We start from the raw sequence: 57671 nt of genomic DNA, 5'->3' as shown, positions 1-57671 counted from the left end.
GCATTCCCTTTCGAATGTTGGATTATCTAACATGTTACACTGCAGCCTTCCTCGGCTCATTAGACAAAAAGTAAAAGAGCTCTGCCGGAAATTTCGTCGTTTTGTCCAGCAGGGCTCTTTTCGGCGGTCATACAGGGAAACATCTGCGTTACTATTGATAACATCGATCCCGACCCGGGGGCAAGCATACCAATACTTTCTCTAAGCCAAAGCCTTCCTTATTTATTGAATTATGATACTATTTAATCAGCTAGATCTTTTATAGGGAGACAATTGACCTCATGCAAAAGACAATACAGGCTCCGGACTTCTGGACCACCCTCCTCCGGACCGTCCTTTTTGCCGATTTCGCTTCCCGTGGAGCGGAGGTTTAGTAGATGGGCTCTTTCACTTCCGACTTTATCGTGATCATTTGCTTATCCGGTGTGCTGAACGTCCTGCTCGCTGTGCTGGCTTATTACAGAAGAAACCATTTCCCAGGCACAAAAGCTTTTATAATTATAGCGGCCGCTTCATCGGTTTATATCTTCGGATACGCGCTGGAGCTTTCAAGCGGCTCTCTGAGGGAAATCGCCTTCTGGAGTAAAGTGGAGTATCTGGGCATGCCGTTTATTGCCCCCGCCGAACTTGTTCTGGTGCTGTATTTTGTCGGGCTCGATAAGCTGCTGAACCGGACAAACCGGTTTATTCTGTTTGCCGTTCCGTTCATCACAACGCTCCTCGCTGTTACGAACGACTATCATCATTGGTTTTACCGCGATTTGCACCTGCGCCCGGGAACGCCTTCGCCTATTGCTGAAATTACGATGGGTCCCTGGTACATTGTTCATGGGAGCTTCACGTGCGGATGCCTTCTTGCAAGCGGCTGTATCATGCTCGGAAAATGGAAGACGATAAGACATAATTATCAGTGGCAAATGATGACCCTTCTTATCGGCATATTTCTTCCCGCTCTGGGATCCTTCTTATATTTATTGGGACTTACTCCTTACGGAATTGATCCCGTCCCCATCTTGATGAGCGTAACCTCCACCATGTATCTTTGGGCGATATGGACGAGGGGCATGCTGACCGTTGCTCCTCTCGCGAGAGAAAGCCTGTTTGAGCATATGCGGGACGGCGTACTCGTCATGGACTTATCGGGAAGAATCGTCGATTTTAATCCAGCCGCTTCGAAAATGATCGGGTTCCTGAATGCAGCGGCAATCGGCAAACCGCTTGACGAGCTGTTTGAAGCTGCCGGCGGGGAAGCGGTGAGGTATTGGGCCGAAAAAGATCCGTTCATCGGCAGCGAACAGCGGCTGAGATGGTTCGACTGACAGCAAATTCGCTATTACCTGATTCGTTCCTCCTCGATCACCAAAAGGGACGGGAAGTGCGTCGGAAGCATGATCAATCTGACCGACGTTACGGAGCAGACGCTTCTTCAGGAGAAGCTGCACAACCTGGCCACGATCGATAGCTTGACGCAAACCTTGAGCCGCGGGTATTTCATAGAGAAAAGCCGGGAGGCGCTGGAGAAAAACTGCCTACGGAACGAGCCCCTGTCGCTGATTCTGTTTGATCTGGATCATTTCAAGAAGATCAACGACAGGTACGGACATGATTGGGAGACAATGCCCTCCGGCATGTTACGGGCATCTGCCGCCGTCACCTCCGGGAGGAAGATCTGTTCGGACGGTATGGCGGGGAGGAATTTGTCCTTTGTTTGCCGGGACTAACGCTCGATGAGGCGGGATTGCTTGCGGACATCATCCGGAAGGATATTGCCGACAATCCGCTGCACACCCCTGCAGGAACGATCCGCATCACTTCCAGCTTTGGCGTTATTGAAGCCGGTCCTGAACATGGCACACTGAAAGAAATGCTCAGTCTGGCAGACAAAGCGCTGTACAGTTCAAAACATAACGGCAGAAATGCCATCCACCTGTTTAGAGGGCGCAGCATCATGCAGTATGTAAAAGTTTAAGGTTCAAGCGCCGGGTGTCATCCGAAATTATACATAACAGCCTCAGCAAGAAAAACAGCGGTCCCTCTACGGAGTATCCGGGAAGAAGGACCGCTGTCTTCTATTTTTCTATTCATTTCATACCGACTTCATCCGTCTTCTGCGCAGCCACGCTGCTGCCGCCGCCAGCCGCCTGCTTGACCTCGGCAGCCGGACTGCTGCTTCTTCAGCCTTTCAGGCCTTCGGCTGCTGCTGTGTAATACAATGAATATTGCCTCCGCCGTAGGCGATTTCTCTCGTGTTCACCTGTACGACCTTCCGCTCCGGGAACAGGCATTGTATGTGCTCAAACGACTCGCGGTCCCTGGGATCTCCGAAAGCCGGCATCACCACGCCCCCGTTGCAAATGTAGAAGTTGACGTAGGTGGCGGCCAGGCGCGTGCCCGAGTTCCGGCTGTAGCTTTGTCTGGCCCTGTCGATAAGCCGGGCATCCTCGTCGGAAAGGACGATCTGCTCCGGAATGTGTATCTTGTGGATTTCCAGCTTTCGCCCCTTGGCATCCACAGCGTTCTTCAGCACTTCATAAGCGCTGCTCAAAACCGGATATTGCGGGTCGTTCTCGTCATCCGTCCAGCTCAGCGCAACCGCTCCCGGCCTGATGAACGCCGCCACTTCGTCAACATGGCCGTCCGTTTCATCGTCCCGCATGCCTTGCTCCAGCCAAATCATTTTCTCCACGTTCAAATAATCCTTGAGCTGGCCTTCAATGTCCTCCCGCGACATGTCGGGGTTGCGGTTCGCGTTCAGCAGACACTGCTCGGTCGTGATCAGAGTCCCTTCCCCGTCCACCGTGAATGAGCCCCCCTCCAGGATGAAATGGCTTGCATCATAGCGGCTTTGCCGCTCAATGTCCAGCACCTTCTGTTTCACGAACAAATCCTGGTCCCACGGAAAATACAAACCGCCTTTCAATCCGCCCCAGGCGTTGAAGCCCCAGTCGATGCCGCGAACCTCCCCTTGGTCGTTCTTGACAAATGTCGGGCCGATGTCCCGCATCCAGGCGTCGTTGTAGGACAGCTCGATCACCCGGATTTCCGGCGGGAAAATGGACCTCACATGCTCGTACTGGCTGCCCAAGACGCCGAGATTTACAGCCTCAAACTGCGAGATTGCCAGCGCCACGGCATAAAAGGCGTCCTGAGCGGGCTTTGCGCCGAGCCTCCAGGTGTCGGTTCTGGTCGGCCACAGCATCCACGTCCCTTCATGGGGTTCAAATTCGGCCGGCATCCGGAAGCCGTCCAGTTTCGGTCTGCTGTTTATGGTATACGACATCATGCCACTCCTAAGTCAGGCTTCAATTTGCTGCACAACCTTGCGGAAAGCCGCAACAACCTGATCAATTTCCTCTTTTGTAATGGTAAGGGGAGGTTCGATCCGAATCGTCTTGGAATTGATCAGCGTACCCGCTACAAGAACGCCGTTGTCGAACATGCCTTTGGCTGCCTCATAGCCTACTTCGTCCCTATGGAATTCAATGCCGATCATCAGACCGATGCCGCGGATATCCAAAATTTTATCTTCCTGTCCCCGGGCGGCCTCGCGAAGCTGCTCCAGAAAATACGAGCCCGCCTTGGCTGCCCGCTCCGGCAGCCTCTCTTCCAGCAGCACGTCAATCGTAGCGATTGCCGCTGCGCAGGCTAGCGGATTGCCACCAAAGGTAGTTGTATGCATGAACGGGTTGCCGAACAGATTCCGGAACACCTTCTCTTTGGCAACCACCACCCCGGCCGGTATGATGCCGCCGCCGAACGCCTTGGCCAGGCAAAGAATATCCGGAACGACGCCGTAGATTTCAGAGGCAAACATTTTGCCTGTCCTGCCCATTCCCGTCTGCACCTCATCGAAGACGAGCAGGGCGCCGTATTCGTCGCACAGCTCCCTGACTTGCCGCAAATAATCCGGCGGCGGAAGAATGATGCCTCCCTCCCCCTGCACCGGTTCCAGCAGAACGGCTGCCACATCGTCGGCAGTTTCGGCGCAGACCGCGAAGGTTGCGCGCATCATGTCAATATCGCCGAAAGGCACATGGCGAAACCCCTGCAGCAGCGGCTGGAACGGCCTTCGGAACATGCCTTTGGCCGTGCCAGACAACGAGCCGAGGCTTTTCCCGTGAAAAGCCCGGGTCGCGGCCAGAATCGTTGTCCTTTCGCTGTACATTCTGACCAGCTTCAGCGCAGCTTCCACGCTTTCCGTCCCGCTGTTCGTGAAGAACGAATATTTCAGGTCGCCCGGGGTAATGCGCTCCAGAATTTTGGCCAGCATGGCGCGCAGCGGGTCAAGCAAATCCTGGCTGTGCAGCGCCTGCCGGTTCAGCTGATCCAAAACCGCCTTCAGCACCTTCGGATTACGATGCCCTACATTGTATATGCCGAAGCCGCCAAGGCAATCAATGTAGCTTTTCCCGTTCACGTCCTGAAAGCAGGAGCCGCTGTCGGACCATTCGACGGCGGCATATTGGCCGTCCTTGGTTACGGTCTTGCGGTATTCCAGAAACCCGGGGTTTACATAGTCCCGAAACCCTTCGACCGTCTCTTTGGTAATCCACGCCGCTTCTTCCTCGCTGACCTCTTTCTTTTCGATCAAATTCAGCACCCGCTTGATATATTCCCGTACATCATCCGGGGCTGATGCTTGCTGTCCGCTCCTGTCGGCCGGTTTCGTCATCGTCATTCCTCCCGGTCTATTTCTATGCTTCATCAATAATATAACCAAGACCTTACGCAATCGCCAATAATAATTATCCTATGTTTAACATATGAGCTTCTATTTCCCAGGTGTGTGCTTTTGTCACTGAAGCAGGTTTCTTCAGCCTGCCGATTGGTATATCGGCTCCCTTCTCTGCACAGCTCCAAGCTGAACCAGGACCATAACCAAAACGACGATGATCAGCCCCGTTACGATCAAAGAGTAGCTTCCGGTCAAATCATGAATCCAGCCGAACAGGATCGGACCGAGCGCTCCGAGCACATATCCGACCGATTGGGTCATCGCCGACCATGCGGCAGCCTGGTTCGCGTCACCAGCCGCTTCGATCGGAAGAAGCAGATTGAGCGGGAACAGAATGCCCGGCCCGAAGCCGATCAGGATAGCGGCAAGCCAGGGCTGTATGGAGAACAGGAGCATCAGGAATCCAGTGAGCATGACGGCTGAACCGGTCAGCAGCCAGAAAAGCCGGGATGGAATTCTGCCAAGAAGCACGGGGAGCAGCAAGCCAAGCGGGATCTGGGTCACCGAAAAAACGGTAAATATCCTGCCCGCATACTCCTTGCTGTAGCCCAAGCCTTGAATGATTTGCGGCAGCCATGCCGTTATGGAATAGAACAGCACCGCCATCAGGCCAAATGACAATGTGAACAGCCAGGCTTTGCGGTCGCTCCATGGAAGCTTAATCCTTTCGCTTGCCTGGGCGCGCCCGTTAGGCCGTTCTATCTGGAACAGAAGACTTCCCCAGATCAACAACGCGGCAGCGGCCAGAATCGCCCATATTCCGAGCGAGCTCTTCCATGTATGCAGCGCGTTTTGCAGCGGGAGCGACAAGCCGGAAGCGATTGTAGCCCCGACGGCCATCGCAACGGTATAGAGGCTGATCATCAAAGGCACTTTGGCATGAAAGTGCTTCTTGATGAAGCCGGATAATAGCGGACTGGCAGCCGCGATACCGACTCCGGCAATGCATGCGGTAATCAGCAGAATGAATGCCGAGTTTGCCCAAAATCTTAGGACAGTGCCTGCACCAATAATAGCGAGCGCCCAGGTTATGATCCGTTCGATTCCAAAGCGTTGTCCCAGCTTGACGGCAAGCGGCGGCAGAATGCCCATGCAGAGGACCGGAATGGAAGTGAGCAGGCTGGCAACAAGAGCGCTTATGCCAAGCTCCTTACAAATCGCATCCAGAATGGGCGGTACGGAGTTAATGGCCGGGCGCAGGTTCAGCGAGGCCGCAAACAGAGCGGCTCCCATCAATAACGCGGAATATTTTTTCATCGTCAGATTCTCCTCGCTTCGAATTTGCACCCCATTGTATTTCAAACTTTAAAATTGATCAATTCAATGATCTAAATTATAATCATTTATATTACAAATGATTGGGGTGTGATAACGGTGGAGTTCAGACACTTGACCTATTTCATGGCGGTTTGCGAGGAATTGCATTTTACGAAGGCGGCTGAAAAAATGGGGATTTCCCAACCGAACCTGAGCCTGCAGATCAAAGCGCTGGAGGATGAAATCGGGGTTCCCCTGTTTGACCGCATCGGCAAACGCATCTCGCTCACCGAAGCCGGGGCGGTGCTGCTCAAGCACTGCAAGGACATTTTTCAAAATATGGAGAACGCCAAAAGCGAAATCAGCGAGCTTCGCGAGCATTACGGAGGACGATTGACCATCAGCCTGCTTCCGTCGGAGCTCGATTACCGGCTGACTCCTCTGTTAATCGATTTCCACCACCAATTTCCCAAAGTGCTTCTAAAGACCTTGTCCTCGGTAGAAATCGTTCGGCAGGTGCTGGATATGGAGGCTGATATCGGAATTGCTCCGATTTTGTCATCGGATGACCGTTTGGTCATCATTCCACTGTATCAGGAAGAGTATGTTTTATTGGTTTCACAGCAGCATGAACTGGCGGATAGCAAGTCCATTTCTTTGGCAGAACTGAAAAAATTGCCCCTGATTATGTATCCCAAAGGCTTTATTGGAAGAGAAGGGATTGAAAACCACTGCAGGGAGCACGGGGTCGAGCTGAATACCATTGTGGAGACAAGCTCAAATATGTCGCTGTTCCAATTTGTTCGCGAGAACATCGGAGCCACGATACAAACCTACCCTTTAGCCGAGTCCATATCCGCTCCCGATCTGCGCATTATCCCGATCACGGACCATCCTCCGCTGAGGAAAATGGGGATTATATACAGAGCGGACAAATATTTAGGCCGCGCCGCGCAGCAGTTTATTCAAATCGCCAGAGAGCGTCTGTCCGCTCCTGCGTCATCCCCCAAAAAGGAGCTGCCAAACGGCGATCCTTTGTAGCAAAAATTTAAGGAGTGAGAATATTCGGCAGGCAACTTGTATCTATGGATCGTCGACGGCCGTCCCCTTTCGATGGCTTCCATTGCGCACCGCTCCCCCAGGCATGCTCGCATCAACGGAGTTTACACCCCGCCTTCTTTGCGCAGGCAAGGATATGCCAGCGCAATTGTTGCCGGACTGTGCTCGATAAGGTGTATCAAAACATTGGTTTTGTTGCAGGCGGCAAGATTGCCGACATCCGGTTTGAATATGGAAGCAAGCAGCTTTAAGGGCCGCTGCATCCTGCGATAATGTAATACTCCAAGAGGCTGCCCCTGGGACAGCCTCTTCGCTTTCTAGTTTTTCATCAGTCGTTATCAGCCTGAAAAAAACTTTACGCAGCCTCGGGAGCAGCCGAAGTTTCAGATACTTGAAGCGTGTTGCGCTGCTTTTTGATAGCCACAGCCCCTATCGTAATGACCAAGCTGCTCGCAATCGTAACCAGAAGCATCCATACATCGTTCTCCGTATGAATACCGCCAAACTGCAAATTCATGATTCCTTCGACAGAGTAGGTTGCCGGAAGGAAATGGCCCAGCGATTGGTAGAAGCTGCTCAGCATTTGCTTCGGCACGATCGTCCCGGAGGTGACGAGCTGCAGCGAAAGTACAGCCATGTTCAGGAACATTCCGGCCATACCGAACACGACCAGGAACATTTGCGCAAAGAACATAAAGGTTACAAGGGTCAGGAAATGGAACAGCCAGAACAAGCCAAAGCCTCTTTCCATTTGCCCTCCGAGAGCAGCGATCAGCGAGGAACCGGCAATAGATATAAGGGCAGCTGCGACAATGATGATGATGAAGCGGAACGCCAAATGCTGTCTTTTGGAAAGGGCGGAGCCGATCGTTTCCGATACCTGGTGGATATTCATGGCCATCAGCATGGCGCCTACATAAGAAGCGAGCACCAGCATCATCGGAACCATTTGGTTATGCATGCCTTCAACCGGATTCAAGGATTGCACCCGGGAATCGACCTTGCTGAGAACGCTTTGGGCCGTTTTGGACGCTTGATCGGCAGGCAGATTCAACTGCTGCAGCACAAGCTGCGTGCCTTGGAGGGCGGCGCTGCTGTTCATTTCATTCGTGATCCGGCTGATCAAGGTTTGCATCACGCTTTTCGTCAACTGCGGATTGGATTCATTGAGCGTATATGCAAGCTTGGCCTGCATTCCGGGCGTTGTCAAAGCTTCGCCGAAATGTTTAGGAATGGTGAGTATCAAATGAATGTTTCGTTTTAAAAGTTCATCCTTTGCCTGCTCCGGGGTAAGCGCCACAACTTCAAACGGCAGATTGGTTTGCAATTGCTTTTGAATATTGCTTCCAGCCTCTCCATCTTGATTGACAATAGCCATTTTCAAATGCTCCACCCGATCCATTACACCATCATAAGCTGTCATCCACACCGCGCAAAAAATAATTTGGGCCATCAGCGCCACAATCACCGCAATTTTGGTTTGCGGTTTTTTCAAGTACATCATTACTGCTTTTTTCATTAGTTTTCCCCTTCTCATTTTTTGGTTAATATTAATATAGGTCAAATATAACCTATAGATTTTTGTGAGTCAACACAAATATAAGTTAAGTTTAACCTAAGTTTGCAGTTGTAAGCAGACCAAATATAGATTAGAATGAACCTATCAAATATGGTCATGTGTTTCGGGACAAGGAGATGCTTTTATGAGTTCGATACGATACGCCCTTCTTTCCTTATTGGCGCGGGAGCCTCTGAGCGGCTACGATATCAAGCTGCACATGAACGGCCGGATAGGTCCTTTCTGGAAGGTCGGCAGCAATCAGGTTTATCCTGAATTATCCAAAATGGAGGCTGAGGGGCTAGTCAAGCTTCAAAGCGTGGAGCAGCACACTTACCGCCCCGCCCGAAAACTGTATGAGATCACGGAGGCGGGCCGGGACGCTTTAATCGGGTGGACGTTAGAGCCAGGTGGCGTCGAAAATGTTCGTGACGATTTCCTGCTCAAGGCATACAACTCCTGGCTTGTAGATCCTGAGCAGATGAGAACCCAGGTCGAAGAAATCAAAAAACGGCATGAAGAGAAGCTGGCCGTTTATTCGGAGAAAGTAGCGGAGCTGACGGCAAGGCTTGATCCTGACAATCCGGACGATCCTATTGCTTCAACCATTCCGGTCGCTGAGTTTGGCGTACAGTATGAGCGCCTCTACATCGAATGGTGTGACAATCTGATCAAAAGCTTTATTGCGCGCAGTTCGAAATGACAGGTCAGGTCGGCAGGTCGGACTGGTTCATACAAACGGCTATAAACTCCAAAACGGTTCCCGTCCTATGACGGGAGCCGTTTCATTTTTTATCCAATCTTTATTTGATTTTCAACTTGTTTTAAGACAAGCGGGGTAAGCTGTTGTCAGGAACCTGAAGAAGAAAGCGAGGATCAAGCATGAACAAGAACGGTTACCGTATCTGGATCATCAGTACGATGGCTCTGACCCTTACAATCGGAGGGGCGCTTTGGAAGGAGCAGACAGGAGCCCGCGCCGCGTTAAACCCGGATGGAAAAACCGGGCTCCTCTATCCCTTTCCTCCCGCCTTTACTACCGAGTTTCCGGCCTTGGCGCCTGCAGATCCGTTTCTGCAGACTTTAGGCGCAGCGGACGATAACGAGGTTTACGAGGCGCTCTTCGACGGAAAATCGCTTGCCGACATTGCCGAAGCGAATCAGGCAGATGTTCAAGCGGTCATTGACTTGCAAACGTCGGAAATGAACAAACTGCTCAGCAAGCGGCTTGAGGAGGGGAGCCTGACGCCCGAGGATTACCAATCACAAAAAGCGGAGCTTTCGGACATGATTACCGCCAGCGCGTACGGGAAGAACATATGAAATGGATAAATATACGTTTTTTTCTGCTAGGCTCCAGCTATAATGCTGAACGTAAACAAGGCCGCACGATCCTCCGCGGCCTTGTTTCTTGTTCAAGTCATCCCTGTTTATTCCACGATCCGCTTAAGGGCTGCAAAACCCGCCGCCCCCAATTTTCCGGCTGTTCCCAGTTCAATACCCCTTCTAAACTATTTTGAGCAAATTCAAAGTTAATCCCCTTTTTTTCTATGAATCCCCCTTTTCGCCAAAAACGCAAAATTCGAACAGATAAAGCAGGAAAAACGAGAACTCAGCTAGAAAATTTCCTTCAAGTTAATCTGTCCTGAATCGGAGGTATGCTAATGTCATTTGACTACAAGTCGGTAAATGAGTCTCTATTTATTCAGGCCTTTAAATATTCTCCGATTGGCATGGCTCTCGTAGCAGCGAATGGAAGCTTCCTCAAGGTTAATTCGGCGGTCTGCTCCATATTTGGGTATTCCAAATCCGAATTGAAGGAAATGAGCTTCCAGGAAATCGCGCATCCGGAAGACCGGGAGCTTGATGACAAGCTTATTGCCGAATTGCTCCGCTACGAACGGGAGTCCTATCAGATGGAGAAGCGGTACCTTCACAAAGACGGAAATACCGTATGGGTCATACTGGCTGTTTCGCTAGTCAGCGACGATGATACTGGTTCTCCATTTTTTATTGCACAATTCATCAACATTACCGAACAAAGGCACGCGGAGAACAGCTTGCTGGAGAAAGAACGCCTTTTGCATGAGAGAAATCTGCTCTACCAGTCCGTTGTAGATCATAGTTTCGATTTTATCACCATACATAGCCTGGACGGCACTTATCTGGACGCATCCGCTTCCTGTTATGAAGTTCTGGGGTATACTCCCGAAGAGATGATTGGCAAGCCAGGGTTTCAGTATCTGCACCCCGATGATTTTCAAAAAGGAATTGAGGCGCAAAAAGCCGTTCTTCAAGACGGCAAGCAGTCGGGCAGCATTTTTCGATTGCGGAAAAAGGATGGCAACTATTTGTGGCTTGAAGCGATTGCCATCGCCCTGCCGGATCCGGTCACGAATCAAATCAAAGAGATCATCACCGTATCCCGGGATATTACCGAGCGGATGGAAATGATCGCCCGGCTTGAGGAAAGCCAAAAATTATACCGTATTATTTCGGAGAATGCCCAGGATGTCATTACCTTTGCCGATCCTGACGGGGTTATCCGCTATGCTTCGCCCGCTGTCCGCCATTTGCTCGGTTATGAGACGGATGAAGTGATCGGTACATTGATGACCGACAATTGGCATCCGGAAGATCTGAACGCTTTGCTAATGTCCGGTACCCTCCATAATTGGGATGTCGACAGGATCCTGCGCCGGGTTCGCCACAAGCGGGGGCATTACGTTTGGCTCGAGGCCACCGTCAAAAGCATTTGCAATGAAGATGGCCGTATTGTGCAGATTTTGTGCGTCAGCAGGGATATTACAATGCGCAAACAAGCGGAAGACGAACTGAGGACGACGAAAGAAAGACTGGAATCCTTCCTCATGAATAATGCGGACGCCATTTGGCTCGTTGACTGCGAAGAAGTTGTTCTGGAGACGAACCCCGCCTTCGAGAGGCTGTTTCAGTGGCGCTCTGAAGAAATTATAAACAAGAGGTTGCCCATCGTACCGGAATATCTCCGGGATCAAATCACCGAGCTTCACAGGCAAGTTCTGTCCGGACGTTCGATTACCGGTTACGAGACGGTTCGGCTGCGTAAAGACGGCAGTTTGGTCGAGACTTCCCTAACATTATCCCCTGTACGGGACACAAACGGGCATATTATCGGAATAGCGGGGACATGCCGCGATATTAGCGAGAAGAAGCAGGCGGAACAGAAATTGCTCGCAACCAAACAGCAGCTGGAGTCTTATATCAACCATAACATCGATCCGGTCCTGATCATAAACACGGAATACAGGGTGGCAAGAGTAAACCGGGCCTTTGAAGAAACGTTCGGATGGTTGTCCTCGGAGCTTGTTGGATCCGTCGTGTTTGATCTTCCAAATATCCCGGGCGGCTACAAGCCCAAGCTCATCTCGGCGTTAAACCAATTGAAGCCCCATTCGGTTGAAGCTACCAGAAGGAGAAAGGACGGCATTGAGATTCCCGTAACGATATCCTTGTTCCCGCTGCTGGATGAAGCCAGGAACCATAGCGGTTGGGCTATTAACTTCAGGAATATGACGGCCTACAAGCGAGCGGAACAAATATTGATCAATTCAGAAAAGCTGTCGATCGCCGGTCAATTGGCTGCGGGCATCGCTCATGAAATCCGCAACCCGATCACGGCGATCAAAGGCTTCGTGCAGCTCATGAAATCAGGAATCACCGAGAAACGGCTGTATTACGATATTATGTCTTCGGAAATTGAGCGCATTGAGATGATCCTCAGCGAGCTGCTCATTTTAGCAAAACCCCAATTGGTTCACTTTGAACGCAAGAATATTCAAGTGCTTCTGGCCCAAGTCATCACTTTATTGGACACGCAGGCTATTATGAACAATGTCGAGATCGTAACGGAATTTGAGCCCGGCACCTCCCGCATTCTGTGCGACGAGAATCAATTGAAACAAGTCTGCATCAACTTCATCAAAAACGCGATTGAAGCCATGCCGCATGGAGGAACCGTCATCATTCAGCTAAAAAGAAAGGATGAAAATACCATACTGCTGCGGTTTATGGACCATGGATGCGGGATTCCCGCACATATTCTCTCCAGACTCGGGCAACCCTTTTACACGACAAAGGAAAAAGGAACCGGGCTCGGCTTCATGGTCAGCAAGAAAATCATTGAGAATCATCATGGAACGGTAGCTGTATTCAGTAAAGAAAACGAAGGAACCACAATCGAAGTTTGCCTTCCTTCGGCACCTTAAACGGTTCATTTAAGGATACGCCAAAAAGCAGACCGATAAAAGGCCAAGATAAACCGTCCGGAACGTAAAATAAAGCTCCGGACGGTCACATTCCCCTATCTATTCTGTTACGTTCAACAGGCTGATCAATCCGCCCATCTCACCCGTGCTCATATCACCGCCGTTCATGGTATGGTCAAGAATATGACAGTGGAACACCCATTTGCCGATCGCTTCGGCGCGCAGTGCAATATCCGCTGTCTCGCCGGGGCCGATCAGCACCGTGTTCATCGTCTCCACCGATTTCAGCGGACTGCCGTTTCGGGCAACGAGCGCAAAATCCATGCCGTGCAGGTGCATCGTATGCGGCTCCATCGTGTCTATGTTAATGAGCCGAATTCGCACGGTATCGCCCTTCTTGACATCAAGCGGCGGCGTATCCGGGTAACTAACCCCGTTTATCGTAAAATAATCCTGCTCCTCTTCCATCGCCGTGTTCACGTGGAAACCGGACAGCAGCATCGTATAATCGTGATCGTACTTCGTTTGTGCCGTAAGATCGCCGGTTCCCGCCGGGACAGCCGTCGCCTTGGGGTCGATAATGAATGCGCCGTACATGCCGCTGCCGATCTGCTTCATGTCGTCGTAATGCGAGTGGTACATGAATGTTCCCGCATGGCTGGCCGTAAATTCATAGTCGAACGAGCCGCCGGGCTGAACAGCATCCTGTGTCAGTCCCGGTACGCCATCCATCTCATTCGGCAGCAGAATACCATGCCAATGGACGGTTGACGGCTCCGGCAGCCGATTAATGAAATGGATGCGGACATGGTCGCCCTCCGTCACCCGGATGGTCGGCCCCGGCACCTGGCCGTTGAACGTCCAGGCAGTCGTCAGCACGCCGTTCACCGGCGCCCAGTCGTGCAGCTCCGCGGTCAGCGTGAACTCCTTCGTGCCGTCCGCCGCAATATCCGGCGTCATGCCCTTCCCGTGCAGGACGTCCTCTACCTGCCCAAGCCCCGTCTTGAACTGCTCGGACGCCTGCGCGGTCGTCAGCTGAATCCGGTGCCGTCCGGCGTCAAACTTGTAGGCTAGGCCGATCGCGTCCGCAAGCGAATCCGCAACAACCGTCATGGACCGGTTGATCAGCATCGGCTCCAGGTCAGCAGCCAGCAGTCTGCCGTTCCAAACGATGCTGTTTCCCATCGTATGCGGCTTCAGGGCCCCGCTCTCCTGATGCATGCCCGCGTTCATGCCTCCGTTCGCCTCCGGGTACATGCCGTCTCCAACAATGACCGCATGGTGCCTTGCATCCCATTTGACCGGCAGGTTCATCGCCTCCGCCACGTCGCGCACCTGCAGCCGGATTTCGCCCAGATCGCTGCTCTCGATCGCCGGATTCGGCAGCAGACGACCATCCAGCGTAACCTGCAATCCCGCGCCTTCGCCTGCCTCGCCGGAGCTCCCCATATCCATTTGGTACGCGTCTGCCGGCAGCATCAGCATACCTGCCAGCAGAAGGGCCGCCACAGCGGTCCATAGTTTCGGGCCTCCAAATCGGGCTGTCGTACCGACTACTTGTCTTGTTCTCACAACAGGTATTCCCCTTTCCCCTGGTAGAAAGGAGAGACCACCCAGCGAACCGGGCGGTCTCTCCGCTTGGTCTTGCGTCTAAATTTCAGGTTTCTCTGGAAGCGCTGCTTACGTCTCTGCGAACTGGTTCCAGACGCTGGCAGAGAACATGACCTTACCCTTCACGACCTGTGTGGCAACCGGAAGATTAACGGTCACGCTATCGATGAGGGCGGTTTTCGCGCCGACGCGAAGGGTCAGCTTGTGCGTTCCCTTGGTCACGACGACTTCTTTATTCTTCCCGTGCCACTCCAGCGTTGCCCCTGCCGCTTTCGTCTCGTCGCGCAGTACGATTAGCGATTTGTCTACGGCTTTGTTCCCTCCGGACAGCACCGGAGCGTCGTCCTTCAACTGCTTCATGCTTGGCAAGCCGGACAGATAGCCCACCATGCCGGACTTGCGGTTATTGAAGTTCATGTCGATATTGTGCAGAACTTCAGCTTTCAGCGGCTCCGGAACGATCATTTCATCGCCCGGATGCTGCAGGTTGCTCATCACGTAGCTAAAGCCGTTCAGATCGTCCACGACCTGCAGGCCGGTCGCTTCCGCGCCGGATGGCGTGCTCAGGATGCGGGACAGCCGATGCGTGTCGATGTTGTACGCCCATACGTAGTTGTTGGCGTGCTTGCCGCTGTCTTCACCGATGAACAACGTACGCAGCTGCTCCGAGTAAGACACATTGTCCGGATTCGCGACCTTGTCGTCGGCCGCCGTATTGCCCTTGGCGTCAGGCGTCGCCAGATCTTCGCCCCATACGAGGCCCTTCATCGTCTGCGGCACGTAGGCGCTGTCGATCGCCGCTCCATTCTTGTCTTTCTGGCCGCCGGTCAAGGCCAGCTCATATGTAACGCCGGCGGAAATTTTGTCTACATGAATGTCATCGACTGGATCCGTGCCCTTGGCATCCTTCTCCATCGCCTTCTCGACATAGGACATCGCAACGTAAACTTTCTTGTCTTGTACGTTTAGCGTAACGCCTTCCATTTTGTTAAACTCGGAAGTTGCGCCGAGCAGTGCGGCATAGCGGCGGGATTCCAGGAAAGCAGCAGCTTTCTCCATACCCGGTTTCACCTTCAAATACTCGACTTTCCCGCTTGGATATGTCTTGATCGCCTTGAAGCCGTCCGCTGGCTTGTCGGACGTTTCAAACAGATCGCTGAATTTCAAGCCTTGGTCAATATAGCTTTTCACTTCACTGTCGCTGGCATGGCCCAGCTTGATCCATTGCAGATTCGCGGAGCCGCCGTTCGCCGCGCTCGTCTGGATCCATTTGGCCGCGTACAGCGTGCCGCTGGACAAATCCTTCTCCTTGTCGGCTACATACATGAACAGCATCGTGTTGCCGCCGTCATCGCCGAAGTAAACCGTCTTGTTGTCAGGCGCTACTTTAGCCAGCTCATGCGAGAAGCGGCCCAGGCTGTAGTGCTTGACGACGCTCGAAGTGTTGTCCTTGTTCACGGTCACTTCAACGATGTAGTTGTAGTTGTACGGATTGCCGACCTTGGTCGTATCCTGGTAATAGTTCTGTACGAACGAACCTACATAAGTCTGCTTCGGATCGGCCTCATAAGCGCGCGCATCCGCCTCATACTCTTCGCTGCCTAGATGCGTATTCCATGGCGACAGCGAGCCGTTGCACGGAATCCAAAGTCCGGCCACACCGGAGAAATCGATTTTGTTCAATTCTGTAGGCGTCAGTTCGCCCGTCTTCTTGTTCTGGTCCAGCTTCGTCAGGCTCATGCTCGCCGGCACAATGCCGTATGCGGATTTACCCGCGTTGTTGGCCGTAATGTATTCATAGTGGGTGACAAGCGACAGCGCGTTGCCGCTGAGTCCAGTCGGGCTCATGCCCGGCACCTGGAACAGGCTGTTGGCGTCCGGCGAGTCGGAGACGAATGGCACCGGGTTGTTCGGAACGCTCGTATCCATGATCGGCTTGCCTTTAGCGTCGACCGAGACGCCTGCGATCGTTCCGCCGATCGAATCCGTGGACTTGAACAGCGTTTTGTACGTCAGCGGGAACGTCTTGACGGAATTGTCGCTGTAAGTGACTTTCACCGATGCGCCGGAATAAACCTGCGCCATTTGCTTCGCATCTGCAGGAGCGGCCATACCAATGAATTCGATAGATTTCACGGTCGCCTGGATTGAGGCTGCATGGATCGGCAGCGCCGCCGGTAATACGACGGCCAGTCCAAGCACCGGCGCCAGTAATCTCTTATTCCATTTCCGTTTGCGTTTCATTCCTTACCCTGCCTCTCACGATTGAATTTGACAAATTTATACTACTCCCCGTTTGTTAACGCAACGTAATAGAGCGTACAGCATTTTGTAAATTAAACCGCGCCGTCATCAAGTCCGGTTTCGGATGGACTGGAGCTCGAGGCAGAGTGGTGGCATAATAGAAACTATAAACAAGATTTTACATAACGAGTAAGCCCGTTTGAACCTGAAATCTTGTGGCAATCCGATTATTCGGAATAAATATACAGCGAAAAAGGTGAGGCATTTGTTTATCATTAGTTTGAAGTATAAGGCAGCCATTGAAAAAGTAAATGAAACGAGAGATGAGCACATCAAGTTTCTCGACAAGTATTATGAAAAATCGGTCTTTCTGGCTTCGGGCCCAAAAGTTCCCCGAAATGGCGGGGTCATCATAGCGGATCAAGTATCGAAAGATGAGCTTGAGCAAATTATTAAAGAAGATCCGTTTTGGATCAAACAGATTGCCGACTATGAAATTATCGAATTTATCGCTACCAAACGCCTTCAGGAAACGATCTGACAGGCTCCCCTTCACTTCCCGAGCTGAAAGGATCGGCCTGTAACCCGGTCCTTCAACTCCTTCAGCCTTTCCCTTTCATCCTGAGAAGCGAGTACAAATGAATACTCCCGCCACTTACCTCCGCTAACGCTTCGGTTGGAGTGGGGGTTTCTGGTGTGTCAATCGTAACTACCGAATGCTTAACACCAGTGGAGTTGACACGTTGACGGGCTGATTACCGTCCAACCCCTCTATCCCATAAGCCGTAGCTTTTGGGACTACTTTTCGTAAAATGTTCGCCGCACCGTTCACATCTGCATGGATTAAACCTTGCAGGCTTTGATATAAGCCACGTTTGATCCGCTTTCCTGAGAACGCCCATGTCTTCCCTTCTTCATATCCGGGCAACGGGTCGTGATCCAGAAAGCTGGCTTTGGATGTGAAAGCTTCTTCCGTCAACGCGACTCTCGACTGATAAGCTTGGAGCTGTCTTTCATTCATGACCCCGATGTATCGATTCAGCGTGTCCAGCACCTCTTGTTGCAACGGTTGGAGGGGCTTCTCCTGCCGGAAAGCCGTGAAAACTTGACGGATGTAAAAGTTGGTCGTGTTAAATAAATGCTTGGATTCCTGACACATCCGCTCAAAGTAGGGGAATAAGCGGTGACCTTTTTTGATTTCAATTTGCAACGTTTTGTATGCGATCGTAGATATGATTTCACTCCTATTATACAAACATACGTTCTGTTTTATTTTAACATAATTGGGTCTTTACAGGGAAGGATTTTTGACTGAATGACGAGGAAGTCACCGATTCACCGCCCCCTTAGCTCCTAGCCTCGCTTGAAGAGGGCGTCCTCTCGGTGGATAAGATAGAAAGCGTAACGCAGGCGCAGAAGGTTCTTCCGCAGCCTCGCCATAAAGCCCTTTGAAACAGTTTAAAGGATGTAGTTCTTCGGTACATTACAACCAGAATGTAGGGTACCGGCGCTTGTTATCCAGATTGTTCACAAGAAGCGCAACCAGAACAATAACAACAGCCCCTATGAGAACGGGAGCAAAGAGAAACGACCATCCGCTGCCAGCCATGATGACAACAAGCGGATCCGCTCCTGCCGGCGGATGAGTCGTTCTGGTGAGCATCATAAGTCCGATCGCCAAACCGACGCCAATCGCCATAATTAGGGTTCCTTTGCCGAAGAGGTGATATAGCGTCAAGCCTGTCAATGTCGATACGACATGTCCGCCAATAATATTCCGCGGCTGGGACAAGGGAGCGTCCCATACCCCAAAAGCAAGCACACAGCTTGCGCCAAACGGAGCCATAATCCAGACCTCAGGCGTAAAATCCGTCAGCACCGCCAGGATCGCAATGGCAATAAACCCTCCCACAGCTCCAATTGCCGCATTCCGCGGCAGCACTTTGAGCGGACTTCTCCCCGCCCCGTTCATTTTCGCAAAATAACCCCTTAACCGTCTATTCACTTTCCACCATCTCCATATTCATAGTTAAATAGTAATTTAGGTATATAATACAATGTTTAATTTGTCAATTCTCAATTACCATCCCATATTTCGCGAGCTGTACTTTCCCCTCCATTGGATGTACAATATTATTAATGACTAGATAACTATGAAATGAGGTTTATTGGTGGACCAAAATGAACTTCTTCTAAAGGTCGATCCTGATCTATCGTTCAGCGTAAATACGCAAATCAAGGAACAATTGAAATGGTTGATCGGAATCGGCCGCATCAAGCCGGGGGACATGCTCCCTTCGGCAAGCCAATTGGCAGACTTGCTTCATCTGAATCGGAATACGGTAAATTGGGTATATAACCAGCTGCGGGACGAAGGTCTGGTGACCATGCAAAAAGGGCGCGGCACCCAGGTTGCAAATGGCGCGGAGACAGAGCAGCTGCGCAGAGAACGCCTTCCCATGGAACGTATCCTGATCAAAACAATCGAAGAGGCTAAAACCGGCGGCATCAACTTGAACGCTTTGTTTGTTGCCGGCCTGGCCTACACCCTGCTCAGCAACAATCAGCCGTCCGGGCGCTTGCGCATTCTATTTGTCGAATGCCGGGGACACGACCATCTTTTCTATCGGGGCGAGATCCAGCGCGTAACGGGCGGCGAGGTCAAGACAGCTTTCCTGGAGGACTTGATCGGAGATGACAGCCGGGGATCGGAAGCCGTTCATCATTCCGATGTTGTGGTTACAACCTTGAATCATGCCGAAGAGGTCCGGAAGCTTTTTTCAAGGTACGATAAAAAGATAATTGTCATTGGCGCGGCTGTGGATACCGCCTTCCTTCTTGAAATGGCGCGCCTTAAGCCGGAGACCTCCGTAAGCTTTGTCTGTCTTGGCAAAACCGGCGGCGAGTGGATGGCCACCCGGGTCCGGGATGCCGGCATTTCGCAAATCCGTTCGGACGCTTTCGGCCTGGATGAGCGTCAGCCGCTGTCGAACGCGCTTGAGCGGTCAGATAAAATTTACGCCTCCTCCGCCGTATTCGCCGAGTTGAAGGCGTTGGCTCCGGAGAAAACAGCTCTTTTCCCGATGCAGCTGGAAAAGAGCAGTGAAAACCTTCTGAAAGAAATCGCACAACCCGCCTCCATATGAGCTCAAAGAACATAAGGCGAGTGTGCGCATATGGCCCAGGACTCAAATCATATAGAACAGCAGTCCCGATAGTGTCGCCATGCAAAATACCGAAATCAGGAAGGCTACGACCAGGCGTCTTTGGAAAATCGAATTAAGCAGCGTCACTTCCGGCAAGCTTGCGCCTGCCGAACTGATCATCAGCGACATGACGGGCGCAATCGCCATTCCTTTCATGATCAGAATTTGGGACAACGGAATCATGGTCGAAAGCCGAATATAGAGAGGAATACCGATAATGGCCGCGATCGGGACAAGCCACCACTCGCTGCCGCCGAGATAACGGGAAATCCACTCTGTCGGGACAAGCCCGTGAATAACGGAGCCAATAGCCGCGCCGATGATCAGATAGGGATAGACGGTTTTTATGAGCACGAGGGTCTCTTTGGCAGCCTGTTTCAAACTGAATTTGGACTGATGCTCCTGATATCCCGTCACGACTACGTTCTTTACCGCCGATTCAAACCCTAATCTTTCGAGCACAAAGCCGATGATGACGGATAGAACAGACGTAATGACGGTGTAAGCAACAGCCACTTTAATTCCCAGAATAGCTCCCATTAATGTAATAATGGTCGGATCAAGCACCGGGGAAGAGAATAAGAAGACCATCACGACGCCAAAACGAACCTTCTTGTTCAGCAAGTTCACCACAACCGGAATCGTGGAGCAGGAGCAAAATGGCGTAATAAACGCGAAGACCAAGGCAGCCGCGACGCCCAGGGGCAAATTTTTGCCCGACAAATACTTTTGCATCTTGTCATATGGAATGAAACTTTGGAGCAAGCTGATCAAGAACGAAATGACCACAAACAATATCGTTAATTCCAAAGCGATGGAAAAGAAATCGTTAAGCACCTTTAACCACATAGACAGCACCTCGTTTTATTTTGTTTAGCAAGCCTAATTGGCGTTAATTTTTGTCTGAGGACTGCCGCTCGTGCTTTGTCTCCGTGCTGCAGCAGGAAGACTCGCCGGTTACTTGCTTTTCCGTACTGCAGCAATCGTTTGAAGCAGCTGCCTGTTCCTCTGCCGTCACTTCTTTAATCTCCACCCCACAGCATCCGCCTTGGTTATTGGTTGTTCTGCCCATCATTTTTCTGAAAATGTTCATTTCAAATTCCTCCTAATGGTTATTATAAAATTTTCTCCATGGCCATAACGTCTACAAATTTCCCATCCAACAAACCCTGGTTCCGGAAAACCCCGACTTCCCGATATCCTGTCTTCCGATACAGCCCCTGCCCGAGTCTGTTAAAAGGGAAAGTGAACAAAACAAACTTGTGAAACCGCTCTTCTTTACCGATTCGCTCCAGTTCGCCCAGCAGCTTGGCACCGATGCCTTGACCGCGATGTTCCCGGTGGATATAGATCGAAAGATCTCCCACGCCGTTATAAGCGCAGCGAGAGTTGTAAGGATTGATGCACGCCCACCCTACGATAGCTCCATCCTCTTCTGCTGCCAGGACCAGGTACCGTCCTTGTCTCTTCTCGAACCAAGAGGACATAAATGCTTCGTCTTTCGGATCTGTTTCAAGCGTAGCGATGCGGTCCTTGATTCCCTGATTGTAGATATGCCGAATCCCTGGAAGGTCCGCTGTGGTTGCTCGCCGGATATGAACCATGCTTAACTCCCCCTTTTTAGCGAACAAGTACAATAATTGACTTTGTCAACTATTTCCCTAAAAATAATCTCCTCTCGATTAAAGAGGAGGTGTGCAGCAATTTGCGCTCTTGCTCATCGCTTCACTCAGCATCTGAAGACTTTCAAGCACCTGTTCCTGCTTATCTTCGGGAATGAATTGAAAGATGCTTTGCACATAGCTTTCCATCGTTACGGCGATTTCCCGGCTCTGCCGAGTCCCCTTTTCAGTCAGAGAAAGCACCACATACCGGCGATCCTTGGGATCGGGGATTCGGTTGATCAGCCCGAGCTCAACAAGCTGCTGAATTTGGCGGCTGATCGCGCCGGTATCCATCGAAAGAAGCTGAGACAGCTCATTCAAGGATATACTCGGGCGGCGCTCCAGTTCATACAGGATATGACTTTGAATCACCGTCACACCGCAGCACTGGGCTCCGTCCTTTTGCAGAAGCCCAAATCGGCGAACAAGCAGTTGGAGAATCTCTCTTACGCTTACATGCTGTTGGATTTGCTTCATTTCCATTTTTATCACCTGACTTATTTATAAAACACAACTGTTGTAGTTGTCAATTATTATTTTAACCTGAATGTTATTCAGTTATGTAATTAAAAGAGCAAAGTAGAAGAATTTTCGGTCGCATTGGCGAAATATAATTCAAATATTACTTTCCAATCACTGAACGGTGAGACAAAGGTGACCGTGAAGCACGAAGGCTGGAAAGGCTCTGAAGAATGGGAACAGGCAAAGGAATGGCATGTACAAGCATGGGAACAGGTGTTATCGAGTTTGAAATCCAAGCTGGAATCCGGCGAAGGAGCGCTCTGCTGCAAATAGCACCCAGCTACATATCCCCCCTCTTTTCTAAAACCGGCTGTTTGCGAAACAGCCGGTTTTGAGTAAAGAGCATATGGCGGGCCAACTTTAGCCTGACAACAGCCAGTTGTTCTTTTACAAGACATTCCACCTCTCCCTACTTCCTCTGCTCCCGAGCGAAGTCCGCTACCACAAGTACGTCAACATGACGGGCCGACCGCAAAATCTCCCCGGTCACATCTCCGCGCAGCCATTTCCGCAGCCACGAGCGTCCCGATTGTCCCATAATAATCTGGGTACTGTTTAGTTTGTTCGATCTCTCCAGCAGAAGATAAGCTACCCGTTTGAAGTTTCCGTTCTCAATCATTTTAAAATGTCCGCCCAGCCGTTCCGTCAATTCCTTCAGCTCTTTCAGCCGACGCTTCTGTTCTTCTCCAATCAGTCTGCGATCCTGAACATACGTTACATACCAGGTGGCTTTTAAACGGTAAGCGATCCGAAAGCCGCGGCGTATCAGCCGTTCAGCTCCCTGCCCCAGCGTTACGCACACATAAATAACTTCCCTGCGCCGCCACGGTCCTCGCAGCGAACCGTCTCGTTCCCACGCTTCCAAACGTTCGTCCACATCATCGGCGATTTCACGCAAAGCGAGTTCCCGGAGGGCAATCAGGTTCCCCATCTTGAAAAAATGGCCCAAGGCCTGATCCACCTTGGATCTTGCATAGATTTTCCCTTCCTTCATGCGCTGCTGAAGCGCCCTCGGAGTCACATCAATAAGCTCCACTTCGTCCGCGTTCTGCAGAATGCGGTCCGGAACCGTCTCCCTGACACGGACTCCCGTAATTTGTTCCACCGCATCATTCAGACTTTCCAGATGCTGAACATTCACGGTCGAAATGACCGAGATACCGGCGTCAAGAAGCTCCATGACATCCATATATCTTTTTTTGTTCTTGCTGCCCGGAATGTTGGTATGCGCCAGCTCATCAACCAGCACGACCTCCGGGTTGCGCCTCAGTATAGCCTCAGTGTCCATTTCCTCCAGCACGGTTCCGTGATATTCAGCGGCAAGTCGCGGAATGGCCGTAAGAGCGCCAACCTGCTCAAGCGTTTCCTGACGTCCGTGGGTTTCCAGCAAGCCAATCACGACATCAATGCCTTTCTTCAGAAGATCGTTTCCTTCGCGCAGCATTTTGTAGGTTTTGCCTACACCGGGAGCGGCGCCGATGTACACCTTAAAAGTTCCCCGGCGAATGGATTCAATCTTGTGCATCATTTCCTGATCGCTTAACCGGTGAAACGCGTCCGATTCGTGGCTGGCTGAAGTTTGCCGGGTCGGCAGAAGACGCTCTCCGTCGCTTTCGGAACGGTCCGCCACAAAGAATACGTCCACATTCCGGATTTGCTTCAATAAGGCATTCGCAATGGATCCCTTGATCAAATCCTGCCAAACCGTCTGGTTGGAATGCCCCATCACAATACGGGTGACATTATGCTGCACAGCGTACCTTACGATCAGCTTCGGAATATCTCTTTTAGACCGGATGGGCAATTCATCGATCTTCGCCTCTATTTTATCCGCAAGCTTCCATAAAGCGCGCTTGAAAGTCGCCGCTTCTTTGGAAAGCGGAGCCCCTTTCTTCCAAAAAGATACCACTTCCAGTTCCGCATTCAAACGTTTGGCGATTTGCTGCCCCCTGCGGATATGAATGGAGCCGTTCCAATAATATTGCGCGGACACCAGCACTTTTTCCGCGATTCCGGGGGTTCCCTCAAGTCCCAGCGATTCACGGTGCTTGACGAGCGAATCGTTGACATCCTCTGCGACGAGCCGGAGGGCAAGCTCCCGCAATTTCCCCAGGTTTTCCTTGTTCATCATGGAAGGACCAAGACTTTTTCGGATCTCCCCTTCCGAGAACCGCTCCAGAATTTTTTCGGGCGTTACGTCAACCAAACAGATTTCGTCTACCAGCGCCAGAGCTTCAGTAGGGAGATAATGGTCGGCTTTAATCCCAGTCAGCTGTCTTGCCAAATCGGCCGCGCCTTCCAGCTCATAGACATTGATCGTTGCAATCACGCTGATTCCCTGGCAGAGCAAATATTGAATATCCTCAAATCTTCCGGGGTACCTCGCTCCCTTCTGATTTCTGTGAGCGAGCCCGTCCGTCAGCAAAACTTCGGGATTCCGCTCCAAAATTGCAGGCATATTCAAATCCTTCTGCTCTACACCCTTCTTGAACCAATGCAGGCTCGGAATCCGTTCCAGATCGCTAAGCTGGTCCATCGTTCCGGGACGCTGATTGGTGGATACGGCGCACAGCACCACATCAATCCCCTGGGCTTTGAGCGCCTGGCCTTCCCGGAGCATCTGATACGTCTTCCCCGATCCGCTTACCGGCCCGATATATACTTTTAATCTTCCGCGCTGAAGGTCCGATATCGACTTTAAAATTTCTTCCGGGGTCTTTCTGCGAAAGGTTTCCATCCCAAAAGTCCTCCCCATACGCAGCAATTCCCTGCCTGAACTCCAGGTTCAAGCAGGGATAAGCATGCGATTTACAACTCTTCCCATTTACCATTTACATGTAAAATGCCCTATTGTCTACTTGCCGGCCGCTTCTTTTTGCAAATCAAGATTTAACTGCAGAACATTTACCACCGGTTCGCCAAAAATCCCCAGTTCTCTGGTCTTCGTATGCTTGTGAACCAGATCCTCCAACTGATGGGTTGAAAGGCCCGTTGCTTTGCTGATTCGCGAGATCTGGGCTCTAGCTGCCTCCGGGGTGATATCCGGATCAAGCCCGGAAGCTGAATTGGTAATCAAATCGACCGGCAGGCCCGAGACAGGGACGTCCGGATTTTCCTTTTTCCAAGTCTCTACGGCATCAGCCGTACGTTTAATCATTGCTTCATTGGATGGAGCATAGTTTGGGGACCCAGAGGACGCGCCATTGTAATCAATGCTGGAAACACGGCCATGGAAATAGTTCGGACCTGTGAACGTCTGTCCGATCAGTTCGGACCCTATAACTTCATGCTTGTCATTATAGATCAAGCTTCCATTCGCTTTGCCCGGCATAACGGCTTGCGCGATTCCGGTCACAACCAGCGGATACAGAAGCCCGCACAACACCATCAAGACGATACTTGTTCTAAGTGCAACCATCAATGTTCTTGTCATTTTATCCACCTCTTCTAGACCCATAGCTGAACAATCAGATCAATTACTTTGATTCCGATGAACGGGACAACGACGCCGCCTAATCCGTAAATGAGCAGGTTGCGGCTGAGCAGCTGCGACGAGCTCATGGGCTTATAAGCCACACCTTTCATAGCCAGCGGGATCAGCAGCGGAATAATGATCGCGTTAAAAATCAGCGCGGACAGGATCGCAGACATGGGAGAATGCAATTTCATGATATTCAAGGCTTCCATCCCGGGAATAGCCAGCATGAACATCGCGGGAATAATCGCAAAATACTTCGCAATATCATTCGCGATGCTGAACGTGGTTAGAGCGCCGCGCGTCATCAGGAGCTGCTTGCCGATCGCAACCACCTCGATAATTTTGGACGGATCGGAATCAAGGTCAACCATATTCGCCGCTTCTTTGGCGGCAACCGTCCCGCTGTTCATGGCAATCCCGACGTCCGCCTGGGCAAGCGCCGGCGCATCGTTCGTGCCGTCCCCGGTCATGGCGACAAGCTTCCCTTCCGCCTGTTCGCGGCGAATAACCGCAATTTTATCTTCAGGCTTGCTCTCGGCAATATAATCGTCAACCCCGGCTTCTCTGGCAATCGTCGCCGCCGTTAACGGATTGTCACCGGTACACATGATCGTCTTGATCCCCATTTTTCTCATCTGGTCAAAACGTTCCCGCATCCCCGGTTTCACCGTATCCTTCAGATAGATAAGCCCGTAGATCGTCTTGTCAACGGCCACGGCGAGCGGGGTGCCCCCGGCCGAAGCGATGGCGTCCCGGTTTTGGTTCAAATTATCCGGAATGATGCCTCCCTGGCTCTCTACCCATTGCTTCACCGCATCAACGGCGCCTTTCCGAACCTTGCGGCCGTCCTTCAAATCCATGCCGCTCATTCGGGTCTCCGCTTTGAATTCGATAAACTCCGCCCCGTCAGCTACAGAGGCATCAAATTCAAACCCTTGTTTTTTCAGAAGCTCCAATACGGACCGGCCTTCGGGCGTTTCATCATGGATGGAGCTTACGGCCACCCATTCGGATACTTCCTTAAGCTCATGGGTCCCGACGGGAACCAGCTCGCTCGCCATCCGGTTTCCGTACGTAATCGTTCCCGTTTTGTCCAGAATAATCGTGTTGATATCTCCGGAGGCTTCGACCGCTTTCCCTGACATGGCCAGCACATTAAACTGCGTAACCCGGTCCATACCGGCAATCCCGATCGCCGACAGCAGCCCGCCAATCGTTGTCGGAATGAGGCAGACGAGCAGGGCAACAAGCACCGGAACCGCCAGCTGGATATTCAGGTAATCGGCGAAAAACGGAAGCGTGATCACGACGATGAGGAAGATGATGGTCAAGCTGACCAGTACCGTATTTAAAGCAATTTCATTCGGCGTTTTTTGGCGCGATGCTCCTTCCACCAGAGAGATCATGCGATCCAGAAAGGATTCGCCCGGATCGCTGGAGATGCGCACTTTGATCTGGTCGCTGATGACCCGGGTTCCTCCGGTCACCGAACTGAAATCTCCGCCTGCCTCTTTGATAACGGGTGCGGATTCGCCTGTAATGGCGGATTCGTCGACCGATGCCAAGCCTTCGATGACTTCTCCGTCCCCGGGGATCATTTCCCCTTGGGATACAATGACGATGTCTCCTTTTCGCAAATCCGTAGAAGGAACTTGTTTAACCGTATTCCCGCTCACCTTGTTCGCCGAAATTTCTTTTTTGGTCTGTTTTAGCGAATCCGCCTGCGCTTTACCCCGGCCTTCGGCCAACGCCTCGGCAAAGTTCGCGAACAGAACGGTGAAGAGCAGGATTAACGCTACAGCTATATTAAAACCGGCAGAGACCGCTGTTCCAAATGCATTCGGCACAAAAATAAGGAACAGTGTAATCACGAATCCGACTTCAACTACAAACATGATGGGATTGCGGATCATAATCCGCGGATCCAATTTGATAAAAGCCTCCTTGACCGCATGATTGACAATCTCTTTATTCAATGATCTTTTTCTTGTGCTCATACTCTTCTCCTCCATGGATAGCCCAGTCTATGGTTTTAGCGTCAAATGCTCGGCAATTGGACCTAATGCTACAGCCGGGAAGAACGTTAACGCTCCGACAATCAGTACGGTTACCAGGAAAACACCGGCGAATACGACGTTATCCGTACGGAATGTGCCGGAGGTTTCGGGCACCGGTTTCTTGGCTGCCAAGGATCCGGCAATGGCGAGCATCGTAATCACGGAGAAATATCTGCCCAGAAACATAACAATTCCGGTCGTAATGTTCCAGAAAGGAGTCGCATCCCCCAGGCCCTCAAATCCCGAGCCGTTGTTGGCGGCAGCGGAAGTATATTCATACAGCACTTGAGTCAAACCATGAAAGCCCGGATTGGAAATCGTATCCGCGTTCGTGTACAATGCCAAGGCCGTTGGTACAAGAACGAGCAAGGGGCTGATGATCAAGGTAATGGCGATAAGCTTCATCTCTTTGCCTTCAATCTTTTTGCCCAGGAATTCCGGTGTTCGTCCAACCATTAATCCGGATAAGAAGACCGCAACCATGGCATACATCAGGACGTTGATAAAGCCGGCTCCCACACCGCCAAATACCGTGTTTAGCATCATATTTCCAAGCGCAACCAGACCGCCGATTGGAGTGAGCGAATCGTGCATCGTATTCACGGCGCCGGTTTCCGTAGCCGTCGTCACAACCGAATAGAAGGAGGACTGGGCTGCGCCGAACCGTACTTCTTTCCCTTCCATCGACCCTTGCTGATGCTGGATGCCCAGCGCATTGATCGCCGGGTTCCCCGCATTCTCACTGGCCAAAGATATGCCGAGAAGCACAATCAGCAGCATGGCCATGGAGACGAAAAGAACGCGTCCCTGTTTTTTATTTCCGACCATTTTCCCATAGGTGAAGGGCAACGCGGCAGGAAGCAGCAGCATCAACAAAATTTGCAGGAAATTGCTGAATCCGCCAGGATTCTCAAACGGATGGGCCGAGTTCATACCAAAAAATCCGCCGCCGTTGTTGCCGAACTCTTTAATAGACAAGAAAGAACCGACGGGACCCCGGGCAATTTCCTGTTTGGCTCCCTCCAGCGTATTCACAACCGCGGTCGGCTCAAGCGTTTGAGGCACGCCGAGCGCGATGAAGATCACCGCCATAACAAGCGCTACGGGAAGCAGAATCCGGGTAATCCCGCGGATCATATCTACAAAAAAGTTACCCAGCGGCTTCCCGGCAAGCCCGCGAATAAAGGCAATGGCTACGGCAAGCAAAGAAGCCGGCGCTGTAAACATCATAAATACAATCGCGATCATTTGAGAAAAATAAGACAATCCGATTTCTCCGCTATAATGCTGCTGGTCCGTATTGGTCATGAAGCTAATGGCTGTATGAAAGGCAGTAGTCGGCTCCATAGAAGCAACACCGCTTGGATTCAGCGGCAGCACTCCTTGAAACCTGAGAATCAGATAAACGAGAATAATCATGACCGTATTGCTTAATACCACCGAAGCTGCATACTGCTTCCAGTTCTGGTTGTTCCGGCGAATCCCCCCTATGGAAAAGATCAGCTTTTCCAGCGGTCCGAACCATCTGTCCAACCTGGTTCCCTCATTATGGAACGCATAAGCGATATACAAGCCTGCCGGGCGAGCAAGCAAGAACGCCAGCAGTAAGGTTAACGCTATGGAAATCAACGATATGGCAGTCACTTGAATCCCTCCTGGGTCATCTTAAGCTAAAATTTTTCCGGGTTAAGCAGCGCATAAGCCAGAAAAAGAAACAAGGCGACGATAATAACCGCGAGCACCCAAATCATTTCGGGTCACTTCCTTGTTCAATCGTGATTGAAGCCCACCTTCCAAGGCCGATCATCAGGGCCGAAAGGACAATAATAATAGCAATCATATAAATATCCGGCATCTTTACGAACCTCCTGTTCTTACATGCATCTCTAATATTTACCGAAGCGAACATTTTTACTAAGAAAAACACCAAAAAAAGAAGCACGCGAAAGAGGACTCTTCTCGATGCTTCTTTAGGCAGGTCAGAAGACCATGTCAAATATGCATGATATTAGCAGCCTCTTTGAACGCTTACGAGGTTAGCTGTCGGATTAGGGCTCAAAGAGCCGCCCTTCTCGGTGCAACCCGAGATTCACCCCATGTGATGGCAATGAACGCTTGCATCACTGTGGTTCCCCCGCTTCCCTGTCGGGAATTCAGCAAATAACATTTTGCCTTGAAAACTTTTGATTAGTTTCATGTTTTTTCAATCTGTTTTCGGTTTGTTTTCATTCAATCAGACGACAGAAAAACACAGAGCAGCCACCCTGTGTTTAATCAGCACAAGCTTCACACTCCTCTCCCAACAACGCTTACGAGGTTAGCTGACGGATTCGGGCAGTGAGAGTTGCCCTAAGGCAGAAAAGAATCTTTCCACCTATTCACCCCAAGTGAAGATTGGTTTTGGCTCTCACACTCAAAATCAAATCTTCACCAATTGGTTCCCCCGCTTTCAAAATGAAACTCAGCGAAAAAAAATTGGAAACTTTTCATATTCAATTACGTTTTGTATCTTACTCCTTCGCGAGATATACGTAAAGCATGACGAATAATGAAAAAAACTTGTTTGCAATTAAAAAAATGCTAAACAGCGCTTTCATATATAGAGAACTCTGTTATGCTCATATTTTCTACAGTTTCCTTCCGTTTTTATGGATCTTAACTCAACTTTCGCTGTTTGAAATCGGTAGATAAGCCTTGATGTATGCGTGAGATGTTCTCGCCGACCAGCGATAGCAGAAATCACCGCCAGACATAGCCGCTGTGATTCAAGAAGAAGGAGCACAACACAAGGCGGAATAAACTCTTAGCCTATACAGCACCGGCTGCTAAGCCATTTTGGCTCTGCGAAAGTTGAGTACATAACTACTATTCTTCTTTTGAAAGTATATTTGTTATCATGTAAATAGTAAAAGTTACTAACGTAAGACCCATGGATACCATAAAGAATGGATGCACGTCGCCTATTTTTAATGTAAAAATGTATAAATATACTACCTCAGAAGCGCCTTGAACGGTGCCAATATAACTATTTAATAATATAAAATCATTCAAAATTAATAAAAAACAAAAAATTAAACTAATGTCCTTTAACTTATTTGAGCTTCTTGTCCAAAAAGCAATTAATAGCAATATACATATATTAACATTATAAAAAAACCAAATAAGCCCAATAAAATCCCTCCAATTCTGTACATTTTTTTCTAGACGAATTGTCAATCCAAGTGCAACAGTTCTTCCTGAAATGATTCGTGAGCAGTTTTCCAGCCCAAGCATTTTCGTGGGCGGTTGTTAATGAGACGGAGCAAGCTTTGCTTTTGTCTCGGCTTGAAAACACCGTATGACCGAAGGTTTGCAAGGGAATAATATCAGATGCCTCTTTTCCCTTTTGGAAAGATCAAGCGCCAGCATGGTGGCTGGTGTTTAGAACAAGCCCTTCCACTTCCGCTCATCTTGACCGCTCCTCCATTCCGGGTACTTCTGCGGAGAGTTTCTGTCCCGTTCCCGTTGAGTGTTCCGCCTTTCCATGACCGCCTTCACCCAGATTGAGCCCCACTACGCCGGCAATAATCAGCAGGATGGAAATGAGCTTGACGGCTGTCATCTGTTCTCCAAACAGCACCCAGCCCACACCTACCACAAAGGCTGTTCCCATGCCGGACCAAACCGCATAAGCCACGCTTACTGGGATGCCTTTCAGCGCTAAATTCATCAAAGACAGGCTCAGGAGATAAAAAACCACCATGAACACCGAAGGAATCAGCTTTGTAAATCCCATCGACATTTTCATCGCTGTAGTACCTGCCACCTCGGCCGCGATTGCAGCGATCAATAATAGCCAGTGCATACCATCACCTCTTTCTGATCCCGTCTAATAAAATATCCACCATTTCGTGCAGTGCTTCACTGAGAGTTAACCCTGCCGGTTTCGCCTGGGCTTGCTCCATCAACCGGTGCAGCCCGCCGATATACATCTGTATAAACACTGCCGTATTAAATTTCTCCAGCAGCCCTTCAGCCTGGCCTTCCGCAACGATGCGTGCCACCCCGTCCCATTGCTCCTCGATAAAGGAATTTAAAACGCTCCAAACCTTAGTGTGATAACGCTGCAATTCATATAGACGCTTCACATCAAAATAGTGGAAATCTTCCGGAAGCAGTACGAGCAAAGCCTTCAATTTGTCCATGGTACCGAGCTTTGGATCCCGGATGATGGACTGCTCCCGCTCCTTGATCTCTGTAGTGGCCTGCTGGACCATCTCAAGGATCAGCTCTTCCTTGGAGGCATACCATTCATAGATCGTTTTCGTGCTGATTCCGCACTCCCTCGCAATATCCGCCATCGTAAAGCGGAACCCGGTTTTGAAAATTTCCTTCTGAGCCTGAAGCATAATTTTCTGCTTCAATTCCAACCTGCCTCCCGTATGTGAAATTAGGAAAATATACTGTTATCTTTATTTTCCATATCATAAGGTATTCGATATCTGTTGTCAATGATGCTGTCACAAAAAGCGAGTGTCCTAAGGAGCCCTATCGATGGCCGCGGGACACTCCTATTTGTTATGTAGCAGGAGACAAGCGAGTGCTCCGTGCGGCGCTCCGAGGCCGGATGTTGCTCCCATCGCTGTTTTCTCCAGATTTTTTGAATATGATTTAGCGGTTATAATCCGGAGACAAAGGCGACCGCTGCCGCTTGTACGGCTCCTTTATGGAGTTGAAAAGAAACCCATGCCGCCATATCTGCGATACTGGCATTCATCGCCCTGGCTGATCCGGGTTGATCCTTGGTGAACGGGATTTCCAAAATGTCATTCTCAGCTACTGCGTAGGGCTTTGCGTAATTCGAGCCTGCTGTTGTCTCAGCAACTGAGAAATTGCTTTGCGCCATCCCGATTGGCTTTGCAATAAGCTCTCGCACCCACTCTTCCCAAGGCGTTCCCGTAATACGTTCAATCAGATAGCCTGCTTGCGCAAACATCAGGTTGGAATATTGAAAGGCATACCGGAAAGGCAAATTAGGCTCCAGATCCGGGAGGCATAGAATCCATTCCCCAGCTGTCATATTCGCTTCGACAAACATGAACTGATGGCTCGGCATACCGGAGCGGTGGCAGGCGATATCCCGAAAAGTGAGCTGCTTCGTTGCAGCTTCATCATGCATACGGAAGTCCGGCACATACTGTTTGATCGGCGTATCCCATTTCATTTTACCTTCATTCACAAGCATTGCCAGCACCGTCGTGATGAACGGCTTTGTCGAGGAACCGATGGCAAATACCGTTTCGGTATCTACTGGCAATTGCTCTGCCTTATCTCTGTACCCGAATCCGGAGCAGTACACAAGGCCTTCCTTATGTACGACGGCAACGGCAACACCCGGAGTTTTCCATGACTGCATCGTTTGCTCTATAATTTTCTCTATATTTTGCAATTTTGCTGAGACTTCTGACTTTTCCATAACATTCACTCCCATTGTTCATAATTAAACCGAACGTTCGGTCTGTTTCTTGGTTAAAAAAAATTAGATATTTCTCTTTGTGGTCACGCCATTTAAAAATATGGAGATGGCAGTACGATGGAGGGGGCGCAGCTCGTCAAGCTCCAACTCATAACGAACCGCACCCAATCCGGCGATGAGGGCAAACAAAATCAGGGTCAACTGCTGTTCCGTTCCGCCTTGAATCTCTCCGGAAGCGATGCCTTCCCGCAAAACCTGCTGAAAAATATCGCGCTGCTTATTCATGGCGTTGAGAATTTGCTCCGCTACGGCCGGATCGGCGGTCTGGCTGCCGCTGAACTCTTCGGCTGCCTTGATGAGCGGATTCTGCAGATCATCTGCAGTATGATCGGCCAGACCGTATAATTTCTCTGCAACAGTCCGGTATTGATGCTCCTTCGCAGCCCATCGCTCAATCCATTCATCTACCTGCGCTTCAATCAGATAAAGGAACAGTCCCTCCTTGCTCTTAAAATGGTGATACAGATTTCCTTTGCTGCTTCCTGAAGCCGAAATAATGTCCTCAATGGATGTGGCGAGATATCCCTTCTGCGAGAATAGCTCCCTCGAAACATCAGCAATCCGTTTCTTAGTCTCTGTTGCGGCGCGTGCATTTGTTTTATTGATGATCGATCCACTCTCTTCCTAAGTTTCCTTTCGAACAAACAGAACGTTCGGTCTATTCGAATATAACATGGCCAATATTTAAATGCAACCGCTCTAACTTTAGATACTGGAGCACGAATTAATGGAGCACAGCCAAAGACTTCAAAAAACGCTTCACACCGTTAAGCCCGTCTTGTTCGAGCACTTTAAGAAGCTGAGTTCCAATGATGGCGATATCGCATTTACCATGCAGGAAACGAACATCCTCTTCGCTCTGGATGCCGAATCCGACGGCAATAGGGGTCTTGGCCTGGCTCCGGACACGGGTCAGGAATTCATCTGTCTCCTTGCCGAAGGCCGTTTTCGAACCGGTTACGCCTTTACGCGCTGCGCAGTACAGAAAACCGCCGGTTTGCTCCGATAAATAAGCAAGCCGCTCATCCGGTGTATAGGGAGTGGCGATCATAATCGGTTCCACGTTATATTCACGGCAAGCCTCCAAAAACTTATCGCTTTCCTCCGGATAAGCGTCCGGCACAATCAAGCCGCGGATGCCGATTGTCGCGCACTCCTTAACGAAGCTGTCTATACCATATTGGAAGACAATATTATAATACGTCATAAACAAAAAGGAGATTTCCGGGAAATCGGAAGCTACACGCCCGGCGAATTCCAAACATTTCAGGGTCGTTGTACCGTTCGCCAGAGACGCCTGATTGGCTCGCAGAAATATGGGGCCGTCCGCGATCGGCTCCGAGAAAGGCAGCTGCAACTCCACGAGGTCAACGCCGCTTTCATGAAACAGACGGATCATCTCGTAATTGGTCTCGAAATCGGGATACCCCAGAATCTGGTGTGTCATAAGTTGAATAGACTTCCCGGAAGTTCTTGTTCCGGTAATTCGTTCAGCAAGACTAAGCTTCGAACTGGGCGTTTTTTCGGTGGATAAATGCTTTCCATTCTTCATCCTGCAATCCCTCCGCTATATTAAAAATATCTTTATCGCCGCGTCCGGACATGTTAACGATGAAGATATCCGACTTCGACGATTCCGCGATATCCCGGAATGCACCTGCAAAGGCATGGGTAGACTCCAGTGCTGGAATCAGCCCCTCCGTCTTCATCACAATCTCCAGCGCCTCGATGACTTCCGCATCGGTTGCCGCCGAGAACTGTATCCGGCCCCGCTCGGATAGATTGGCCAGAATCGGCGACACGCCAACATAATCCAAACCGGCCGCGATGCTGAACGTATCATTCATTTGCCCTTCGTTATTTTGCAGAAACAGAGTCTTATAGCCTTGGGCTACGCCCGGCTTACCTTCTCCAAACGCTATCCTCGAAGCGTGTCTGCCGGATTCCTTCCCCTGGCCTCCCGCCTCGACACCGATGAGCTGAACCTCTTCATGCGGGTAAAATGCCTGGAATACGCCAAGCGCATTCGATCCCCCGCCAACGCAAGCATAGACACGGCTCGGCAGCCGGCCGGCTGAACGCAGAATCTGCTCCTTGGCTTCAATGCCGATAATGGATTGAAAGTAAGCCACAATGGATGGAAACGGGTGGGCGCCCGATGCGGTTCCGAGAACGTAATGAGTCGTTTCGAAATTGGACACCCAGTCTCTGAGCGCCTCGTTAATCGCATCCTTCAGCGTCTGCGAGCCGTAATCGACCGGAATGACCTCTGCTCCCAGCCGTCTCATCCAGAACACGTTCGCATATTGCCGTTCCATATCCTCGCGTCCCATATAAATGGTAGCAGACAAGCCCAGCTTGGCCGCAACGGTGGCCGTCGCCACTCCATGCTGCCCCGCTCCTGTCTCGGCAATAATCCGCGTCTTGCCCATTTTCCTCGCAAGCAGCGCCTGACCCAGGGCATTGTTGAGCTTGTGCGCGCCTGTATGATTTAAATCCTCACGCTTGATGTAGATCCTCGCACGACCAAAATGCCGGGTCAGCCGGTCCGCGTAGGTCAGAGGCGTTGGTCGGCCCGAATAATCAGCCAGCAACGCGCAATATTGCTGCCAGAAGGCATCATCCTGTCTGATCGCCTCGAAATGTTCCTTAATCTCCGTAAATGCCGGAACCAGAATTTCAGGTATATACGAGCCGCCGTATTCACCGTAGTAACCATTTTCAGATAAGAATGCCGCTTCCGAATGTATAGACCTCAGTGCCGATATCTTTTCAGACATGTCAAATTCTCCCTTCCTGCTCACTCCGTTTGATGAGGATGAAATGATAGGATTTCCCTTGCAGTTGCAGCGTCCGTCACCAGGATATCAATCCATTTGCCCCGAAGAGCCGCCGTGATAGCCTCGACCTTCCGGGTGCCTCCTGCGATTCCAATGACGTTCGGGATTGCGCGAAGCTCTCTGGCTGTGAGGCCAATTAACCTGTTTTTTCCCGGAAAATCAATTTCTCGTCCGTCTTTGTCAAGGAAGGAAGCGCACAGATTCACGACAGCCCCCCGTTCTTTCAGATCCGACAACGCATCCAGACTGAAACTTCCCGATTTCACCATGGTCGCTTGATCGCTCACCTCACCGATGCTGACGACGGCTACGCGGCTCTGCTTGGCAAGCTTGAGCACCTTCTCGATTTCCGGCTCCCCGCGCAAGATTGTGCCCGTTTCTTCACTTGCCACCATAAAAGGCGCATGCATGATCCAAAATTTGGACTTCAGCTTGTTCGCAAAGGTCATGGCATTAGAGCTTGCCTGCCATGATGCGCCTTCTGATCCCCAACCGCCAACCAGGGGCACAAACTGCAGTCCCTCGGCCGCAAAATAATCCAACTCCCCTGTCGCGCTCGCTACGGATTGTCCTGCCATTACCCCGACAATATCGCCGTCTCTTAGCACCGATTCTAAAAGCGCTGCGGCTGCGTGGCCGAGCTCGGCATTGCGCTGACTTGGGTCTTCAGAACAATCTACGATGAGCGCATCCTGTATGCCGAAGGCTTCTATCAACAATTTTTCAAGCTCCTGCTCGGCGGAGAACGGATTGTTGATCGAAATTCGCACAATACCCTCGTTCCTCGCGGCTGTCAGCATCCGGCTAACGTGCGGACGCGAAATTCCAAGTCGCTTGGCAATATCCAATTGAGTCAAGCCATCCTCGTAATAAAGCTGGCAGATCTTCACCAACAGGCGAAAACGATCCTGATTCTTCTCTGACATAAGCTTCACACTGCCTTTATATCCGAATGTACATTTGTTTTATGTATGTACTTATGTACATCATAACATGAATATACAGCTTTGATCTTCTTTTTTCAACCTTTTCCTGGAAAATAAGTTTCTTGTGGGGATGCAGCTTACGAATTTATAGATTTGGGGAGATGAACCGTAAACACCGTGCCTTTGCGGATGACGCTTTCGACGGATATAAAGCCGCCATGCATGTCCACAATCGTTTTCGCAAGCGTCAGCCCGATGCCCGTGCCCTGCTTATTTTGGGAAAAACGGCTGCGGTAGAAAGGTTTAAAGATATGGTTGATATCGTCTAAATGAATGCCTTCTCCGGAATCACGGACGGAAATTCTGACCATCAACGGATCTTCTTCCAGCCGAATCTCGATCCGGTTTCCCGCCGCGGTATGCTCGGCAGCGTTTTTGACGAGATTGCTTACCGCCTCAAGCAGCCATTCCTTGTCGCATGAATAGGTTACCGGTCCTCCAGCAATGATCTCAAGCTTCTTGTGTTCATGAGCCATTCTAACCTCAAAGCTTTCCGCCGCCTGTCTGATCAGGTCGTTTAGCTTGCATTCGCTTGGCTTAAGCTCGATAATTCCGGCGTCCAGCTTGGCCAGCTTGAGCAGATTGGTGATCAGGCTATGCATGCGTTCAAGCTCGCCTTCGCTTTTCTGCAAAAAGCTTGCGATGACTTCATTATCGGAATGCTCGTCTCTCATAATCTCGTTATACATCGCCATGGCTGACAAAGGCGTCTTCAACTGGTGGGATACATCGGTCAGAAGCTGTTTGAGAAACAGCCGGTTTTGTTTTTCTTTTTCAATATGCGTATGAAGAGATGCTGTCATTGTATTGATGGATGCGGCCAGCTTGGAGAGGCTCCCTTCCTCGTGATCGTCCAACCTTGTTGAAATCGCTCCCTTCATGATGCGCTGGACATCTTCCTGATACCGGTCGATTTTGTTGTAGTGCCGCTTCAGGAACAGAAAGGAAACCGCGAGCAGGAGCGCGCTGATCACGACCCCGACGATGAAATTCGTGATGACATTGGTTTGATAGAGGGAATGGATACCGGGAATAAGCCGCATTTGCAGGCTGCTTTTATATCCGGAGGCTTCAAGCAAGGCTCTGCCTGCTTTGAGGTCTTTAGCTGATTTATCCGCTGTGAATACCGAAGGGATATCCTCGGCCAAATGCGGATAGGTGCGGGTTAAATACCCGGCCAGCTCGTCATCGTGCTCGATCATGACTCGCTTCATGTGGATGGTGTTCAAGTAGACGACGATTTGCATCATGATGATGCCGGCTAACAAGATCAGCCCGAGCCGGATCAAAAAATGTTTCGCATCCTTATTGATCAATAAGTCCATAACCGTGAGTCCCCTTATTTGACGTTCCATTTATACCCCATCCCCCTGATCGTTGTCAGATAAGACGGCTGTTTCGGATCATCTTCTATTTTTTCGCGCAACCTGCTAATATAGACGGCCAGCGTATTGTCATCGATAAAGCTTTCGCGGCTGTCCCACAGCTTTTCCATAATCTGCTCTTTCGACAGAACGAGCTTCGGATTCTGCATAAACAGACATAGAAGCCTGTATTCCGCTGTAGTCAGCTTAAGCTCGGTTCCATTTTTTAAGACCCGTCCTTCCAACAGCTTGACAGTAATCCCGCCCGCACTCATGTCCTGAGCCTGGTCATTGGCAAACCCCGAACGCCTCCACGCCGCATTCATGCGGGACACAAGCTCGTTCAATTTTAAAGGCTTGGTCATATAGTCATCCCCGCCTAGATCCAGTCCCATAACGACATTCGCTTCTTCATCGGAAGCGGTGAGGAAAATAATCGTCACATCGGAGGTTTGCCTGATGGCTTTGCAAAGGTCGAATCCGCTGCCATCGGGAAGCATCAGGTCGAGCAGGATCAAATGAAACTCGTCCTCATCAAAATGTTCCTTGGCTTCCTTGACCGTTCTTGAAACCGTCGTTTCAAATCCATGCTTGGACAGAAAAAACTTCAGCGCTTCGATCAGGCTTAAATCGTCTTCCACCAACAATATATTTCGCATCGGTGTCCTCCATCCTGGGATAAGGCAGCAGAATGCCGGGCTGCCTTTCCATTTTATTACTTTGAGGATAGCAGTTTGCCGTCTTCCTTTTCAAATTCGCCTATTTGGTCGAAACGCTGTTTTCCATAAATCAAGGGATTCAACGAAGTGCATAACTAGCACTAGTAAACAAATAGTAGCGCTATCTGAGAGATAATTCCATTTTAGTATTTACAGATGGTAATTTAAGAGCTAAATTAATATCGAGAGTAAAAATCAGGTAATTGTTGGAGGTGAAAATGGTTCGCCCGTTTTGCTCTCGAAATCATTGTACAAAAAAGGAGATATCTCAGATGAAGCAATCCGTCATGAAAAAAATGATCTTTTTTCTCGCCGCAATTTTCGTGGTAAGTGTATCTTTCCACAGCACAGCGTCCGCATCGGCACCCCCTAACACGATTGCGAACGGCAACTTTGAAACGGGGGACTTTACTGGCTGGGCCGTAAATGGAAACGCTTTCTCAGTTGTGAATGACACGAACTGGGGCGGTGGCGAGGATTTTAACCATAAAGGCACCTACCATGTTTGGGGCTACAAAAATGCCGGGGACGCGGGAACGGGAACCCTTCAGTCGGGCTCCTTCACCGTATGGGGCGGCAAATATATGGATTTCCTGATCGGCGGCGGCAATGATTTGAGCAACCTGTATGTAGCCCTGGTGGATGCAAGCAACGGGCAAGTTCTGGTGAAAGCTACCGGCAGCAACAGCGAATCCTACCGCAGGGTGATTTGGGACATCTCTCCCTATCAATACAAGCAAGTCTACTTTAAAATCGTAGATACCTCCACAGGCGACTGGGGTCATATTAACGTAGACGATATCCATACGACCGCGGATACGCCTTTCTCGGATTCTTACAGCACGCTGCCAAACCATGACTTTGAAGACGGGAACTTGACGGGATGGATCGTGAACAGCGGCACCGCGTTCAGCGCGGGAGATGTGACTTCCGACAGCACTTATGGGGACGGACCTTTCAATCAAAACGGAACTTATCATTTGTGGAGCTATAAAGACGGCGGAGACGGAGATACCGGCGTTTTGCAGTCCTACTTCTTCAAGATCGGCGGACAAGGGCAAATCGATTTCCTGATCTCCGGAGGAAATGATATCGACAACGAGTATGTAGCGTTGGTAAGAGCCTCCGACGGCAAAGAATTATTCAAAGCAACCGGCTCCAATTCGGAACAATACACCCGCGTCTCTTGGGACGCTTCGGTCTATGGCGGCGACTATGTATACGTGAAAATCGTGGATAACGCGACCGGCAGCTGGGGCCACATTAACCTGGATGATTTGAATGTACAGGCAGTCAACTATTCCGTTAAAAACGATATCACGCCCCCGACAGCGCCTGCGAATCTTGTGGTCACCGACAAGACCAGCACAAGCGTAACCGTCTCCTGGACAGCTTCCACAGACAACATTGGCGTGACTGGCTACAACTTTAAAATCAATGGCTCTTCTACTCCTACGGGCAGCACTGCGACAAGCTATACGTTCACCGGCTTAAATCCGGGGGTTACTTACTACATTAAAGTCAGCGCAACCGATGCGGCCGGCAACGAATCCGCAAACAGCGAAACGCTCGTCGTTCAAAATTAACAGGATGATTTAACAACCGGCATTCAGCCTCTTTAACCAACGCGTAATCAATTTATCGGTGTTCCAAATGAATAAGCGGGAAGCTCAAGCGCCGAAAGGCGCCGAGTCTCCCCTTTTTTTGCAGGGTTCCTCTGCTTCGCCACACTAGCAAACACAAAGTAGTGCTGCCTGAAAAATAATTCCATTCTAGTATTTACACATGGTAATTTTAGGGCTAAATTATTATTGAGAGCAAAAAAAGTAATTATTAGGAGGCGAAAAGATTCAACCCTTTTGTTCTCGAAACAATAGTCTGCATAATATGGAGATGATCTTGAATGAAGCAATCCGTCATGAAAAAAATGATCGTTTTTCTCGCCGCAACTTTCGCAGCAAGTTTCTTATTCCTCAATACAGCGCTCGCGGCTCCTCCCCGAGACATTACAAACGGCAACTTCGAAACGGGTAACTTCACCGGCTGGACCGTAACCGGAAACGCTTTCTCAGTCGTGAATGACACGAACTGGGGCTGGGGCGGGGATTTCAACCAAAAAGGCGCCTATCATGTCTGGGGCTATAAAAATGCCGGGGATGCGGGAACGGGAACCCTTCAGTCCAGGTCCTTTTATTTATGGGGCGGCAAATATATAGACTTCCTGATTGGCGGGGGCAATGATATCGACAATCTGTATGTTGCCCTGGTTGATGCAAGCAGCGGACAAGTTCTGCTCAAAGCAACCGGCTCCGACGACGAATCTTACCGCAGGGTAATTTGGGATATCTCTGCCTATCCATACAAGCAAGTCTACTTTAAAGTCGTAGATACCTCCACAGGCGAATGGGGTCATATTAACGTAGACGATTTCCATACGACCATGGATACCCCTTACTCGGATTACTATAGCGCTCTCCCGAACCATGACTTTGAAGACGGGACCTTGAACGGATGGATGGTCAACAGCGGTTCCGCGTTCAGCGCAGGGGATGTGACTTCCGACAGCACTTATTGGGACGGACCCTTCAACCAAAGCGGGTCTTATCATTTGTGGAGTTATAAAGACGGCGGAGACGCGGATACCGGCGTTATGCAGTCCTATTTCTTCAAGATCGGCGGAATGGGGAAAATCGATTTCCTGATCTCCGGAGGAAACGATATCGACAACGAGTATGTAGCGTTGGTAAGAGCTTCCGACGGCAAAGAATTGTTCAAAGCAACCGGCTCCAATTCGGAACAATACACCCGCGTCTCCTGGGACGCTTCGTTCTATGGCGGCGAACAGGTTTACGTGAAAATCGTGGATAACGCGACAGGCGACTGGGGCCACATTAACCTGGACGATTTGAATGTACAGGCAATGAACACTTCCGTCAAAAACGATATCACGCCCCCGACAGCACCTGCGAATCTTGTGGTCACCGATAGAACCAGCACAACCGTGACCTTGTCCTGGGATGCTTCCACAGACAACATCGGCGTGACTGGTTATAACTTTAAAATTAACGGATCTATAACTCCTACCAGAAGCACTGATACAACTTATACGTGCACCGCCCTAAGCCCTGGGGTTACTTACTACATCTCGGTTAGCGCGCTTGATGCGGCCGGCAACGAATCCGCAAACAGCGAAACGCTCGTCCTTCATAATTAACGGCAAGTTACGGCTAGGAATCAATTCAGGTTTTTCTTGCATAGTCGATTAACCCTAACGGGAAGCTTTAACGCGGATCAGCGTTTAAGTTTCCCGTTATTTGCTGGTTCCTCTTTGGGCTTCAGAAGTGGAATAGCAATGCTTGAAACCTAGTTCCTTTTTGGCCGTATGGATATAATGTTAAAAAAAGGAGCGATTACCATGATAGACGGAAATAACAATAATCCGTTTTCTCACTCTGCAGATCCATATGGGGCCAAGGCTAATTTTGATGTCAACCAACAGAAGCTTCATACTGAAGGTGTTCCGGGCTTTTGGAGACAGGTCACAAATTTGCTTATCCTGGTTGGGATTATAGCTCTAGTTGTTGTGCTGGTTAGAATCTTTTAGAGAAAAAGCCGTAAAGCCTGAGGTTCTTTATCGTGCAAACCCACACGTCCCGAGGAATTGCGAGAGAATGGGTATGGGATTCCACCCGCTGTTAGAGTCATATTCTATATTGCAGAAATCTCTCTCCCACCCCAAAAATTTATAAATTCAATACGGCTTTCGCCCCCTCAGGATGCGAAAGCCGTTTGTGTAACGCATTATAGAAGACCCATCAGCGTCCCGCCTGCGATCCCGGCGATGACAACGACCCAGGGCGGCAGTTTCCAGAAGACAAGCATGGTAAACAGAATCAATGCCAGCGCAAAATCGGCTGGCGCCATGATTGCTGTGGTCCACAGCGGATTGTACAGCGCAGCCAGCAGAATGCCGACCACTGCCGCATTAATACCTACCAGCGCCCCCTGAACATGGGAGCTTTTGCGAAGGGAATTCCAGAATGGCAGCGCCCCGATGATCAGTAAAAAGGCTGGCAAGAAAATGCCTACCGTCGCGACTATAGCTCCGAAAACACCTTTCGTCATTGCGCCCAAGTATGCGGCAAACGTAAACAACGGCCCCGGCACAGCCTGCGCCGCCCCGTAACCGGCCAGAAAATCTTCTTTGCTTATCCACCCCGCAGGCACCGCTTCCCGTTCCAAAAGCGGCAAAACAACGTGCCCTCCGCCAAATACAAGCGAACCAGACCGGTAAAAGCTGTCGAACATAGGAAGCCATCCGGCGGTCATCCCCCTGCTCAGCAGCGGCAGAATCATCAACAATCCGAAAAAGAGGATCAGGCAAAGCACCGCAAACGTGCGGCTGATCGGTACCGCAAGATTCGGAGCTTCCGGAACTGCCGCTCTCCGGTATGCCCATAGCCCGATAAGTCCTGCCGCTATGATAAGCAGCACTTGGCTGAACGCGGTCTGCCACAGCAGAGTGATGGACGCCGCAATAACCGCGATGGTAGCCCTTTTCTTATCCGGGGCGAGCTTTTGTCCCATGCCCAGAACGGCTTGGGCCACAATCGCCACGGCCACAATTTTCAGCCCATGAATCCATCCTGCGCTGCCAATGTCGAACCCCTGTAACAGGAAGGCAAACAATACCAAAGCAACCACCGAAGGCAGCGTAAAACCAAGCCAGGCGATCAGCCCGCCGAGCAACCCCCCGCGAATAACGCCAATCCCAATACCGACCTGACTGCTGGCCGGTCCGGGAAGAAATTGGCACAACGCTACCAGATCCGCATAGCTTCGATCGTCCATCCACTTGCGTTTTTGTATGTATTCGTGATGAAAATAACCAAGATGGGCGATCGGCCCCCCGAAAGAAGTCACACCCAGTTTGGTTGATACGGCCAGAACTTCCAGCAGTGTCTTTGCCCTTCCTTTTGGAGCATTCAAAGGAGCAGGTTGATAGGTATCCATGTTCAGCCTCATTTCGATTGAATATTGTGCGAATGAAGATTGAATGGCGGGTGGAGCGCTTCGCTGCCTGACCCGGGAATTTCAAATTTTTTATTTTTCGAAACCTATTATAGCATGTCAGGGGAAGATGCAGATGAGATAACGTACGAGAAAAAAAGAATCCCTGACGGCTCTCAAGGAAGCAGCAATGCTCCTCGCTCTAAGTCAGGGATTCAATAATTTTTAAATACTTGGGCGCTACAGGACAAGGCTCGTCCCGCTGCGCTTCTGCTCCAGCATTGCCGCGAGCATTGTGCCGATATGGGCGCCGGCCTCCACCGGCTGCGTGCCACGGGCATGAATGTTCGAGATGACATTGCGGTCCGATTCCAGCGTGCCGAACCGGGGACGATAGCCCATATAAGCGCTCATCGACTGCGCGGTTACCAAACCGGGCCGTTCGCCAATCAGCATGACGAGAACGTCCGGCTGCAGGATTTCCCCAATATGGTCCATGCAGGCCACCCTTCCGTTCTTGACGAAGAACGGGGTTCCCGTCTGCAGGCCGTAAGCCGCCAGTGAATCGAGCAGCGCCGGATAAACGTCGCGGATATTGGCACAGGTCGCGGCGGCGCTGAGTCCGTCCGAAACGACGACCTGCACCTGCGGCTTCATGATGCATTTTTCCCGGATCAATGCCGCTCCTTCATCTGTAAGCCTTCTCCCCAGATCCGGCCGTCTCAGGTAGCGTTCCTTGCTGCCGCTGAGCGTCTCCACCGTAAACAACCCCATTTCCTTCAGCAGCTCGGGCGCCACGACCCCGTACACCGAATCGACTGCGGCGGCATGATCCATCCGCAGCTGCAGCGCCGTCCGGGTGAGCGGACGCGTACCGCAGCGGCCGACGCCGATTCTGGCCGGCGTACTGCCGGCAAGCTCCGCCGTCAGCTTGGCAGCTTCATCGCTGAATGCTTCCATCCTTGTTCCTCCTTTCGCGCTCCTCTCGCGGCAATTGTTCCACCCTTGCAAAATCAATACACGAACAACGCCGGATTGCCGGCACGTTTTGTCAGTTTGCCATCCTGCATTAGCTCCATGCGCTCCAGCCAGCGCTCAAATTCAGGAGCCGGGCGAAGCCCGAGTGTCTCGCGGACCGTTGCAATATCATGGTAACTCGTAGACTGGTAATTCAGCATGCAGTCGTCGGCCATAGGAACGCCAATGATAAAATTGACGCCGGCTGCGGCCAGCAGCACGGCCAGATTGTCCATGTCGTTCTGATCAGCCTGCATATGGTTTGTATAGCAGACGTCGACTCCCATCGGCAAGCCGTGCAGCTTGCCCATGAAGTGATCCTCCAGACCGGCCCGGATCACCTGCTTGCTGTCGTACAAATATTCCGGCCCGATAAAGCCGACGACCGTATTGACCATAAATGGGTTGTAACGCCGCGCAAGGCCGTAACATCTCGACTCCAGCGTCACCTGATCGATGCCGTAATGCGACTCGGAGGACAGCTCCGATCCCTGCCCTGTCTCGAAGTACCAATAGTTCGGTCCCGTTCTCCCTTTCTGGGAGCGGGCCAGTGCATCGGCCTCGTCCAGCAGAGCGGCATCAATGCCGAACGCTTTGTTCCCCGCTTCCGTGCCGGCGAGACTTTGGAAGATCAAGTCCGCCGGAGCTCCCTGGTGAATGGCGCGTATCTGCGTCGTGATGTGGGCCAGCACGCAATTTTGGGTCGGAATGTCCCATCGTTCCATGACTTCTTTGGTCAGGGACAGTACATTTTTAACGCTGTCGGCCGTATCAATGACCGGGTTGATCCCGATGACCGCGTCGCCGATCCCATAGGATAACGCTTCGTAGAGGGACGCGCGGATCCCGGCCAGATCATCGGACGGATGATTGGGCTGCGCTCTCCCGGCAAGCACGCCCCGCTGCCCGATGGACGTGTTGCAGCGGGTGATAACCTCCGCCTTCCCCCCCGCCTGGATCAGATCGAGATTGCTCATGACCTTTGCGGCTGCGGCAATCATTTCGCTGGTCAGCCCGCGGCCGATCCGGCTGAATTCGGCTGCGTCGCAGGAGGACTCAAGCAGCTTCTCCCGCAGCCCGGCCACCGACCAGTTCCGGATTTCCCCGTATACTTCCTCGTCGACGCCCTCCTCAATCAGACGGGATATTTCGTCCTGTTCCGGCGGAAGCAGCGGATGCTCGCGGATATCGGACAGCGTCAGCTCCGACAGCACCATCTTCGCGGCAATCCGCTCCGCCGCGTCCTCGGCCGCTATCCCGGCCAGCTGGTCACCCGACTTGACTTCGTTCGCCTTCGCCATCAGCTCCCGCAGATCGCGGAACTGGAATACCCTTCCGCGCACCTGGCATTTCAAGTTCATGATTGCCTCCTCCTCTCCGATATCCTATATCTGTATCCTGTATCCTGTGTTTTTAAACCGCTTTATGAAGTGGCAAATGCCGCACCTTACCCACCCGGGGGCCGGGAGAAAGCCAGCGTCTTCACCACCACCGGAACCAGCGTCCCGCCGACCGGCTCTCCCAGGTCGATGTAATCGCCGTGCTCCGCCCCGACCTGGTCGATGCAGACCACCCGGACGCGTTCGGCTACCCGGCGCTGCAGCGCCTGTCCGAGAGCTTTGGCCATATCGGTGCGGCAGACGACCACGGCCACGGCCTGCTGCGGGAAATGAGCGGACCAGCCGCGGCTGATCGAATCCGCCAGACGCTGAAGCCCCGCGTAGGTGCAGTGGCCCGGCCCGTCCAGAAAGAGCGCAAAGGGCGCCTGCTCCTCGGCCGAATGAAGCGCCTTCGCGGAAGCCATCGCCTGCACCACCGCTTCGTTCAGCCTGCCTTCGTCATCCATGACCGCGGGCGGCAGCTCCGCCTTAACGACAGGCACGTTCCGCAGCGGCAGAACGCCGGGCGGAATATGCACCGTCGCTCCGGCGATCTCCGTCGAATGCATGCCCGCGCCGATGACGGTCGCCCGGACCGTCTGGCGGGCGGCGACCTGCCGGAACCCGCCGGCTGCCGCGGCCCGCATCACCGAGCCGGCCAGCAGCGGGCCGATGTCGCCGAAGCGCGCGGCCTCCTCGAGCCGGGTCGGCTCTGCCTCTTCCGTCAGCGCCGCCACGCCGCCCGACAGCATCAGCTCGTCGGCAGCCGGCAGCACGGCGGGGCGCTCGCCGACCAGCAGCAGCGCGTCGCTTTCGCCGCTTCCGCGGCCGGCCAGGCAAGACAGCAGGCTTTCGGCCATCCGGTCGGTAATCTCCCGGTAGTCCTCCAGTTTAAGCCTGCTTCCGGAATGAAGATCCCAGCCGTTTGCCTTCAGCCATGGCAGGAAAGAGCCGGCAACCGCCGTAATAGTCCCCTCATTGTCCAGCATGATCAGCCGGCCTCCAATCCGGAACGTTATCGTTGCGATGCAGGCCCCTTGACGGAAAAAAGCCGCATTGGCCGTACCGCCTCCAATGTCCACACTCAGCACCGTCCCTTTTATCTCTAGGGATCTCGCCTCGGCGCCCGAGCCTTTGCCGGCCAGCACGCCTTCCAGATCGGCGCCTGCCGTAGCGACCACGAAATCGCCTGCACGCTCGGCAAGCTGGTGAAGCACCTTGGCCGCATTGCGCTTGTTCGCCGTTTCCCCGGTAATAATGACGGCCCCGCTTTTCACTTCATCGAAAGAAATGCCCGCCAGCCTGTACTCGCGTTCCAAAATGTCGGCGATCGCCGGATAATCCAGCTCATTGTCGCCCAGCAGAGGGGTTGTATAAATCCCGCTGCAATACACCAGCGTCCGCTTTGCAATGGCCGCCTTCGGCATGGAGAAGGCATTTGCGGTTCGTTTAATCTGCAGCCGGCTTACGATTAATTTGGTCGTGCTCGTTCCAAGGTCAATGCCAAGGCTCGTGATCCATTCCTCCGAAGCAGCCGTCGTCACAACAGCCCCCCTTCCATTTCGAGCGACATCATCCCGTCGATTTGCGCCAGCGCAAGCAGCGTTTCGTCAAGATTCCGCGTTTTCTTCAGTTTAATCCGCATGCGTATGGATAAAGACGGCATTTCTCCCGAAATGCCCCCCGAATCTTCATTTTCAATGTTCACCTTGTAAACCTGTATGCCGCTCATGTTCAAGCGGGTTATCACGTCGTGCAGCCCGTTCGAATCCCTTGCGATCCGAAAGGAGATTTCCCTGTCTTTTTTCGCGCGGGAGAATACCCTCTCCGTCTTGTTCAGAAAGAACAAACTGACCACCACCATGCATGCAGCGATTATGGCTCCGTAATAAAAGCCGGCGCCGACTGAAAGTCCGATCGCCGCCACTACCCAGAGCGAAGCCGCTGTCGTCAATCCCGAGACGGTCATCCCGTTGCGCAAAATCGTACCTGCGCCTAGAAAGCCAATGCCGCTGATCACCTGCGCCGCAAGCCGCGCCGGGTCAAGCCGCACATTCGGCTCGGAAGCAAATTGCGAGAATCCGTACATCGACAGCAGCATGATCACCGCGGAGCCGAGACACACCAGAATATGGGTGCGAAATCCGGCGGAATGGCCACCCACTTCACGCTCAAAGCCGATGAACCCGCCCAGCAGTATGGACAGCAGAAGCCGCATCGTCATTTCCATATAATCGATATGCCATATTTCAGGGTTGGATACCAGGTTCATGTTCCTACAGATCCTTTAACTTTAACGTTTTACGTTCCCCATGTTCGAAATAGACAACCTCTTCATAACCGGAGCGCCGGGCAAGCGCAGCAGCTTCATCCAGCTTCATACCGATATCGTCGGGATAATGGGAGTCCGAGCTGAGCGTGATCGGCACACCGTATTTGGCAAGCGTCTGCAGGAAAGCCGGACTTGGACACGCTTCCTTGACGGGATACCGGTAGGCAAGCCCCGTGTTGATCTCCGTCGCCACCCCGGCCGCCTTCATCGCCGCAGCCGCCTCTTCATACATCGGAAGGAGCAGCGATTCGTCCGGACGGTAATTGAACACTTTCAAATTGTCCGGATGGGCAATGATATCGAACAGCCCGCTGTTGATCGAGCCAAGCAGATGGTCGAACAAATTGCGGTACATCTTGACCAGATCCGCGTCCTTGAACATATATTCGGTCTGGGGATTGTCGAAGCCCCAGCCATCGATAAAATGGACGGAACCGATCACATAATCCAGCTCATAGGAAGCAAGCAAGCCCTTGAGTTCTTCTTCCCCGCCAGGGAAATAATCGGCTTCCACGCCCAAAGCTATCGGTTCCCCTTCGCGCTGGGCCTGACGGATCAGCTCTATAAAAGGTTCAATCGACGTTGTGCATACACGGTCCAGCCAATACTGCTGCAGCCGGCCGAGCTCGGAATCGTCCAGAACCATATATTTTTCATAATAAGAGCGGAATTCCTTGAAACGATACAAATGATCTACGATGCCGAACCTTTGGATACCTTTCTTCTTGCCGCGTTCCAGATAATAGGCGAGCCACTCCCGGGAGAAACAGCCCTGCTCCATCCGGCGGACCAGCTTCTCCTTCAGTTCCTCCATCCAAGCGAGTGTATGGGAAGGGGCCGTAAACCCGTGCTCTTCAACCCTTTCCAGCGCAAGCGCCGTTCTGCGCAGCCAATCGACCGAATACGGTCCTTCTTCCAAGTGGAAATGACTATCAACTATCACATATGCTCCTCCTCGTCTGCAATCAAAAGTTGGACTTGCTCCTCTGCAAGCGCCTGCTGCCATTTCGAGGGGCATCGTTTATCGGTGACCAGAACCGATATCTCCTTGAGCGGGCAAATATGGGCAAATGTCGCCTTGCCCAGCTTTGTGTGATCCGCCAGCACGATCACATCTTCGGCCCGCTGCATCATTTTTCGGGATATGCTGGCTTCGTTCAGATCAAAATCCGTAACGCCTTCCTCAAATGAAATGCCGCCGGCAGAAATAAACGCCTTGTTAACCGTCAATTTGTCCAGCATCCATTCCGCAAGCGGACCATTGGCGGATTTCTGGCTGATGTTGACCTCTCCGCCGATCATGACGATTTTTCCATGAAAAACCTCCATCGCAAGCAGCACCACCGGCGCGGAATGGGTTATGATCGTTACCCTCTTCTTGTCGCCCAAATGGCGAATCATTTCCAGGGGCGTCGTTCCGTTACCGAGCATGATGCTGTCCCCGTCTTCAACCAGCGAGGCAGCCAGCTTGCCGATGGCCCGTTTCTCTTCCGTATTGATGGCCGTCTTCTGCTCGAACGGCGGTTCCCATGAGTTGACACCCGCCTTCACGGCGCCGCCGTATACTTTCTTCAGCTTCCCGCCTTTATCGAGCCGGTCCAGATCGCGGCGGATCGTTTCAGTCGATACGCCGAGCACATCGGCCAGCTGCAGCACCTGAACCTTCTCATCGATGGCAAGCATCTCAAGAATCTTTTTTTTACGTTCTTCGAACGACAGTGACATCCTCACCCCACCAATTTTCGAAAAATAAAGCGAGCCAACCAGCTCCGAAAAGGATTGCCCCGCTTCCAGAATACGCCTCTTGCCGCCTAACCGTTACTGCCGGAGCGGTTCGCATTTATCCGCCGGCAGGAACAAGCGGACGTCCATCCCTTCCTGAATCCGGTGAACCGTGGAGTTGTTGAGTGCGTCAACCAGAATATCAAGCCCTCCGGCGGAAACGGTAAACCGGATCACATTACCCAAAATATAAAGCTGCTCCACTTTACCCTCAATCGTCGCGGTCCCTAGCTCAGCCACAGGAGCCTCGGCCAGCGGTGCGATGGAAATAACTTCGGGACGGACGGCGAACAGCTCCGTATCCGGCAGGGAATCAAGGCCGATGTCGCTCCGCTTCAATACATTGTAGCTGCCGATAAACCGGGCTACGAATTCTGATGCCGGATGCGTATAGATGTCTTCAGGAGAGCCTTCCTGTTCGATCCGCCCCTGATTCATGATGATGATGCGGTCGGACACGGTGAGCGCTTCCTCCTGATCGTGCGTCACGAAGATCGTCGTCATCTTCAGCCGCTTTTGAAGCAGGCGAATTTCCGTCCGCAGGGAGCGGCGGATTTGGGCATCCAGCGCGCTTAGCGGTTCGTCGAGCAGCAGCACCTTGGGGCGCTTCACCAACGACCTGGCCAGCGCGACCCGCTGCTGCTGTCCGCCGGACAGCTGGGCCGGATAGCGGTTCTCCTTGCCCTTCAGGTCGATCAGGGCAATCATTTCCTCAACCAACGGGGTATACTCAGATTTCTTCATCTTATCCATCTTCAGTCCGAACGCGATGTTTTCGAATACCGTCATGTTCGGAAACAGGGCGTAGGATTGGAACACCATCCCGATCTGCCTCTCCTTGGAAGGGAGCGCCGTAATATTGCGATCCCCCACCGAAATCGACCCCGAGTCGATTTCATTAAGTCCGGCAATCGCCCGCAGCAGCGTACTTTTGCCGCACCCGGACGGACCGAGCAGTGTCAGAAACTGGCCTTCCTCGATCGAGAAAGAAATATCATTAAGCACCTTTTGCTGTTGGTAAGATTTATTGATGTTCTCAATCCTCACGTAACTCATGTTGGCTTTACTCCTCCTCTACTTGGGCGCTCCGGTAACCCTTCGGTTTCCATGCGCCCAGCTTGAGCACCAGCCCCGACAGCACCAGAATCAGCGCAAAATAAGTGACAACAACGGCGCTGGCGGCTTGTCCCGAGGTGTTCATTTGGTTGTATAAATACATTTGGACCGTTTCAAATTGTCCGCCGACCAGCATTCGGGACATGACGAACTCCCCGAATATCATGGAGAATGAGAGCAGACTCGCAACGAGCGTCCCCGGCAGTATATTGGGAAGGATCACCCTGCGGAAAGCGGCCATGCGGCTGGCTCCGAGCATCTCGGCTGCTTCCACCAAGTCCTTGGCGTTGATCGTGCTCAGGCTGTTGCGGACACTCTGGTAAATAAACGGCTGAATCATGATGAAATAGACGCCGATCAGAATCCAGACCGTTCCCGTGATGGCTACCGGACCGGATGAATACATTTTGATCAGACCGATGGCCGATACCACAGGAGGAAAAGCAAACGGGAGAAGCACCGAGATTTGCAGCAATCTCTCCCATTTGGGAAAATACACATTCAGCACGAAAATGACAGGCACCATTAAAGCCAAAGTGACGATAACGGTGATGACTCCAACAAGCAGCGTTCTGCCGACGGCTGCCAAAAACCGGCCGTCCGTAAAGATGGAGCCGTACCACTGCAGCGTATATCCGTCCGGCAGAATGCCATCTTGCCACTGCCTAGCCAGCGAGAACAGCAGCGTGCCAGCGACGGGAAGAAACAGATACACGAGCAGAACGCCGAGCACGGTGCCATGCCATTTTCTGCCGTCCGATTTTCCGGAAGTTTTCGGCTTCATAGTCCTCTCCTCCTCGACAAGCTCGCCATCCATTCATTGATGACCAGCGAGGCAATCATGATGACGGCCAGAATGACGGCCAGGGCGCTGCCAAGCTGAAAATTCGGGAAAATATCGCCGGATACAAGGGCCGAAATCCGGATCGACAACAAATTGTAATTGCTGCCGGTCAAGGCGTAGGCTGTAGCGTAAGCGCCCAGCGCGTTGGCCATCAAGATGCTGAACGTTCCGAGCACGCCCGGAAGGAGCACGGGAATGCCGATATGGCGCCAGAAGCTCCAGACGGAGGCGCCCAGCATGGCCGCAGCTTCCTTCCACTCTTCGCGGATTCCGTTGTAAAGCGGGTAGACAAGCAGAATCGCCATCGGAACCTGATAATAAATATAAGTAAGCGTCAGACCAGCTTCGGAATATAGATCGAAGCCGGCGATGCTGCGAATGCCGAGCTCCTTGCCGATCAAGGTAAGCATTCCGTTGCTGCCGAGCAGAATCATGTATGCAAAAGCCAGCGGAACACCGACAAAGTTGGTGATCATATTCGAGATCATGATCATGCGGTCACGCAGTTTTGTCGTAAACCGGGTGATCGAATAAGAGCAGACCAGGGCGATGATAAGCCCGGCTACGCTGGAGATAAAAGAAATTTTCAAGCTGTTGAGCATGGCCTTCCCGTACAGCGGGTTCGTTAGGCCTTTAACATATTGGCCAAGGGTGAACCCTTGGCCGTCATTGTTCTGAAAGCTCATGGCAATCATACGGAGAACAGGAACCAATTCGAATGCGCCGAGCCACACCAGCAGCGGGATCAGCACAAGCAGCATCATTTTATTTTGGATTGAACTTGTTCTAGCCATGTTTGAGGCAGCTCCTTAATCGCATTTTCCCAGGCTTTGAAATCCCCGACGGGCTTTGCACCCGCATATTCCGACTTGTCGATCAGCTTTGACTCCACATCTTCAGGCAGCTTCACACTTTGGCGAATCGGACGCGCATAGCCTTTGGCCAGATTGATCTGTCCCGCATCGCTAAAGATATAAGCGCGAGCCAGCTTGGCGGCTTCGGGATTCGCTGCGTTTTTGTTGATGACAGACGCATAACCGCTCGTTACGCTGCCTTCGGCAGGAATATGAACTTCGAATTTGTTCGGGTCGATCTGATCGCGGTAACCGAGGGCGTTAAAGTCCCACAACAGCGCCACTTCGACTTCACCTTTCTGAATCGCCGGCAGCTTGGGATCCGTCAAAGCAAGCCGGCCCTGGTCTGCAAGCTTAACGAAGAAATCAATGCCCGGCTGCAGGTTCTTCTCATCCCCTCCGAATGCAAGGGCCGCTGCCAGTACGGCATGCTGGGCCTGAGACGCTTTGGTTACGTCGCCCACGGCAACCTTGTAATCCCCTTTAAGGAGATCATCCCAGCTCTTCGGCGGATTCTTTACCAAGTCCTTATTGGTCAAAAACGAAATGGTACCGGTATAGGCCACCATCCAGTCGCCGTCATCGTCTTTCGCCCAATCAGGCACTTCGTCCCAGAACTGTGTTTTATATTTCAGAGTCAAGCCTTTGTCCTCCGCTACCGGGCCGAAAGCGATGCCGACGTCGCCGATATCGGGCGGACTGTTCTTCTCGGTCTCGAATTTCGCCAGCTCCTCGGAACTGGACATATCGGTATCGGTATGGTCGATATTGTATTTAGACTTAAGATCGGCCCAGGTATCTTTCCAGTTCGCCCACGAATCCGGCATGCCGACGCTGGACAGCTTTCCTTCTTTCTGAGCCAGGGGAACCAGTTCCTCAAGCGTGGCGCTCGCGCTGGATGCATCAGCCTTCGCTGCGTTCTTCGCTCCGCCGCCTCCGGAAGAGCAGGCCGACAACGCGATAACCCCGGCCATCAATAGTCCTATCCATGCGAATCTCCTTTTCTTCATGCCCTTTTCAGTCATCATCGTTACTCCCTCTCCTATTTGATTTGGCCCGCAGCAGCGGGTGTACGGTAACCGGGTATCTCGTAATCGGTCATCTGTTCAGACAAAGGAATATCCAGCAGCCTGCACATCAGAGGCGCAAGCGCCAATTGAGGCAAATATTCGTCGTTATACTTGCCGGGAGCAAAACGGTCTCCGATCGCGATCAGGCCGACATCTCTTTCTCCGTCCCCCGTTCCTCCATGGTGTCCGTCTTCATTCATGCCATGATCCGACGTAATGAGAATCTGATAACCGGCTTCCATCCATGACGGCAGCAGGAGCGACAGGATACTGTCCACTTTGAGCGCCGAGCCGCGGTAGCCCGCCGAGTCGGAAGTATGCTTGTGACCCGCATCGTCGATATTCATCGAATGGATATACAGGAAGTCCGGATCGTAGGTTGTTCGCAAATGCTCGGCATCCGCCATCAGATGAGAGTCCGGATAAAAGTCTTCGAAGTAGAACATGCCGTGCTGGATCGGCATGCTTTCGTCATGCTGGATCCGGTCTGTGACGGCATTGAACGGAGCCCGCTGATACAGCTCGCTGACCCAGTAATAAGAGGCAGATGCCGTCTTCAGTCCGTGCTTTCTGGCCAGGTGAAAAACGCTGTACTGCTTGGACAAACGGACCACCTCATTCGCCGTAATCCCGTTAACATAGCTCGGAGTGCCCGTGAGAAGCACTTCGTACAGCGGTCTCGAAAGACTGGGAAGCTCCGATTTCACCTTGTATAGGGCTGCTTTCGATTTTTCAACCAAATGATTCAGATAACCCATGGAAGATAACATCACATCATAGCGCAACCCGTCTAGTACAACTACGATTGTTTTGCTCAATTTTACACCTCCAGGCGACTGTTTTTGTTGTTTTTTGTTTTTTGTTGTTGATTTATGAACATATTAATGCCCGTTTAAGTGGTTGTCAACGGCTTAAGTTACACGTAGTGTAATATTCAATGCCATTCAAACGCTTTCAATCCAAAAATAATTTATGGGAGCGTTTTACTTTAATTTGTGCTTCTAGTTTTTTTACCAATTAGCAGGTAGCGCAGATTTGTGATGCAGGAAACGGAAATGAAGAAAGCATCAACCAGTCGTCTATGGAGAGTGTTAAAGAGGGTTTACAGAAGGGTTTTAGGAAAAAAAGAAAGTCCCTCCCGAAGCCGGGAGAGACTTTGAAATTACCCGCAGCAAGTTATGGCAGGATATCAAAAATAATTGATTTATTTCTTGATGAGGCAATTCAAGCTCCACAACCAGCGTTTTGCTTGCAACTGGCAGCGCGATGTTTTTATAGCAGCTTTCTTATTCGCCCGTCTCCGCAAATTTCTTGATTCGCTCTCCAATTTCATCACGTACGCGCTGAAATACAGCCCATTTCTCTTCCGACGTACCCTGTGCTTTGGCAGGATCGTCGAAGCCCCAGTGCTCGCGTTTTACTTTTGGAGGAGTAATCGGGCATTTATCCGCCGCATCTCCGCACAGCGTAACGACCAAATCGGCATTGTTCAGCAAGTCTGCATCAATAATATCCGACGTCTGATTGGAAATATCAATATCCACTTCCTTCATGGCTTTAACCGCGTTAGGATTGAGCCCATGGGCTTCAATGCCGGCGCTGTGTATATGCCAGTCGTTCCCCAAATATTTCTTGGCCCAGCCTTCAGCCATCTGACTGCGGCAAGAGTTCCCGGTGCACAAAAAGTAGATTGTCTTTTTCCCCATAATCTTCTTTCTCCTTTATATTAAAATTACAAAACAGATAACCAAATATACAAGCCTAAAAGCGTAATAAACAGCGTTGGAATCGTTAATATAATGCCGGTTTTAAAATACGTTCCCCAAGAAATTTTTACACCTTTGGATGAAAGGACATGCAGCCACAACAAGGTAGCCAGCGATCCGATCGGCGTGATCTTCGGACCGAGGTCGGAGCCTATCACATTGGCGTAAACCAGAGCTTCCTTGATCGTACCGGTTGCTGCAGTTGCCTTAATCGCCAGCGCATCGATCATCACCGTAGGCATATTGTTCATGACGGATGAGAGAATGGCCGAAATAAAGCCCATGCCCATCGTGGCAGCAAACAGGCCTTTATCCGCTGCGGCTTGAATGACAACAGACAGAAGATCCGTAAGTCCGGCATTGCGCAATCCGTACACCACGACATACATGCCGATGGAGAAAAATACGATCGCCCACGGTGCGCCTTTGACCACTTCAACAGTAGGTACGGCAGGACTCCGGCTGGCCATGAACAAGAAAAAGATAGCTATCACCCCGGCTACAACCGAGACGGGAATGTCAAAAAATTCGCTTATAAAGTACCCTATCAGCAGTATGGCTAATACCAACCAGGATAACCTGAACATCTTCATGTCCTTAATGGCATCGACCGGTCGCTTGAGATGAGACGAGTCAAATTGTCTTGGAATGCTTCTTCGGAAAAAGAGATACAGCACCAGAATACTCGCGGCCAGAGAAAACAGATTCGGCACAAGCATCCGTCCCGCATATTGCATAAAGGTAACACCGAAGAAGTCTGCGGATACAATGTTCACCAGATTGCTCACGACCAGCGGCAGCGATGTGGTATCCGCAATAAAGCCGCTTGCGATGATAAACGGAAACACCTTTTTTTCATCGAATCCAAGCGCCCGGACCATGGCAAGCACAATCGGCGTCAAAATAAGCGCCGCCCCGTCATTGGCGAAGAAAGCTGCGACAATCGCGCCTAACAACGAGACATACATGAACATACGGATCCCGTTGCCGCGTGAAGCCCTGGCCATATGCAGGGCAGCCCATTCAAAGAAACCGATTTTATCGAGAATGAGCGAGATCAGAATGATCGCTACAAACGCAAGCGTCGCATTCCACACGATCTGGGTAACGTCCCAGACATCCTGAAAACTCACAACGCCAACCAATAAAGCTAATATAGCCCCGCCGCAAGCAGACCAGCCTATAGATAAATTTCTGGGCTGCCATATAACAAGGACAAGTGTTGCCAGAAAAATAACGCATGCCAGAATGATAGACACCACTTCTTAAAGCCCCCTGTTTCATTACTGATTGTCTTTCCCTTGAAAAACTTTATTTACATATAGACTTAATCCCCTCCTTGTTCAGTGCCGACAAGATCGCCTTGGAGTCGGGCATGTGCTCTAGCACCGCCTTGATATAGGGTTTATCTTCCACATTTAAGGAGTAATATACCCATT

The 57671-nt window shown here is 51.3% G+C and carries 54 protein-coding genes, 1 pseudogene and 2 riboswitches (1 of these 57 only partly in view); of the genes and pseudogenes, 14 read left to right on the top strand and 41 right to left on the bottom strand.

The window, feature by feature from the left end:
• The first annotated feature begins 377 nt into the window (after window positions 1-377).
• From K7397_RS08750 to K7397_RS08735, 4 genes are all read left to right on the top strand, one after another.
• Complete coding sequence (locus K7397_RS08750; protein WP_223067556.1) at window positions 378-1319, top strand: histidine kinase N-terminal 7TM domain-containing protein; 942 nt, start codon at window positions 378-380, stop codon at window positions 1317-1319.
• 69 nt (window positions 1320-1388) lie between these two features.
• Entirely contained in the window at window positions 1389-1721 is a 333-nt protein-coding gene (locus K7397_RS22000) for a GGDEF domain-containing protein (RefSeq protein WP_223067555.1), read from the top strand.
• The gene (locus K7397_RS21995) at window positions 1607-1969 is read left to right on the top strand and encodes a GGDEF domain-containing protein (protein ID WP_223067554.1); all 363 of its coding nucleotides are present in this window, start codon (window positions 1607-1609) and stop codon (window positions 1967-1969) included. The genes K7397_RS22000 and K7397_RS21995 overlap by 115 nt, the downstream gene beginning before the upstream one ends.
• Window positions 1970-1983: 14 nt before the next feature.
• Window positions 1984-2208, top strand: coding sequence for a hypothetical protein (locus tag K7397_RS08735; RefSeq protein ID WP_223067553.1), 225 nt, complete (start codon window positions 1984-1986; stop codon window positions 2206-2208).
• Here K7397_RS08735 and aguA read toward each other — a convergent pair.
• The 3 genes from aguA to K7397_RS08720 form a co-directional block, all read right to left on the bottom strand.
• Window positions 2183-3280: an agmatine deiminase gene (gene aguA / locus K7397_RS08730; RefSeq protein WP_223067552.1), complete on the bottom strand. Its 1098-nt coding sequence runs from the start codon at window positions 3278-3280 to the stop codon at window positions 2183-2185. The two genes, K7397_RS08735 and aguA, sit on opposite strands and share 26 nt — an antisense overlap.
• 15 nt (window positions 3281-3295) lie before the next feature.
• Window positions 3296-4672 (bottom strand): putrescine aminotransferase, encoded by a 1377-nt coding sequence (locus tag K7397_RS08725; protein ID WP_223067551.1) that lies wholly within the window; start codon window positions 4670-4672, stop codon window positions 3296-3298.
• A gap of 141 nt (window positions 4673-4813) precedes the next feature.
• Window positions 4814-5992: an MFS transporter gene (locus tag K7397_RS08720; protein WP_223067550.1), complete on the bottom strand. Its 1179-nt coding sequence runs from the start codon at window positions 5990-5992 to the stop codon at window positions 4814-4816.
• Between the two features lie 132 nt (window positions 5993-6124).
• On the opposite strand from K7397_RS08720, the gene K7397_RS08715 reads away from it, so the two are divergent.
• Window positions 6125-7033 (top strand): LysR family transcriptional regulator, encoded by a 909-nt coding sequence (locus K7397_RS08715; protein ID WP_237690785.1) that lies wholly within the window; start codon window positions 6125-6127, stop codon window positions 7031-7033.
• 72 nt (window positions 7034-7105) lie between these two features.
• Window positions 7106-7324, top strand: a complete 219-nt coding sequence (locus tag K7397_RS08710; RefSeq protein ID WP_237690796.1) for a GNAT family N-acetyltransferase — start codon at window positions 7106-7108, stop codon at window positions 7322-7324.
• A gap of 82 nt (window positions 7325-7406) precedes the next feature.
• Here K7397_RS08710 and K7397_RS08705 read toward each other — a convergent pair whose 3' ends face one another.
• Window positions 7407-8570, bottom strand: a complete 1164-nt coding sequence (locus K7397_RS08705) for a YhgE/Pip domain-containing protein (protein WP_223067548.1) — start codon at window positions 8568-8570, stop codon at window positions 7407-7409.
• Window positions 8571-8754: 184 nt separating this feature from the next.
• On the opposite strand from K7397_RS08705, the gene K7397_RS08700 reads away from it, so the two are divergent.
• The 3 genes from K7397_RS08700 to K7397_RS08690 all read left to right on the top strand — a co-directional run bounded on the left by K7397_RS08700 (window position 8755) and on the right by K7397_RS08690 (window position 12856).
• Entirely contained in the window at window positions 8755-9312 is a 558-nt protein-coding gene (locus K7397_RS08700) for a PadR family transcriptional regulator (RefSeq protein ID WP_223067547.1), read from the top strand.
• Between the two features lie 179 nt (window positions 9313-9491).
• Window positions 9492-9932: a hypothetical protein gene (locus K7397_RS08695; protein WP_223067546.1), complete on the top strand. Its 441-nt coding sequence runs from the start codon at window positions 9492-9494 to the stop codon at window positions 9930-9932.
• Between the two features lie 341 nt (window positions 9933-10273).
• Entirely contained in the window at window positions 10274-12856 is a 2583-nt protein-coding gene (locus tag K7397_RS08690) for a PAS domain S-box protein (protein WP_223067545.1), read from the top strand.
• Window positions 12857-12955: 99 nt separating this feature from the next.
• Here the strand turns inward: K7397_RS08690 and K7397_RS21990 are convergent, their stop codons facing one another.
• Window positions 12956-14428 (bottom strand): multicopper oxidase family protein, encoded by a 1473-nt coding sequence (locus K7397_RS21990; RefSeq protein ID WP_223067544.1) that lies wholly within the window; start codon window positions 14426-14428, stop codon window positions 12956-12958.
• Between the two features lie 108 nt (window positions 14429-14536).
• Window positions 14537-16711 (bottom strand): alkaline phosphatase PhoX, encoded by a 2175-nt coding sequence (locus K7397_RS08680; protein WP_223067543.1) that lies wholly within the window; start codon window positions 16709-16711, stop codon window positions 14537-14539.
• A 265-nt stretch (window positions 16712-16976) separates the two neighbouring features.
• Here K7397_RS08680 and K7397_RS08675 point away from each other — a divergent pair, with 265 nt between their 5' ends.
• Entirely contained in the window at window positions 16977-17252 is a 276-nt protein-coding gene (locus tag K7397_RS08675) for a YciI family protein (protein ID WP_223067542.1), read from the top strand.
• A gap of 168 nt (window positions 17253-17420) precedes the next feature.
• Here K7397_RS08675 and K7397_RS21430 read toward each other — a convergent pair.
• Both K7397_RS21430 and K7397_RS08665 read right to left on the bottom strand, forming a co-directional pair.
• A pseudogene (locus K7397_RS21430) lies at window positions 17421-17696 on the bottom strand (RNA-guided endonuclease InsQ/TnpB family protein); the annotation flags it as partial.
• A gap of 498 nt (window positions 17697-18194) precedes the next feature.
• Window positions 18195-18683, bottom strand: a complete 489-nt coding sequence (locus tag K7397_RS08665; protein WP_223067582.1) for an HPP family protein — start codon at window positions 18681-18683, stop codon at window positions 18195-18197.
• A 199-nt stretch (window positions 18684-18882) separates the two neighbouring features.
• Between K7397_RS08665 and K7397_RS08660 the strand changes: the two genes are divergently transcribed.
• Complete coding sequence (locus K7397_RS08660) at window positions 18883-19857, top strand: GntR family transcriptional regulator (protein WP_223067541.1); 975 nt, start codon at window positions 18883-18885, stop codon at window positions 19855-19857.
• Window positions 19858-19899: 42 nt separating this feature from the next.
• Here the strand turns inward: K7397_RS08660 and K7397_RS08655 are convergent, their stop codons facing one another.
• From K7397_RS08655 to K7397_RS08640, 4 genes are all read right to left on the bottom strand, one after another.
• On the bottom strand, window positions 19900-20766 hold the full coding sequence (locus K7397_RS08655) for a permease (RefSeq protein WP_223067540.1): 867 nt from the start codon (window positions 20764-20766) through the stop codon (window positions 19900-19902).
• Between the two features lie 43 nt (window positions 20767-20809).
• On the bottom strand, window positions 20810-21010 hold the full coding sequence (locus tag K7397_RS08650) for a hypothetical protein (RefSeq protein WP_223067539.1): 201 nt from the start codon (window positions 21008-21010) through the stop codon (window positions 20810-20812).
• A gap of 22 nt (window positions 21011-21032) precedes the next feature.
• On the bottom strand, window positions 21033-21521 hold the full coding sequence (locus K7397_RS08645) for an arsinothricin resistance N-acetyltransferase ArsN1 family A (protein WP_223067538.1): 489 nt from the start codon (window positions 21519-21521) through the stop codon (window positions 21033-21035).
• A 78-nt stretch (window positions 21522-21599) separates the two neighbouring features.
• On the bottom strand, window positions 21600-22058 hold the full coding sequence (locus K7397_RS08640) for a MarR family winged helix-turn-helix transcriptional regulator (RefSeq protein WP_223067537.1): 459 nt from the start codon (window positions 22056-22058) through the stop codon (window positions 21600-21602).
• A gap of 123 nt (window positions 22059-22181) precedes the next feature.
• Here K7397_RS08640 and K7397_RS08635 point away from each other — a divergent pair, with 123 nt between their 5' ends.
• Window positions 22182-22376 (top strand): SRPBCC family protein, encoded by a 195-nt coding sequence (locus tag K7397_RS08635; protein WP_223067536.1) that lies wholly within the window; start codon window positions 22182-22184, stop codon window positions 22374-22376.
• A 136-nt stretch (window positions 22377-22512) separates the two neighbouring features.
• On the opposite strand, the gene K7397_RS08630 is transcribed toward K7397_RS08635, so the two are convergent.
• The 14 genes from K7397_RS08630 to K7397_RS08565 all read right to left on the bottom strand — a co-directional run bounded on the left by K7397_RS08630 (window position 22513) and on the right by K7397_RS08565 (window position 39002).
• Window positions 22513-24840 carry a universal stress protein gene (locus K7397_RS08630; RefSeq protein ID WP_223067535.1) on the bottom strand — a complete coding sequence of 776 codons (2328 nt, stop codon included), beginning with the start codon at window positions 24838-24840 and terminating at the stop codon, window positions 22513-22515.
• 117 nt (window positions 24841-24957) lie between these two features.
• Window positions 24958-25536, bottom strand: coding sequence for a potassium-transporting ATPase subunit KdpC (kdpC, locus tag K7397_RS08625; RefSeq protein ID WP_237690784.1), 579 nt, complete (start codon window positions 25534-25536; stop codon window positions 24958-24960).
• Between the two features lie 14 nt (window positions 25537-25550).
• Window positions 25551-27578, bottom strand: coding sequence for a potassium-transporting ATPase subunit KdpB (kdpB, locus tag K7397_RS08620; protein WP_223067533.1), 2028 nt, complete (start codon window positions 27576-27578; stop codon window positions 25551-25553).
• A 27-nt stretch (window positions 27579-27605) separates the two neighbouring features.
• Window positions 27606-29273 carry a potassium-transporting ATPase subunit KdpA gene (gene kdpA, locus K7397_RS08615; RefSeq protein ID WP_223067581.1) on the bottom strand — a complete coding sequence of 556 codons (1668 nt, stop codon included), beginning with the start codon at window positions 29271-29273 and terminating at the stop codon, window positions 27606-27608.
• 35 nt (window positions 29274-29308) lie between these two features.
• Window positions 29309-29389, bottom strand: coding sequence for a K(+)-transporting ATPase subunit F (gene kdpF / locus K7397_RS22190; protein WP_223067580.1), 81 nt, complete (start codon window positions 29387-29389; stop codon window positions 29309-29311).
• A gap of 260 nt (window positions 29390-29649) precedes the next feature.
• Window positions 29650-29807, bottom strand: a riboswitch (cyclic di-AMP (ydaO/yuaA leader).
• Window positions 29808-29929: 122 nt separating this feature from the next.
• Window positions 29930-30115, bottom strand: a riboswitch (cyclic di-AMP (ydaO/yuaA leader).
• 968 nt (window positions 30116-31083) lie between these two features.
• Complete coding sequence (locus K7397_RS08605; protein ID WP_223067532.1) at window positions 31084-31482, bottom strand: DMT family transporter; 399 nt, start codon at window positions 31480-31482, stop codon at window positions 31084-31086.
• Between the two features lie 4 nt (window positions 31483-31486).
• A complete protein-coding gene (locus K7397_RS08600) occupies window positions 31487-32041 on the bottom strand; it encodes a TetR/AcrR family transcriptional regulator (RefSeq protein WP_223067531.1) in 555 nt (184 codons plus the stop codon).
• A 254-nt stretch (window positions 32042-32295) separates the two neighbouring features.
• A complete protein-coding gene (locus K7397_RS08595; protein WP_223067530.1) occupies window positions 32296-33093 on the bottom strand; it encodes a serine hydrolase domain-containing protein in 798 nt (265 codons plus the stop codon).
• 63 nt (window positions 33094-33156) lie between these two features.
• On the bottom strand, window positions 33157-33714 hold the full coding sequence (locus tag K7397_RS08590) for a TetR/AcrR family transcriptional regulator (protein WP_337926700.1): 558 nt from the start codon (window positions 33712-33714) through the stop codon (window positions 33157-33159).
• Between the two features lie 163 nt (window positions 33715-33877).
• Window positions 33878-34600, bottom strand: a complete 723-nt coding sequence (gene trpA / locus K7397_RS08585; protein ID WP_237690783.1) for a tryptophan synthase subunit alpha — start codon at window positions 34598-34600, stop codon at window positions 33878-33880.
• Between the two features lie 52 nt (window positions 34601-34652).
• Window positions 34653-35933 (bottom strand): tryptophan synthase subunit beta, encoded by a 1281-nt coding sequence (trpB, locus tag K7397_RS08580; RefSeq protein ID WP_223067528.1) that lies wholly within the window; start codon window positions 35931-35933, stop codon window positions 34653-34655.
• Between the two features lie 20 nt (window positions 35934-35953).
• Window positions 35954-36919 carry a sugar-binding transcriptional regulator gene (locus tag K7397_RS08575; RefSeq protein WP_223067527.1) on the bottom strand — a complete coding sequence of 322 codons (966 nt, stop codon included), beginning with the start codon at window positions 36917-36919 and terminating at the stop codon, window positions 35954-35956.
• A 137-nt stretch (window positions 36920-37056) separates the two neighbouring features.
• A complete protein-coding gene (locus tag K7397_RS08570; RefSeq protein WP_223067526.1) occupies window positions 37057-38334 on the bottom strand; it encodes a HAMP domain-containing sensor histidine kinase in 1278 nt (425 codons plus the stop codon).
• A complete protein-coding gene (locus K7397_RS08565; RefSeq protein ID WP_223067525.1) occupies window positions 38319-39002 on the bottom strand; it encodes a response regulator transcription factor in 684 nt (227 codons plus the stop codon). Before K7397_RS08565 ends, K7397_RS08570 begins: the two co-directional genes overlap by 16 nt.
• A gap of 332 nt (window positions 39003-39334) precedes the next feature.
• Between K7397_RS08565 and K7397_RS08560 the strand changes: the two genes are divergently transcribed.
• Both K7397_RS08560 and K7397_RS21420 read left to right on the top strand, forming a co-directional pair.
• On the top strand, window positions 39335-40648 hold the full coding sequence (locus K7397_RS08560) for a fibronectin type III domain-containing protein (protein WP_237690782.1): 1314 nt from the start codon (window positions 39335-39337) through the stop codon (window positions 40646-40648).
• A gap of 317 nt (window positions 40649-40965) precedes the next feature.
• Window positions 40966-42276: a fibronectin type III domain-containing protein gene (locus tag K7397_RS21420; protein ID WP_237690781.1), complete on the top strand. Its 1311-nt coding sequence runs from the start codon at window positions 40966-40968 to the stop codon at window positions 42274-42276.
• 587 nt (window positions 42277-42863) lie between these two features.
• Here the strand turns inward: K7397_RS21420 and chrA are convergent.
• The 15 genes from chrA to K7397_RS08480 form a co-directional block, all read right to left on the bottom strand.
• Window positions 42864-44075, bottom strand: coding sequence for a chromate efflux transporter (chrA, locus tag K7397_RS08550; RefSeq protein ID WP_223067523.1), 1212 nt, complete (start codon window positions 44073-44075; stop codon window positions 42864-42866).
• A gap of 237 nt (window positions 44076-44312) precedes the next feature.
• Window positions 44313-45032 carry an ethanolamine ammonia-lyase subunit EutC gene (eutC, locus tag K7397_RS08545; RefSeq protein WP_223067522.1) on the bottom strand — a complete coding sequence of 240 codons (720 nt, stop codon included), beginning with the start codon at window positions 45030-45032 and terminating at the stop codon, window positions 44313-44315.
• A 53-nt stretch (window positions 45033-45085) separates the two neighbouring features.
• Entirely contained in the window at window positions 45086-46450 is a 1365-nt protein-coding gene (locus K7397_RS08540; protein WP_223067521.1) for an ethanolamine ammonia-lyase subunit EutB, read from the bottom strand.
• An 86-nt stretch (window positions 46451-46536) separates the two neighbouring features.
• Entirely contained in the window at window positions 46537-48012 is a 1476-nt protein-coding gene (locus K7397_RS08535; protein WP_223067520.1) for an ethanolamine ammonia-lyase reactivating factor EutA, read from the bottom strand.
• Window positions 48009-48740 carry an MgtC/SapB family protein gene (locus K7397_RS08530; protein WP_223067519.1) on the bottom strand — a complete coding sequence of 244 codons (732 nt, stop codon included), beginning with the start codon at window positions 48738-48740 and terminating at the stop codon, window positions 48009-48011. The genes K7397_RS08535 and K7397_RS08530 overlap by 4 nt, the downstream gene beginning before the upstream one ends.
• A 4-nt stretch (window positions 48741-48744) precedes the next feature.
• On the bottom strand, window positions 48745-49743 hold the full coding sequence (locus tag K7397_RS08525) for a PHP domain-containing protein (protein ID WP_223067518.1): 999 nt from the start codon (window positions 49741-49743) through the stop codon (window positions 48745-48747).
• Window positions 49740-50525 (bottom strand): DeoR/GlpR family DNA-binding transcription regulator, encoded by a 786-nt coding sequence (locus K7397_RS08520; protein WP_223067517.1) that lies wholly within the window; start codon window positions 50523-50525, stop codon window positions 49740-49742. The genes K7397_RS08525 and K7397_RS08520 overlap by 4 nt, the downstream gene beginning before the upstream one ends.
• Window positions 50526-50618: 93 nt before the next feature.
• On the bottom strand, window positions 50619-51638 hold the full coding sequence (locus K7397_RS08515) for an ABC transporter ATP-binding protein (protein WP_223067516.1): 1020 nt from the start codon (window positions 51636-51638) through the stop codon (window positions 50619-50621).
• Between the two features lie 7 nt (window positions 51639-51645).
• Window positions 51646-52482 (bottom strand): ABC transporter permease, encoded by an 837-nt coding sequence (locus K7397_RS08510; RefSeq protein WP_223067515.1) that lies wholly within the window; start codon window positions 52480-52482, stop codon window positions 51646-51648.
• Entirely contained in the window at window positions 52479-53336 is an 858-nt protein-coding gene (locus K7397_RS08505; RefSeq protein WP_237690780.1) for an ABC transporter permease, read from the bottom strand. The genes K7397_RS08510 and K7397_RS08505 overlap by 4 nt, the downstream gene beginning before the upstream one ends.
• Window positions 53303-54424, bottom strand: a complete 1122-nt coding sequence (locus K7397_RS08500) for an ABC transporter substrate-binding protein (protein ID WP_420488764.1) — start codon at window positions 54422-54424, stop codon at window positions 53303-53305. The genes K7397_RS08505 and K7397_RS08500 overlap by 34 nt, the downstream gene beginning before the upstream one ends.
• A gap of 14 nt (window positions 54425-54438) precedes the next feature.
• Window positions 54439-55284 (bottom strand): alkaline phosphatase family protein, encoded by an 846-nt coding sequence (locus K7397_RS08495; RefSeq protein ID WP_223067514.1) that lies wholly within the window; start codon window positions 55282-55284, stop codon window positions 54439-54441.
• Between the two features lie 468 nt (window positions 55285-55752).
• Window positions 55753-56172 carry an arsenate reductase (thioredoxin) gene (gene arsC / locus K7397_RS08490; protein WP_223067513.1) on the bottom strand — a complete coding sequence of 140 codons (420 nt, stop codon included), beginning with the start codon at window positions 56170-56172 and terminating at the stop codon, window positions 55753-55755.
• A gap of 26 nt (window positions 56173-56198) precedes the next feature.
• Entirely contained in the window at window positions 56199-57494 is a 1296-nt protein-coding gene (locus K7397_RS08485; protein WP_337926699.1) for an arsenic transporter, read from the bottom strand.
• 49 nt (window positions 57495-57543) lie between these two features.
• Window positions 57544-57671: the final stretch of an ArsR/SmtB family transcription factor gene (locus tag K7397_RS08480; protein ID WP_223067512.1), read on the bottom strand. 199 nt of this gene lie beyond the right edge of the window; the window shows 128 of its 327 coding nt (coding positions 200-327); its start codon lies off the right edge, out of view; the stop codon is at window positions 57544-57546.

This window comes from Paenibacillus caui (assembly GCF_019904135.1).
Classification (GTDB): domain Bacteria; phylum Bacillota; class Bacilli; order Paenibacillales; family Paenibacillaceae; genus Fontibacillus; species Fontibacillus caui.
This window is presented reverse-complemented; position numbering and strand designations above follow the sequence as displayed.

Coding starts and splice junctions, on each gene's coding strand:
- K7397_RS08575 (WP_223067527.1), bottom strand. CDS start 36,919: ATGTCAGAGAAGAATCAGGATCGTTTTCGCCTGTTGGTGAAGATCTGC.
- K7397_RS08645 (WP_223067538.1), bottom strand. CDS start 21,521: ATGGTTCATATCCGGCGAGCAACCACAGCGGACCTTCCAGGGATTCGG.
- kdpC (WP_237690784.1), bottom strand. CDS start 25,536: ATGACAAGAACATTGATGGTTGCACTTAGAACAAGTATCGTCTTGATG.
- K7397_RS22000 (WP_223067555.1), top strand. CDS start 1,389: ATGATCAATCTGACCGACGTTACGGAGCAGACGCTTCTTCAGGAGAAG.
- K7397_RS08640 (WP_223067537.1), bottom strand. CDS start 22,058: ATGAAGCAAATCCAACAGCATGTAAGCGTAAGAGAGATTCTCCAACTG.
- K7397_RS08700 (WP_223067547.1), top strand. CDS start 8,755: ATGAGTTCGATACGATACGCCCTTCTTTCCTTATTGGCGCGGGAGCCT.
- K7397_RS08605 (WP_223067532.1), bottom strand. CDS start 31,482: ATGCACTGGCTATTATTGATCGCTGCAATCGCGGCCGAGGTGGCAGGT.
- K7397_RS08750 (WP_223067556.1), top strand. CDS start 378: ATGGGCTCTTTCACTTCCGACTTTATCGTGATCATTTGCTTATCCGGT.
- K7397_RS08650 (WP_223067539.1), bottom strand. CDS start 21,010: ATGAACATTTTCAGAAAAATGATGGGCAGAACAACCAATAACCAAGGC.
- K7397_RS08570 (WP_223067526.1), bottom strand. CDS start 38,334: ATGGAACGTCAAATAAGGGGACTCACGGTTATGGACTTATTGATCAAT.
- kdpB (WP_223067533.1), bottom strand. CDS start 27,578: ATGAGCACAAGAAAAAGATCATTGAATAAAGAGATTGTCAATCATGCG.
- K7397_RS08710 (WP_237690796.1), top strand. CDS start 7,106: ATGGCTTCCATTGCGCACCGCTCCCCCAGGCATGCTCGCATCAACGGA.
- K7397_RS08665 (WP_223067582.1), bottom strand. CDS start 18,683: ATGAACGGGGCGGGGAGAAGTCCGCTCAAAGTGCTGCCGCGGAATGCG.
- K7397_RS08510 (WP_223067515.1), bottom strand. CDS start 52,482: ATGAAGCCGAAAACTTCCGGAAAATCGGACGGCAGAAAATGGCATGGC.
- aguA (WP_223067552.1), bottom strand. CDS start 3,280: ATGTCGTATACCATAAACAGCAGACCGAAACTGGACGGCTTCCGGATG.
- kdpF (WP_223067580.1), bottom strand. CDS start 29,389: ATGATTTGGGTGCTCGCGGTTATTATCGTCGCCTTGTTTCTTTTTCTG.
- eutC (WP_223067522.1), bottom strand. CDS start 45,032: ATGGAAGCATTCAGCGATGAAGCTGCCAAGCTGACGGCGGAGCTTGCC.
- K7397_RS08500 (WP_420488764.1), bottom strand. CDS start 54,424: ATGATGACTGAAAAGGGCATGAAGAAAAGGAGATTCGCATGGATAGGA.
- K7397_RS08515 (WP_223067516.1), bottom strand. CDS start 51,638: ATGAGTTACGTGAGGATTGAGAACATCAATAAATCTTACCAACAGCAA.
- K7397_RS08540 (WP_223067521.1), bottom strand. CDS start 46,450: ATGAACTTGAAATGCCAGGTGCGCGGAAGGGTATTCCAGTTCCGCGAT.
- K7397_RS08630 (WP_223067535.1), bottom strand. CDS start 24,840: ATGGAAACCTTTCGCAGAAAGACCCCGGAAGAAATTTTAAAGTCGATA.
- K7397_RS08560 (WP_237690782.1), top strand. CDS start 39,335: ATGAAGCAATCCGTCATGAAAAAAATGATCTTTTTTCTCGCCGCAATT.
- K7397_RS08530 (WP_223067519.1), bottom strand. CDS start 48,740: ATGAACCTGGTATCCAACCCTGAAATATGGCATATCGATTATATGGAA.
- K7397_RS08680 (WP_223067543.1), bottom strand. CDS start 16,711: ATGAAACGCAAACGGAAATGGAATAAGAGATTACTGGCGCCGGTGCTT.
- K7397_RS08720 (WP_223067550.1), bottom strand. CDS start 5,992: ATGAAAAAATATTCCGCGTTATTGATGGGAGCCGCTCTGTTTGCGGCC.
- trpB (WP_223067528.1), bottom strand. CDS start 35,933: ATGTCTGAAAAGATATCGGCACTGAGGTCTATACATTCGGAAGCGGCA.
- K7397_RS08565 (WP_223067525.1), bottom strand. CDS start 39,002: ATGCGAAATATATTGTTGGTGGAAGACGATTTAAGCCTGATCGAAGCG.
- K7397_RS08520 (WP_223067517.1), bottom strand. CDS start 50,525: ATGTCACTGTCGTTCGAAGAACGTAAAAAAAAGATTCTTGAGATGCTT.
- K7397_RS08595 (WP_223067530.1), bottom strand. CDS start 33,093: ATGGAAAAGTCAGAAGTCTCAGCAAAATTGCAAAATATAGAGAAAATT.
- K7397_RS08725 (WP_223067551.1), bottom strand. CDS start 4,672: ATGACGAAACCGGCCGACAGGAGCGGACAGCAAGCATCAGCCCCGGAT.
- K7397_RS08695 (WP_223067546.1), top strand. CDS start 9,492: ATGAACAAGAACGGTTACCGTATCTGGATCATCAGTACGATGGCTCTG.
- K7397_RS08505 (WP_237690780.1), bottom strand. CDS start 53,336: ATGGCTAGAACAAGTTCAATCCAAAATAAAATGATGCTGCTTGTGCTG.
- K7397_RS08655 (WP_223067540.1), bottom strand. CDS start 20,766: ATGTGGTTAAAGGTGCTTAACGATTTCTTTTCCATCGCTTTGGAATTA.
- trpA (WP_237690783.1), bottom strand. CDS start 34,600: ATGACACACCAGATTCTGGGGTATCCCGATTTCGAGACCAATTACGAG.
- K7397_RS08690 (WP_223067545.1), top strand. CDS start 10,274: ATGTCATTTGACTACAAGTCGGTAAATGAGTCTCTATTTATTCAGGCC.
- K7397_RS21420 (WP_237690781.1), top strand. CDS start 40,966: ATGAAGCAATCCGTCATGAAAAAAATGATCGTTTTTCTCGCCGCAACT.
- arsC (WP_223067513.1), bottom strand. CDS start 56,172: ATGGGGAAAAAGACAATCTACTTTTTGTGCACCGGGAACTCTTGCCGC.
- K7397_RS08705 (WP_223067548.1), bottom strand. CDS start 8,570: ATGAAAAAAGCAGTAATGATGTACTTGAAAAAACCGCAAACCAAAATT.
- chrA (WP_223067523.1), bottom strand. CDS start 44,075: ATGGATACCTATCAACCTGCTCCTTTGAATGCTCCAAAAGGAAGGGCA.